Annotated in this window: 36 protein-coding genes, 1 tRNA gene and 2 riboswitches (1 of these 39 cut by a window edge); of the genes, 23 read left to right on the top strand and 14 right to left on the bottom strand. The window is 59.8% G+C overall.

From position 1 onward, the window contains the following. Window positions 1-37 precede the first annotated feature (37 nt). The 4 genes from AC1DF8_RS20285 (at window position 38) to AC1DF8_RS20270 (ending at window position 2,560) form a co-directional block, all read left to right on the top strand. Window positions 38-114: transfer RNA gene (locus tag AC1DF8_RS20285), tRNA-Met, on the top strand. A 373-nt stretch (window positions 115-487) separates the two neighbouring features. Then, the gene (locus AC1DF8_RS20280; RefSeq protein WP_478154626.1) at window positions 488-1,294 is read left to right on the top strand and encodes a cysteine rich repeat-containing protein; all 807 of its coding nucleotides are present in this window, start codon (window positions 488-490) and stop codon (window positions 1,292-1,294) included. 154 nt (window positions 1,295-1,448) lie between these two features. Continuing rightward, window positions 1,449-2,234: a DUF2092 domain-containing protein gene (locus AC1DF8_RS20275; protein WP_112968664.1), complete on the top strand. Its 786-nt coding sequence runs from the start codon at window positions 1,449-1,451 to the stop codon at window positions 2,232-2,234. Continuing rightward, complete coding sequence (locus AC1DF8_RS20270) at window positions 2,231-2,560, top strand: hypothetical protein (protein WP_112968665.1); 330 nt, start codon at window positions 2,231-2,233, stop codon at window positions 2,558-2,560. Before AC1DF8_RS20275 ends, AC1DF8_RS20270 begins: the two co-directional genes overlap by 4 nt. A 13-nt stretch (window positions 2,561-2,573) precedes the next feature. On the opposite strand, the gene AC1DF8_RS20265 is transcribed toward AC1DF8_RS20270, so the two are convergent. The 8 genes from AC1DF8_RS20265 to AC1DF8_RS20230 all read right to left on the bottom strand — a co-directional run bounded on the left by AC1DF8_RS20265 (window position 2,574) and on the right by AC1DF8_RS20230 (window position 12,715). Continuing rightward, window positions 2,574-5,741 (bottom strand): efflux RND transporter permease subunit, encoded by a 3,168-nt coding sequence (locus AC1DF8_RS20265; RefSeq protein ID WP_478154624.1) that lies wholly within the window; start codon window positions 5,739-5,741, stop codon window positions 2,574-2,576. Between the two features lie 41 nt (window positions 5,742-5,782). Then, window positions 5,783-6,982, bottom strand: coding sequence for an efflux RND transporter periplasmic adaptor subunit (locus AC1DF8_RS20260; protein WP_478154623.1), 1,200 nt, complete (start codon window positions 6,980-6,982; stop codon window positions 5,783-5,785). A gap of 202 nt (window positions 6,983-7,184) precedes the next feature. Beyond that, window positions 7,185-8,318, bottom strand: a complete 1,134-nt coding sequence (locus tag AC1DF8_RS20255) for a calcium:cation antiporter (RefSeq protein ID WP_478154621.1) — start codon at window positions 8,316-8,318, stop codon at window positions 7,185-7,187. Between the two features lie 148 nt (window positions 8,319-8,466). Further along, window positions 8,467-8,817, bottom strand: a complete 351-nt coding sequence (locus AC1DF8_RS20250; RefSeq protein ID WP_478154619.1) for a ribbon-helix-helix domain-containing protein — start codon at window positions 8,815-8,817, stop codon at window positions 8,467-8,469. A gap of 108 nt (window positions 8,818-8,925) precedes the next feature. Next, the gene (locus AC1DF8_RS20245; RefSeq protein WP_112544466.1) at window positions 8,926-9,522 is read right to left on the bottom strand and encodes a DJ-1/PfpI family protein; all 597 of its coding nucleotides are present in this window, start codon (window positions 9,520-9,522) and stop codon (window positions 8,926-8,928) included. A gap of 87 nt (window positions 9,523-9,609) precedes the next feature. After that, window positions 9,610-10,005 carry a DUF779 domain-containing protein gene (locus tag AC1DF8_RS20240; RefSeq protein ID WP_112544465.1) on the bottom strand — a complete coding sequence of 132 codons (396 nt, stop codon included), beginning with the start codon at window positions 10,003-10,005 and terminating at the stop codon, window positions 9,610-9,612. A 73-nt stretch (window positions 10,006-10,078) separates the two neighbouring features. After that, window positions 10,079-11,587, bottom strand: a complete 1,509-nt coding sequence (adh, locus tag AC1DF8_RS20235) for an aldehyde dehydrogenase (protein WP_112544464.1) — start codon at window positions 11,585-11,587, stop codon at window positions 10,079-10,081. A 168-nt stretch (window positions 11,588-11,755) separates the two neighbouring features. Continuing rightward, a complete protein-coding gene (locus AC1DF8_RS20230) occupies window positions 11,756-12,715 on the bottom strand; it encodes a helix-turn-helix domain-containing protein (protein ID WP_478154616.1) in 960 nt (319 codons plus the stop codon). 412 nt (window positions 12,716-13,127) lie between these two features. Between AC1DF8_RS20230 and msrB the strand changes: the two genes are divergently transcribed. Continuing rightward, a complete protein-coding gene (gene msrB, locus AC1DF8_RS20225) occupies window positions 13,128-13,616 on the top strand; it encodes a peptide-methionine (R)-S-oxide reductase MsrB (RefSeq protein ID WP_112544462.1) in 489 nt (162 codons plus the stop codon). Between the two features lie 16 nt (window positions 13,617-13,632). Then, on the top strand, window positions 13,633-15,501 hold the full coding sequence (locus AC1DF8_RS20220) for a cytochrome c biogenesis protein DipZ (RefSeq protein ID WP_478154614.1): 1,869 nt from the start codon (window positions 13,633-13,635) through the stop codon (window positions 15,499-15,501). Here the strand turns inward: AC1DF8_RS20220 and AC1DF8_RS20215 are convergent. Together AC1DF8_RS20215 and AC1DF8_RS20210 are read right to left on the bottom strand one after the other, a co-directional pair. Then, window positions 15,488-16,699, bottom strand: a complete 1,212-nt coding sequence (locus AC1DF8_RS20215) for a TIGR03862 family flavoprotein (RefSeq protein WP_478154612.1) — start codon at window positions 16,697-16,699, stop codon at window positions 15,488-15,490. The two genes, AC1DF8_RS20220 and AC1DF8_RS20215, sit on opposite strands and share 14 nt — an antisense overlap. 38 nt (window positions 16,700-16,737) lie before the next feature. After that, window positions 16,738-17,160 carry a MerR family transcriptional regulator gene (locus tag AC1DF8_RS20210; RefSeq protein WP_007820334.1) on the bottom strand — a complete coding sequence of 141 codons (423 nt, stop codon included), beginning with the start codon at window positions 17,158-17,160 and terminating at the stop codon, window positions 16,738-16,740. Between the two features lie 71 nt (window positions 17,161-17,231). Here AC1DF8_RS20210 and AC1DF8_RS20205 point away from each other — a divergent pair, with 71 nt between their 5' ends. From AC1DF8_RS20205 to AC1DF8_RS20175, 7 genes are all read left to right on the top strand, one after another. After that, a complete protein-coding gene (locus AC1DF8_RS20205) occupies window positions 17,232-19,535 on the top strand; it encodes a heavy metal translocating P-type ATPase (protein ID WP_478154610.1) in 2,304 nt (767 codons plus the stop codon). A gap of 40 nt (window positions 19,536-19,575) precedes the next feature. After that, window positions 19,576-19,780: riboswitch (cobalamin riboswitch) on the top strand. A 107-nt stretch (window positions 19,781-19,887) separates the two neighbouring features. Then, complete coding sequence (metE, locus tag AC1DF8_RS20200; RefSeq protein WP_478154608.1) at window positions 19,888-22,212, top strand: 5-methyltetrahydropteroyltriglutamate--homocysteine S-methyltransferase; 2,325 nt, start codon at window positions 19,888-19,890, stop codon at window positions 22,210-22,212. Window positions 22,213-22,390: 178 nt separating this feature from the next. Then, window positions 22,391-22,617, top strand: a riboswitch (cobalamin riboswitch). A 263-nt stretch (window positions 22,618-22,880) separates the two neighbouring features. Continuing rightward, a complete protein-coding gene (nrdH, locus tag AC1DF8_RS20195; protein WP_112544456.1) occupies window positions 22,881-23,102 on the top strand; it encodes a glutaredoxin-like protein NrdH in 222 nt (73 codons plus the stop codon). Between the two features lie 13 nt (window positions 23,103-23,115). Beyond that, entirely contained in the window at window positions 23,116-23,517 is a 402-nt protein-coding gene (nrdI, locus tag AC1DF8_RS20190; RefSeq protein ID WP_113117846.1) for a class Ib ribonucleoside-diphosphate reductase assembly flavoprotein NrdI, read from the top strand. After that, a complete protein-coding gene (nrdE, locus tag AC1DF8_RS20185; RefSeq protein ID WP_112968675.1) occupies window positions 23,496-25,664 on the top strand; it encodes a class 1b ribonucleoside-diphosphate reductase subunit alpha in 2,169 nt (722 codons plus the stop codon). Before nrdI ends, nrdE begins: the two co-directional genes overlap by 22 nt. A 16-nt stretch (window positions 25,665-25,680) precedes the next feature. Beyond that, complete coding sequence (nrdF, locus tag AC1DF8_RS20180) at window positions 25,681-26,655, top strand: class 1b ribonucleoside-diphosphate reductase subunit beta (protein WP_112544450.1); 975 nt, start codon at window positions 25,681-25,683, stop codon at window positions 26,653-26,655. 93 nt (window positions 26,656-26,748) lie between these two features. Continuing rightward, complete coding sequence (locus AC1DF8_RS20175) at window positions 26,749-27,996, top strand: adenylate/guanylate cyclase domain-containing protein (RefSeq protein WP_478154605.1); 1,248 nt, start codon at window positions 26,749-26,751, stop codon at window positions 27,994-27,996. Here the strand turns inward: AC1DF8_RS20175 and AC1DF8_RS20170 are convergent. Next, window positions 27,993-29,045 (bottom strand): LacI family transcriptional regulator, encoded by a 1,053-nt coding sequence (locus AC1DF8_RS20170; protein ID WP_113211853.1) that lies wholly within the window; start codon window positions 29,043-29,045, stop codon window positions 27,993-27,995. The two genes, AC1DF8_RS20175 and AC1DF8_RS20170, sit on opposite strands and share 4 nt — an antisense overlap. Window positions 29,046-29,356: 311 nt before the next feature. On the opposite strand from AC1DF8_RS20170, the gene AC1DF8_RS20165 reads away from it, so the two are divergent. From AC1DF8_RS20165 to AC1DF8_RS20150, 4 genes are all read left to right on the top strand, one after another. Further along, window positions 29,357-30,616 (top strand): ABC transporter substrate-binding protein, encoded by a 1,260-nt coding sequence (locus AC1DF8_RS20165; RefSeq protein WP_112544444.1) that lies wholly within the window; start codon window positions 29,357-29,359, stop codon window positions 30,614-30,616. A 78-nt stretch (window positions 30,617-30,694) separates the two neighbouring features. Then, entirely contained in the window at window positions 30,695-31,648 is a 954-nt protein-coding gene (locus AC1DF8_RS20160; protein ID WP_478154602.1) for a carbohydrate ABC transporter permease, read from the top strand. Next, the gene (locus tag AC1DF8_RS20155) at window positions 31,645-32,592 is read left to right on the top strand and encodes a carbohydrate ABC transporter permease (RefSeq protein WP_112544440.1); all 948 of its coding nucleotides are present in this window, start codon (window positions 31,645-31,647) and stop codon (window positions 32,590-32,592) included. The genes AC1DF8_RS20160 and AC1DF8_RS20155 overlap by 4 nt, the downstream gene beginning before the upstream one ends. Window positions 32,593-32,595: 3 nt before the next feature. Further along, window positions 32,596-33,711 carry an ABC transporter ATP-binding protein gene (locus AC1DF8_RS20150; RefSeq protein ID WP_112968678.1) on the top strand — a complete coding sequence of 372 codons (1,116 nt, stop codon included), beginning with the start codon at window positions 32,596-32,598 and terminating at the stop codon, window positions 33,709-33,711. Window positions 33,712-33,736: 25 nt separating this feature from the next. Here the strand turns inward: AC1DF8_RS20150 and AC1DF8_RS20145 are convergent, their stop codons facing one another. The 3 genes from AC1DF8_RS20145 to AC1DF8_RS20135 form a co-directional block, all read right to left on the bottom strand. Further along, the gene (locus tag AC1DF8_RS20145; protein ID WP_478154600.1) at window positions 33,737-35,980 is read right to left on the bottom strand and encodes a glycoside hydrolase family 2 protein; all 2,244 of its coding nucleotides are present in this window, start codon (window positions 35,978-35,980) and stop codon (window positions 33,737-33,739) included. Window positions 35,981-36,085: 105 nt separating this feature from the next. After that, entirely contained in the window at window positions 36,086-37,084 is a 999-nt protein-coding gene (locus AC1DF8_RS20140) for a LacI family DNA-binding transcriptional regulator (protein WP_112544434.1), read from the bottom strand. Between the two features lie 10 nt (window positions 37,085-37,094). After that, entirely contained in the window at window positions 37,095-38,099 is a 1,005-nt protein-coding gene (locus tag AC1DF8_RS20135) for a Gfo/Idh/MocA family protein (protein WP_478154598.1), read from the bottom strand. Between the two features lie 202 nt (window positions 38,100-38,301). Between AC1DF8_RS20135 and AC1DF8_RS20130 the strand changes: the two genes are divergently transcribed. The 6 genes from AC1DF8_RS20130 to AC1DF8_RS20105 form a co-directional block, all read left to right on the top strand. Next, entirely contained in the window at window positions 38,302-39,594 is a 1,293-nt protein-coding gene (locus AC1DF8_RS20130; RefSeq protein ID WP_113204610.1) for an extracellular solute-binding protein, read from the top strand. Between the two features lie 87 nt (window positions 39,595-39,681). Next, entirely contained in the window at window positions 39,682-40,569 is an 888-nt protein-coding gene (locus tag AC1DF8_RS20125; protein WP_113138800.1) for a carbohydrate ABC transporter permease, read from the top strand. 1 nt (window position 40,570) lies between these two features. Then, window positions 40,571-41,482 (top strand): carbohydrate ABC transporter permease, encoded by a 912-nt coding sequence (locus AC1DF8_RS20120; RefSeq protein ID WP_113145435.1) that lies wholly within the window; start codon window positions 40,571-40,573, stop codon window positions 41,480-41,482. A gap of 19 nt (window positions 41,483-41,501) precedes the next feature. Beyond that, on the top strand, window positions 41,502-42,584 hold the full coding sequence (locus AC1DF8_RS20115; protein ID WP_478154596.1) for an ABC transporter ATP-binding protein: 1,083 nt from the start codon (window positions 41,502-41,504) through the stop codon (window positions 42,582-42,584). 16 nt (window positions 42,585-42,600) lie between these two features. Then, window positions 42,601-43,350, top strand: a complete 750-nt coding sequence (locus tag AC1DF8_RS20110; RefSeq protein ID WP_113118099.1) for a ThuA domain-containing protein — start codon at window positions 42,601-42,603, stop codon at window positions 43,348-43,350. A gap of 71 nt (window positions 43,351-43,421) precedes the next feature. After that, on the top strand, window positions 43,422-43,597 hold the 5' portion of the coding sequence (locus AC1DF8_RS20105; protein WP_162729933.1) for a MurR/RpiR family transcriptional regulator. It continues 106 nt past the right edge of the window; only the first 176 of its 282 coding nucleotides appear in the window; it begins with the start codon at window positions 43,422-43,424; its stop codon lies beyond the right edge, outside the window.

Below are 43,597 nucleotides of genomic sequence, written 5' to 3'. Positions count from 1 at the left end.
GAAATACGATATTTTGCCTTAGGCAAAAATCGGATAACGCGGGGTGGAGCAGCCCGGTAGCTCGTCAGGCTCATAACCTGAAGGCCGCAGGTTCAAATCCTGCCCCCGCAACCAAACATATAGCCCGCATCCAAGCGGGCTTTTTTTGTTTGATAACACGGCGAGGTTCAACGCCTCGAAAGCCGCCAAAACGCCCAAAGCTCCCAAAGCCGACGCGGCGAAACCAAAATCTCCCCTCACTTCCATCTCGTCTAAATATCCCGGCGCGGATATTTCCGATGCTTCGATACATCTTAAGCACAGTCAGCTAATCGCATCCGGATATTCGGGTCTACTATCAAAATTTCGAATGTGCTAAAGTAAATCCGCGTGGCGCTTTAAATTTCTGCGCACGGATTTCAATTGGTTTTTCGAAGTCTGCTGTCTCGTTCAGCCGGAGTACTTCTTTTCATGCCGTAAATCGATGAACTTTCCAGGGAGGGGAACAATGCGGATATATGCATCTTCTCGATCGGCAATACCACGCAGGGGGCGTTGGTTTCAGTTCGGGTTATCGATATCAAGCGTCATCTGCGCGGCCTGTCTTCTGACCGGGGTTGCCGTTGCACAGGCGCCGACCGAAGAGCAGCGCAATGAGATCCGGGCAGCATGCCGTTCGGATTTCATCGCACAGTGTTCAGGGGTCCAGCCGGGCGGTATCGAGGCGCTGACCTGCCTGCAGCAACATGATTCCACGCTTTCCGCAGCCTGCCGCAAGGCAGTCTCCGCCGTCAGCGCCAAGCCGAAATCGACATCCGCGGAGCCATCTCAGACGGCGCCTGCGACTGCAGGGGCGGCCACCGCGGCACCAGCAGCCGGCACCCAAGCGGCGGCTCAGCCGACCGACGCACAGCGCAACGCCGTCAAGTCAGCTTGCCGCTCCGATTTTATGGCGCAATGCTCCGGAGTGACTCCGGGAGGTGCCGCGGCACTCTCCTGCCTGCAGCAGCATAGTGCCCGCCTGTCGGCGCCTTGCCAGCAGGCCGTTGCGGCGATGGGTGCGGCGGGCGCGCCCGCAGCCGGTGCGGGTGCAGGTGCCGCAACGGCAGCCACACCGCCGGCAACCCGGCCGGCTGCGATGCCTGTCTTCTCTCCCCGCGAGGAAGTGATGATCGTGCGCGAGACTTGCGGGCCGGACTTCCGAGCTTTCTGCCGCATGGTGCCGATCGGCGGCGGGCGGGTGATCGAGTGCCTGCGGGACAATCTGCAGCGCGTGTCGCCAGCCTGTCACAGGGTGCTGACCTCGGGCCTGTAGCGGCCTTCCAATTCCTATCCGGTTTCGCCGGGAATGCCTGAGCCGTCAGGCATTCTCCTGACGGTTCCGCTCAGCCGTTTCGAGATCGTCGCAGTACGATCCGAAATCTCCGCATCCGATGAATTCAATGACGACACAAATGAAAGGCAGTGCCATGTCATCGACTTCTCTATCGCGATTGAAACGAATACTGAGCTATTCCGCTGTTGCCGTCGGCCTTGTACTGCCGACCCATGCATGGGCGGATGATGCAAAAGATCTTCTGAAGGCCATGTCCGATTTTCTGGTGGCGCAGAAGAGCATATCCTTCAACTACCAATCATCACTCGAGGCTGTGACCCCGGACTTCGAGAAACTGCAATTCGTCAGTTCGGGTACAGCCAATATCACCCGTCCCGACAAACTGCGTGTTACGCGGACCGGAGGCTTTGCCGATATCGATGTCAGCTTCGACGGTTCGACGCTGACCGTGCATGGCAAGAACCTCGATGCCTATGCGAAGGTCGATGGCAAGGGCTCGCTTGATGATCTGATCGACAGGCTCGCCGATGCTGGCGTGGAAGCACCAGGCGCCGATCTGCTCTCGTCTCACGTCTATGACATCTTGATGTCCGACGTGACCGAGGCCAAGCACATTTCCAGCGCCTTCGTCGACGGTGTGGAATGCGAATATCTGGCTTTCCGCACACCAGAACTCGACTGGCAGATCTGGATACAGACGGGTTCGCAGCCGATACCGCGGCGCTATGTAATCACCAGCAAACACGTCGTCCAGGCGCCGCAATATACGCTCGAGATCAGCAACTTCAAAAGCGGGGCGGATGTCGCCGCCACCTCCTACAATATCGACATCCCAGCCAATGCGAAAACCGTGGATCTGAGTGAACTTCAATCGATCGATGAGCTTCCGGCGCCCGCCGTTACAGGAGATATGCAATGATCCGCAGCAAGCTCTTTTTCGCTCTGTGCCTCGCCGGCGTGATGGTCTTCACCGATTTTCGCCTGGAAGGAGAAGGCCCGCTACCGCTGTCGATCGGCTTCGCCACGCCGGCGGAGGCGGTCATCGGCCGTCCCTTGACGCCGCTCTCCTATGCCGGAGTGGCGCGTCGCACCACCCGCCGGGTAGTCCGGCGCACGGCGACGACGATCGCCGTGCTGCCTCCAGGCTGCATCTATGGCCCTTATTATGGCGGCTATTATTATCGCTGCGGCGGCCTCTACTATGCCAAGAGCGGTGGCGTCTATGTTCAGGTGATCGTGCAATAGGCTGTTTGCGAGCCTATTGTGCCGTCATTTCAGTATCGGTTACAGCAGGCGCTTTACCGCGGCGCCTTCTGAACTCTTCAAGGCTCTGCAGCACGACGTAGAAGGAAGGAACGAACAAAACGGCAAGGCAGGTCGATGCGATCATGCCGCTGAAGACCGATATGCCGATCGACTTGCGGGCAGATGCGCCAGCTCCCGTCGCGAGGACAAGCGGCAGGACGCCGAGAATGAAGGCGAAGGATGTCATGAGGATCGGTCGGAAGCGCAGGCGGGCAGCCTCAACGGCTGCTTCGAGGATTTCCATGCCTTCCTCTCGCTTTTCTCGGGCGTATTCGACGATGAGAATGGCATTCTTCGATGCCAAAGCGATCAAAAGGATCAGGCCGATCTGGGTGTAGAGGTTGTTGGCGACGCCCGCCGCCATCAACGCGCCGACGGTGCCGAGCAGGGCAAGCGGGACAGCCAGCAATACGGCGAGCGGCAGGATCCAGCTTTCATATTGACCCGCGAGCACGAAGTAGACGAGCAGCATGCCGAGCGCGAAGATATAGTAGATCTGTCCGCCGACCGCCTTTTCCTGATAGGAGAGCGCCGTCCACTCATAGCCGGTTCCCGTTGGTAAGGTCTGGTCGGCAATCTGCTCCATGACATCGAGTGCCTGGCCGGAGCTGAAGCCGGTCGCAGGCCCGCCGACGATCGTTGCTGATGGGTAGAGGTTGTAGAGGCTGATCAGGGAGGGGCCTTCCATCGGCTTGATGTCGACGACGGTTCCGAGCGGCACCATCGTGCCATCCCCGGCCTTGACCTCCAGATTGCGGATATCGTCAGGGCTGACGCGGAATTCCGGAGATGCCTGGGCGTAGACCTGGAACGTGCGGCCAAACTTGTTGAACTGTGTCACGTAGCTCGATCCGACGTAGCCCGAGAGCGCAGAGAAAACCTGTCCGACCGTGACGCCCAATGTCTCGGCCTTGATACGGTCGACCACGATCTCGAGCTGCGGCACATTCGAGCGGAACGACGTACTCAGCCTTTGCAGCGATGACTGGGCTTCGCCATTTTTCACAATCGTATCGGTAAGCGACTGCAACAGTGCATAGTCGGAAACACCATTCTTGAGTTCCACTTGCATCGTGAAGCCGCTGGCATTGCCGACGCCCTGAATCGGCGGCGGTACGATCACCAGGGTTTTCGCGACCAATACGCTTTGCAGCGCGCCATTCAGATGCTGGTAGATGGACAGAAGATCCTGCCCCTTTTCCTTGAGTCGTTCGTCCCAGTCTTTCAGCACGACATAGGCTACGCCGGCGTTTTGAAGGCTGGCATTGTTGTCGAGAACGGATATGCCGCTGATCGTCAGGACCTGATCGACGCCCGGCGTCTCCTGGGCGATCTTGCCGACCTCCGCCATGACGGCGTCGGTGCGCTCCTTGGAGGCGCCATCGGGCAGTTGCGCGCCAATCAGTACGTAGCCTTGATCCTCGATCGGCAGGAACGCGCTCGGCACGCGTGTCAGCCCCCAGACAGCTACTCCCATCAGCGCCAACGCCAGAATAGCCATGACCGCGGCGTGGCGCGTCATCGAGCTGATCAGCCGGACGTATCCGCGTTCACCCCAGTCGTAGATCCTGTTGAAACCGCGATATACGAAGTTGCGCTTCTCGGGAGGCACCGGCGTGCGCAGCCACAGGGCGCACTGCGTCGGCTTCAGCGTCACGGCGTTGATGGCGCTGATTAGCGCGGTGGCTGCGATCACGAGAGCAAATTGGCGGTAAAGCTGGCCCGTCAGCCCCGGCAAGAAAGCGGCTGGAATGAAAACCGCCATCAGCACCAGTGTGATACCGATCACGGGACCGAGCAGTTCGTCCATTGCCTTTTCAGCGGCCTTACGGCCGGTCATGCCCGCCTCGATATGTCTCGCCACACCCTCGACAATGACGATGGCGTCATCAACGACGATGCCGATGGCGAGAACGATTGCAAAGAGAGTGGAGAGGTTGACCGTGAAGCCCATGGCCGCCATCGCGGCAAAGGCGCCGATGATGGTGACAGGAACAGTGGTCGCCGGAACGAGCATGGCTCGCCAGTCCTGCAGGAACAGCAGAATGACGATGAGAACGAGAACGCCTGCCTCGATCAGCGTGACATAGACTTCGTCGATCGAGGCCTTGACGAATTTCGTGGTATCGAAGGGAAGATGATATTCGAGGCCCGGCGGGAAGGCCTTCGCCAGTTCCGCCATCTTCACATCGACTGCCTGGGCCACAGCAATGGCGTTTGCTTCCGGCAATTGGGAGATCCCGATGCCCGCAGCCGGTCGGCCATTCTGCATGAAGGTCTGGCTATAGGTCTGCGCACCCAGTTCGACCCGGCCGATATCGCGGATGCGCGTTACCCGGCCGCCGTCTGAGCCGTCGACCTTGACGATAATGTTTTCGTAGTCAGCAGCATCGTTCAGCCGGCCATTGATGTTCAGCGTGTATTGGAATGTCTGCCCCTGGGGTACCGGCGGAATACCGATCTGGCCAGCCGTGACCTCCTGGCTCTGCTGCTGCACGACATTGACGATATCCTGTGGTGTCAGCCCGCGGGCCTGTAGCAGGTTCGGATCCATCCAGATGCGCATGGCATATTGGCCGGCGCCGAAGACCGTGACATTGCCGACGCCGGGCAGGCGGGCAAGTTCGTTCTGGAGGTTGATGACCGCATAATTGGAGAGGAACAGGTTGTCATAGCGGCTGTCCGGTGAGGTCAGGGTGACAAAGCCGAGGATGGCGGTCGATTTCTTCTGGGTGCTGACGCCTTGGACCTGCACCGCCTGTGGAAGCGACGACATGGCAATCGCGACGCGGTTCTGCACGAGGACCTGTGCCTGGTCGGGATCCGTTCCAATCGCGAAGGTCACGGTGAGCGAATAGGTGCCGTCACTTGCGCTCGTGGACTGCATATAGAGCATGTCCTGCACGCCGTTGACCTGCTGCTCGATCGGCAGCGCGACCGTATCGACGAGCGTCTTGGCGCTGGCGCCCGGGAAGCGGGTCGTCACCTGCACGGTCGGTGGAACGACATTCGGATATTGCGCGACCGGCAATTGGAAGAGAGCCACCGCACCGATGAGAACAAAAACCAAGGCCAGAACATTGGCGAGCACCGGCCGTTCGATGAAGAAGCGCGAGATCATGCTGTTGCCCTTGGACGTTCGGATGAGGCGTTGCGGCGAAATTACTGCGTCGTCGTCGTAGCCTTTGCATCGGTGCCGGCCGCCGCCGATTGCGGTTTCATGTCGATTTTCTCAGGCGCAGCCTTGCTCCCGGGGATCGCCTGCTGGATGCCCTGGACGACGACCCAGTCAGCGGGTTCGAGGCCGGATTCGATGACGCGGAGACCGCCTTCGCGCTGACCCGTCTTCACCTGCTTCTGCTCGACCGTATCGTCCTTGCCGAGAACGAGCAGATAGCTGCCGAGCTGGTTGGTGGCGATCGCATCGTCGCGCACGAGCAGCGCTTTTTCGTTCCGGCCGATCGGCACGCGAACGCGCACGAAGAAGCCAGGCAACATGGCTTTGTCCTTGTTGTCGAACAGAGCCCGGACCTGAAGCGTGCCGGTCGATGCATCGAGTTGCGGCGAGACGTAGTCGAGATGTCCCTTATGTGGGTAGCCTTCTTCGGATTGCAGGCCGAGTTCGGCTGGGATGCTCGGCAGATCCGTCTGCTTGAAGGTACGTCCCTGCTTTCTCAACATATCCTTGATCAGCAGCACCTGGGTTTCACTGACGTTGAAATAGGCATAGATCGGGTCCGTCTGGACAATGCTGGCGAGCTTGGTGGGGCCTGAGACGCCGACGAGCGTGCCGATATCGACAAGGTGGTCGGTCACCGTGCCATCGAAGGGTGCAATCACTTCGGTATAGCCAAGATTGATCGTTGCGAGTTCGACATTGGCCTGGGCATTGAGGATTTGCGCATTGGCTTCGTCGAGCGTCGCCTTGGCGCTGTCGACGGCTGTCTGCGTCGTGACCTGCTGCTTCATCAGATTGACCTGACGATCGTACTCCTGCTTGGCACCAACCTGGGATGCCTGTTGCGATGCGAGGGATGCCTTGGCCTGATCAAGCTGGGCCTGATAGGTGTCGCGCTCGATTCCGAAGAGCTTGGTTCCCTTCGTTACTGTCGTGCCATCCTGATAATCGATCGACTGAAGATAACCCTGGACGCGCGCTTCGATATCGACAGAGTTCAGCGGCGCAGTATTGCCCGTGAGTTCGAAATAGAGGGTGACGGGCTCCTGGACTGGTTGTGCAACACGGACGGCCGGCGGCGGAGGCGGGACGTAGGTATTGCTGCTTCCATCGCAGGCAGCGAGCGCTGCCATGCCGATGAGTGTCACAGAAATCTGCAGGCCCCGATGCAATCCCTCACGCATTCTTGCTGCCCCGATGATCTATGTGTCCCGGTCGTCATGCGTGCCCTGGTGGCGGCCCCATCAGTCGCCAAGTGTTTCAGGCATGCGGTACTATGTCGCGGAATCGTCCGAAATTGCAATAGCTTATGGCATGCAATTTAGCTGTGTCTAAACGATTGATGACTCCGCATTCCTATCGTGGTTCAGTCTGGATATTTTCCATTCATTGCTGAGTAATGAGCAGTACGTAGGCGATGAACAGCACCAGGTGAACTGCGCCCTGCATGAGATTGGTGCGGCCGCTTGAAAAGGTAATGATGCTGACGGTAATTGTCAGAGCGAACATGACGAGATCCGGACCCTCAAGCCCTAGTGTGACGGGGTGCCCGTAGAAGTGGCTGATAGCGAGCATGGCCGGTACTGTCAGGCCGATCGTCGACAGGACTGAGCCGAGGAAGATGTTGATGGCGCGCTGCAGGTGGTTGGCGACGGAAGCGCGCACGGCGCTGATCGCCTCAGGTGTCGCGACAAGCACAGCCATGATCACGCCGCCGAATGCCGCCGGTGCATGCAGGGTTTCGATCACATAGTCGATCGGCTTGGCAAGCTGTTCAACCAGGAAGACCACCGGCCCCATGTAGGCGAGCAGCAGAACGGCATGATGCCATACCCCCCGGTGGGGCCGAATGCCGACTGCGCGCCGCTCAAGATTGTTGCCGTCTTCGGCGAAGTAGCGCTGGTGACGGCCGGACTGCAGCAGGAGAAATATGCTGTAGAGACCAATCGAGACGATACCGAGAAACATCTGCCGCGCGGCCGTGGGGTGCGGACCATCCGGGCCGGCGAGGAAAGTCGGCATGACGAGGCCAAGGGTTGCGAGCGGCACGATCACCCCAAGATAGGCATTGGCGCCATGCAGATTGTGCTGCTGATCTTCCCGCCGCCAGGCGCCAAAGAGCAGCGACAGGCCCACCATGCCGTTCAGGATGATCATGACCACCGCAAACAGCGTGTCGCGTGCGAGTGTTGGATTATTTTCCCCATGCAGCATGACAGCCGAGATCGCCATCACTTCGATCGAGGTAATCGCAAGGGTCAGGATGAGGGTCCCATAGGGCTCGCGAAGCTGCTCTGCCAGATGATCCGCATGGCGAACGACCGACAGGGCGGAGCCTAGAACGACAGCGAAAAGCCAGAAAAAAATGACGACGAACCAGAATGGCTCGGCAATCCGGGCGAAGATCGGATCGGGGAAAGCGAGGAAAATCAGGCTGGTCGCGGCGCTGACGCCAATGAACCATTCCTCGCGTGCCAGGCTCGTTATGCTTAAGGGATGCAGGGCGGGGCTGTCAGTCATCGGCACCACCGCCAGCCACGGAATGCCGTCGCTTCACAACCGCGATCACTGTCATTTTCCCCTCCGCCTCCCAACTGGCCGGCTGATTGTCTCACGCAGAGGGGCAACGCGCCTATCTAAAAATCATCGCTGCGGGCTCAGGGCGAATTTAATGATACTTCCGCTTCTCCCGCCCCAGAATTTCCGGGGCGTTGAGGCCGGCAATCGGCCTTGAGAGATCGGCGGGGATATCGCCCGCGAGCTGGAGATCCAGATAGCGGGCGCAGCAGACGCGGAGGAAGGAGGTGAAGTTGCCGAGATCATGGCCGGCGTCGATCGACTCGTGGTGCAGTCTGGTTATCAGCTGGACCACGTTCATGCCGTCGCGGGCGGCAATTTCCTCGAGTTTCGACCAGAAGAAATTCTCCAGTCGCACACTGGTCACCATGCTGTCGATACGCAGCGACCGGGTGGTGCTTTCCCAGAGCCGGGCATCCGCCTTGATAAACAGTTCACACATCACGTCCTCCCGCCGGTCCATTTAAAGCGTGCCGCGATGCCACGCTTTAAGGCTTTGATTTTGCATGTCGTTATCGCAAAACCGCTGCGCACTTTTGCGCGACATGCTTTAGGCGGCGTTGGTCTCCAGGACCGTTGCAGCATCAAGCACCGTCATGAACTGGCGCAGCCACGAGGGATGGGCCGGCCAGGCCGGTGCAGTGACGAGATTACCATCGGAAACAGCATCAGTGATGGCAATATCGGCATAGGTGCCGCCGGCAAACTCGACTTCCGGGCGGCAGGCGGGATAGGCCGAGCAGGTGCGGCCCTTGAGCACACCGGCGGCCGCCAGAAGCTGGGCGCCGTGGCAGATGGCAGCGACCGGCTTGTTGGCATCGAAGAAATGCCTGACAGCCTTGATGACTTCGGGGTTGAGGCGGAGATATTCCGGCGCGCGGCCGCCCGGGATGACGAGCGCATCGTAATCTTCGGCTCGCACGCTTTCGAAGGTGGCGTTCAGCGCAAAATTATGACCGCGCTTTTCGGAATAGGTCTGGTCGCCTTCGAAATCATGGATAGCGGTGGCGACCGTCTGGCCGGCTGTCTTGCCGGGGCAGACGGCGTGGACCGTGTAGCCGCAGGCAAGCAGTGTCTGGAACGGCACCATCGTTTCGTAATCTTCAGTGAAATCGCCTGTGATCATCAGGATTTTGGACGCTGGCATTTCTTCCTCCTCTAAAAACCAACAGATGGACTTTAACAAAGGATCGCGGGCCGCGGGTACTAAGGGAATACTACACCGGGCTCCTGCTCAGGTCGTCTCGCGGGTCATGGCAGCGGGAATGGCGCAGGCCTCGCCGCCGCCGAACATGCGCGAGCGCGTGAGGAAGCGTTTCTCGCGGCCATTATCGAGCGAAAACATGCCGCCGCGCCCGGGTACGACATCGATGATGAGTTGGGTATGCTTCCAGGCCTCGAATTGACTGGCGCTGATATAGACAGGAACGCCGCCGATTTCGCCGAGTTTCACATCCTGGTCGCCAACGATGAAATCATCCGTCGGGTAACACATGGGCGATGAGCCGTCGCAGCAGCCGCCGGACTGATGGAAGAGGACATCAGGGTAGTCCCTTTGAATTTCCTTGATGAGGTCGAGCGCCGCATCGGTTGCGAGTACACGCGGTTCGCCATTGACCATCTGTTCCATGATTGCCTCCTCCAAGACAATGCCTCCTCCCCGTCAAGGGAGGAGGCTCGATGATAGCACAATCGACTGCTTCTCAGAAGAAACCAAGTTTCTTGGGGCTGTAGCTGACCAGCATATTCTTGGTCTGCTGGTAGTGGTCGAGCATCATCTTGTGCGTTTCACGGCCGATGCCGGATTGCTTGTAGCCACCAAAGGCCGCGTGGGCTGGATAGGCGTGATAGCAATTGGTCCAGACGCGGCCGGCCTGGATTTCCCGGCCGAAGCGATAGGCTCGGTTGGCGTCGCGGGTCCAGACACCAGCGCCGAGACCGTAAAGCGTGTCATTGGCGATCTCGAGTGCTTCCTTCTCATCCTTGAAGGTGGTGACCGAGACGACCGGGCCGAAGATCTCTTCCTGGAACACACGCATCTTGTTGTGGCCCTTGAAGATGGTCGGCTTGATGTAATAGCCGTCAGACAGTTCGCCGCCGAGATCGTTGCGCGAGCCGCCGGCCAGCACCTGTGCGCCTTCCTGCTTACCGATATCGAGATAGGCGAGGATCTTTTCCATCTGCTCGGTGGAGGCCTGAGCGCCGATCATCGTTGCCGGATCGAGCGGGTTGCCCTGCTTGATTGCCTCGACGCGCTTGACGGCCCGTTCCATGAAGCGGTCATAGATCGATTCCTGGACGAGAGCGCGGCTCGGGCAGGTGCAGACTTCGCCCTGGTTCAGCGCAAACATGGCGAAACCTTCGAGCGCCTTGTCGAAGAAATCGTCGTCTTCGGCCGCCACGTCTGCAAAGAAGATATTGGGCGACTTGCCGCCGAGTTCCAGCGTGACCGGAATGAGGTTCTGGCTGGCATATTGCATGATGAGGCGGCCTGTCGTCGTCTCGCCGGTGAAGGCGATCTTGGCGATGCGTGGGCTGGAGGCGAGCGGCTTGCCGGCTTCGAGACCAAAGCCATTGACGATGTTGAGGACGCCGGGCGGCAGCAGATCGCCGACGAGTTCTGCCCAGAGAAGCAGGGAGGCGGGTGTCTGTTCGGCCGGTTTGATAACGACGCAGTTGCCGGCGGCAAGGGCCGGCGCCAGCTTCCAGGTCGCCATCAGGATCGGGAAGTTCCAGGGAATGATCTGGCCGACGACGCCGAGCGGTTCATGGAAATGATAGGCAACCGTGTCATGGTCGATTTCGCCGATCGTGCCTTCCTGGGCCCGTATGCAGGAGGCGAAATAGCGGAAATGATCGATGGCGAGCGGAATGTCGGCCGCCATGGTCTCGCGGATCGGCTTGCCGTTGTCCCAGGTTTCAGCCTGAGCCAGAAGCTCCAGCTTGTCTTCCATGCGCTGGGCGATCTTCATGAGAATGTTGGAGCGCTCGGTGGCGGAGGTGCGGCCCCATTTTTCCTTCGCGGCATGGGCGGCATCGAGTGCTGCATTGATGTCCTTTTCATCGGAGCGAGGGATTTCGCAGAGTTTGCCGCCGGTGACGGGCGTGACGTTGTCGAAATATTTGCCGCCGATCGGCTCACGCCACTCGCCGCCGATATAGTTGCCGTATTTCAGCTTGAACGGCGACTCGACGATTTTCTGATGAAGCATGTCATCCTCCCTTGATGAACAGGTTCCGGATCGAACCAGTGGGAGGAAATCTGTGTCGCTTTGGCTCGATAGAACAGGGCGGCTTGCCAATACCGCACCGCACAGTGTCGCAGAGTTGCGACAGGTTTCGGCGTCACCACGAGATTGTGACCGAACCCTTGCTCGATATTAGTGGAGGTCGAGTTTCTTCATCTTCCGGTGCAGTGTTGCACGGCTGATGCCGAGAGCCGCAGCGGCCTGGGAGACATTGCCGTGGGTGCGGGAAAGTGCCCGCAGCAGCGCCGCTTTCTCGGCCTCGGCCATTTCTTTTTCCTGCGAAACATGGCCTTCATGCAGGGCGTCGGAGGCGGGAAGGCCGGCAGCGATGCGCACGTCATCCAGCTTAAGGACGAGGCGGGCGGCGCGTGTGGCGCCGAGAACGAGATCATGCCGATCGACTGCCAGCAATGCGTTCGCGGAATTGGCGCCGGCCGGCACCATGACGAAGCGTGCACCGGCAAAGGCGGAGCGGAAGAGATTGAGCTCGATGCGCATCGCCGCATCCCGCACGGCTTGCGAGAGGATGCTCAGCGTCATTTCGTTGACGTCATCGCGGCAGGTGGAGATGTCGAGGGCAGCGGCCAGCAGGCCGCGGTGATCGCGGATCGGGGCCGTGGTGCAGCTGAGCTTGATGTTGGAGCAGTAAAAATGCTGATCGCGAAAGACAGCGACTGCACGATCATCGGCCAGCGCAGTACCGATGCCATTGGTGCCGATGCTGGCTTCCGTCCATACCGAACCGGTCCATAGACCAAGATCATGAAATTCCTTGTCATTGCCGACGGCGCCGCGGCGTTCCAGCGCAATGCCGTTGCGATCGGTCAGGAGCAGGCAGCAGCCGGCCTTGCCGACCGTTGCAAAAAGCCGGTCGAGTTCGTCGCGCGCATCGGCGATCAACTGATCCGATCGCTCCCGGGCGACGCTGAATTCCTGTTCGGTAAGACGTAGAGGCGCGCGCTTATCTTCGGGAGCAAGCTGATACATGGTCATGCAGCGGCGCCAGGAGGCGACGATTGGAGAGCTGGCCGCAGCTGAATTTTGCTGGGCGCACGTATAGACATGTTCCGCATGCGCGGATTGTTCGTGCATTGAGGCTCCTCCCACGGAACTTGCGCATACTCTGATGTAAATGCGGCGGCTTTGCAATCAGCGGGCATGACGGCAGATTGCATGGATCGAATTTGCGTTGCCGCGAGTGGCGCATTTCTGAAACAGTTGTGCCGGGCCTGGTGACCATCATGCTCGCGATAATATGACCGCTCATCCGCTTGCTCGGCCTCGCTTTACGGCATAGCGTCGTATTTATTTGGATATAACGATCCGGGATGGCGCCTTCTCACTTTTGCGTGTCCCCATGGGCGACTGCGTAACAAAACACTGCTTGGCTCCGTAGTTCTCGGCGTGGACAAAAGATCGGCATGGCGGGAATAAAACCTGCCGATCGTTGTCTACTGAATGAAAGTGCCTGTCGCAGATGCTGTAGACATAGGAGAGCGACGCGATGCTGAACAGACGATTGCTGCTGATCACTGCGGGACTTGGCGCCTTCGCCCTGCGCTTGGGTTTCGGCAGCCAAGCCATGGCGAAGGAAACCTTTGCCGTTAGCCATACAGACGAAGAGTGGAAGAAGCTGCTGACTGCGGATCAATATTCGGTACTGCGGCAGGAGGGAACGGAATATCCCTTCACTAGCCCGCTGCTGCACGAGGAGCGCAAGGGCAATTTCGCCTGTGCGGGCTGTGATCAGGAAGCCTTTTCATCGACTACGAAATTCGACAGCGGCACAGGCTGGCCGAGTTTCTGGGCGCCGCTCAATGACAAGGTCGTCGGCACGACGCGCGATACATCCTTCGGCATGGTGCGCGATGCCGTCCATTGCGGACGCTGCGGCGGGCATCTTGGCCACGTCTTTAACGACGGGCCGAAGCCGACCGGCTTGCGCTACTGCTTGAACGGCGTGGCCATGACATTCCACCCGGCTTCTGCCTGATCGACGGGACACTCGGATGCTTCTCTTCGTCCTTGCCTATCTCGGTGGGGTGCTGACGATCGTCAGCCCCTGCATCCTGCCAGTGCTGCCGTTCGTTTTCGCCCGTGCCGGCCAACCTTTCCTGCGCAGCACATTGCCGATGATGCTCGGCATGGCGGCGACATTCGCTGGAGTCGCGACCCTCGCTGCTGTCGGCGGCGGATGGGCCGTGCAAGCCAATGAATATGGCCGCTATGTCGCGATCGTGCTGCTTGCCGTTTTTGGCGTCATTCTGCTTTTCCCGGCGCTGTCGGATTACCTGACGCGACCGCTCGTTTCGCTCGGTGCGCGTCTGTCGCAGTCTGCCGATCAAAACACACGCAGTGGCGGCTCGGCCGTTGCCGCTTCGCTGTTGCTCGGCGTCGCGACCGGGCTGCTTTGGGCACCCTGCGCCGGGCCGGTTCTAGGCCTCATACTAACGGGTGCGGCGCTGCAGGGCGCGAATGTCGGAACGACGCTTTTGCTGCTTGCCTATGCGCTGGGGGCTGCGACCTCGCTTGCACTGGCACTCCTCATTGGCGGCAAGGTCTATCAGGCGATGAAGCGTTCGCTTGGCGTCGGCGAATGGCTGCGGCGTGGCGTGGGTGTTGCGGTTCTCACGGCTGTCGTGGCGATTGCACTCGGCCTTGATACCGGCTTCCTGACGCAGGCTTCGCTTGCCAGCACCAATGCCCTGGAGCAGGGTCTGGTCGACAAGTTCCATCAGCAACAGACGGCTGACAATGCCGGTGGCTCGATGAAGTCGGTGTTAATGCCGGCTGGTGGCGGGGGCTCGATGTCGATGACCGCCAACAACCAGATGATGATGACCGGCAATCCCGCCACGATGAGCGGTAACACCATGATGATGGCGATGAAGCCAAAGGGTGCTGCCGAACAGCTGCCGGTCGAAGGCCTGATGCCGCCGCTCGATGGCGCGGTGCAATGGCTGAATTCCACGCCGCTGACGGTGGAGCAGCTGAAGGGCAAGGTCGTCCTCGTCGATTTCTGGACCTATTCCTGCATCAACTGCCTGCGTGCCATCCCCTATGTCAAAGCCTGGGCGGAGAAGTACAAAGACCAGGGCCTCGTCGTCATCGGCGTGCATTCGCCGGAATTCGCCTTCGAGAAGAACGTCGACAATGTGAAGAAGGCGATCTCCGATCTCGGCATCACCTATCCTGTTGCTGTCGATAACAACTATGCGATCTGGCGGGCCTTCGACAACGAATATTGGCCGGCGCATTATTTCATCGATGCGAAAGGGCAGGTCCGCCACCATCATTTCGGCGAGGGCGATTACGATCAGTCCGAACGGATAATCCAGCAATTGCTGGCCGAAGCCGGCAAGACCGGTGTTTCCAGTGATATCGTGGATGTGAAGGCAACCGGTGCCGAAGCCGCTTCCGATGCTGCCAATGTGCAATCGCCGGAAACCTATGTCGGCTATCAGCGCTCAGAAAACTTTGTCGACGACAAGGGCACGGTCAACGATGCCGCTCATAACTATGTCGCCGCGACGCCTAAGCTCAACGAATGGGGTCTGACTGGCAACTGGACCGTCGGGTCCGAACAGGCAACGTTGAATGCTGCCGACGGTACTATCTATTACCGCTTCCATGCCCGCGATCTGCATCTGGTTCTCGGTCCAGGCGCAGATGGCAAGCCGGTGCGCTTCAAGGTGACGGTCGATGGCAAGGCGCCCGACGATGGTCACGGCGCGGACACGGATGCCGACGGCAATGGCACGGTGACGGGGCAGCGCCTCTATCAGTTGGTGCGCGAAGCCGGACCGGTCGGCGACCACACGTTCGAGATCCATTTCCTCGATCCCGGCGTGCAGGCTTTCGCCTTCACCTTCGGCTGAGCCAGGCCTCGATGCCTTTTGCTGCGGACCGGCCCGTTGCGAAACAGGCAGTCAGCAGATAGCCGCCTGTCGGTGCCTCCCAATCCAGCATCTCTCCGGCCGCGAACATGCCGGGGAGATGTTTCAGCATGTAGGTTTCGTCGACCTCGCTGAAGGCGATGCCGCCTGCAGAGGATATGGCCTCGGCGATGGGGTGTGGGCGCAGCAATGGGATAGCCAGCGACTTGATGGCGGCAGCGAGTTTGTGCGGATCGTTGCGATCGGTCTCCGGCATCAGTTCACGCAGAAGTGCCGCCTTCACACCATCGAGGCCGGCACCTTTGCGCAGGCGATTGGAAAAGCTCATCTTGGCATCCTGCCGGGTCAGATCGCGAGACAGGCGATCTGCGGTGCGGCCCGGGGCAAGGTCGATTATCAGGTTTGCCTTCCCATGTGACAGCAGGTCATCACGCAAATCGGCCGAATGCGCATAGATGAGGCTGCCTTCGATGCCGTGCTTGCTGATGACGAATTCGCCCGGAAATGTCCCGGCGCGTGATGTTGCCGTCACGGATTTCAGCGGCTCTCCGGCGAAGCGATCGCGGAAGATCTCGCTCCAGGCGACATCGAAGCCGCAATTGGCCGGTTGAAACGGTGCGATCGCCACCCCGCGCTCGGCGAGCAATGACACCCAGCCGGCATCGGAGCCGAGGCGCGGATAGCTGGCGCCGCCGAGTGCGAGCAGGGTTGCATCGCAGGATATGGTCTTGTGGCCGTCAGGCGCTTCGAAATTATGGCCGTCTTCTGCGAACCCGATCCAACGATGGCGGGTGAAGAAGCTGACGCCGCGGGCTTCCAGCCGGGCGAGCCAGGCGCGCAGCAGCGGCGAGGCCTTCATCACGTTGGGGAAGACGCGGCCGGACGAGCCTACGAAGGTCTCGGTGCCGAGGCCCGCTGCCCAGGCGCGGATATCGGCTGGGGTGAAGGCGTCGAGGGCTGCGCGCAGGCGGGGATTGGCGTTGCCGAAGCGGGTGGCGAAGCGCTCGTAGTCTTCGGAATGGGTGATGTTGAGTCCGGATTTGCCAGCGAGCAGGAACTTGCGCGCAAAAGTCGGCATCGCATCATAGACGGAAACGGCATGGCCGCTTGCCGACAGCACTTCGGCTGCCGAAAGGCCGGAGGGGCCGCCGCCGATGATCGCGATTTTCTTCTGTTTCATTGCGCCTTCTTGGCGTGGGCACTCGGCGAGCGCAAGTCTCAGTGATGTGGATGCACGCACTTGCCGTGATCGGCCAGCACCTCGATGACCCGGCATTGATCGACGCGGCCATGGCCACAGCCTTCGACCATCTGCTCCAGCTCGGCCTTCAGGGCATTGAGGCTGCGGATGCGCTGTTCAACCTCTATGAGACGAGCTTTTGCGATGGCATCGGCCGAAGCGCAGGACTGGTGGGGATCATCCTGAAGCTGCAGCAGGGTGCGGATTGCCTCGATCTCGAAGCCAAGTTCGCGGGCGTGGCGGATGAAGGCAAGACGGTTGAGGTCGGAAGGTTCGTAGGAACGTTGGTTGCCTTCGCTACGACTTGGCGCAGATAGCAGACCGATACCCTCATAATAGCGGATCGTCGGCACTTTGACGCCGCTTTGGCGGGCGGCTTCACCGATGGTGATCTTTTTCATGATTTTCCTCTTGCACCTCTAGTCGCTAGAGGATGTAGGAACGATACTGCCTACAAGCAAGGATCGAAATCATGAGCGAAGCAGCACAGGCACGGTACCGGGTTGGCGGCATGGATTGCGCCGCCTGCGCAACAAAGATCGATACGGCCGTCAGGCGTGTGCCCGGCGTCGAAGACGTCTCCGTATCGGTGACGGCGGGCACGATGACAGTGCGCCACGATGGCAGCAGCGATCTCAAAGCGATCGAAAAAAAGGTTACCGGCCTCGGCTATTCGGTTGCTCCGCTCACGGGCAAGGCTCCTGTCCGGGAAAGCAAGACCGATCATGATCATGCGGATCACGACCACGATCATGACCACGGGTATGATCATGATCACCATGGTCATGAGCATGATGATCACGACCACGAAGGTCACGACCACGATCATGCTGGTCATGATCACGCCGATCACGGGCATTCGCATGGCGCCGAGGAAGTCGAGGGGTTGCACGGCCATGATCATGGGCCGATGACCGGTCCCTGGTGGCAGAGCAAGAAGGGCCGATTGACGATCCTTTCGGGACTTGCACTCGTCGTTGCCTATGTCGTGGGCCATCTGGTGCCTTCGGTTGCTCCGTATGCTTTCATCATCGCCATGCTGGTGGGGCTGATGCCGATCGCGCGTCGCGCGGTCATGGCCGCACTTTCCGGCACGCCCTTTTCCATCGAAATGCTGATGACGATTGCCGCTGTTGGCGCGGTCATCATCAATGCCGGTGAAGAGGCAGCGACGGTCGTGTTCCTGTTCCTCGTCGGCGAATTGCTGGAAGGGGTTGCCGCCGGCAAGGCGCGCGCCAGCATCCAGTCGCTGACGACGCTGGTGCCGAAGAACGCACTGCTCGAGGCGGCTGGCGAAGTGAAGGAAGTGCCGGCCGAGACGCTTGCGGTCGGTTCCATCATTCTCGTGCGGCCGGGAGACCGGATTTCCGCCGACGGCACCATTCTTTCCGGTGAAAGCGCGATCGACGAGGCGCCGGTGACGGGCGAAAGCACGCCGGTGCGCAAGGGCGCAGGCGAAACGGTGTTTGCCGGCACGGTGAATGGCGACGCTGCATTGCGCGTCCGTGTCACGGCCGCTGCCGAGGACAATACGATTGCCCGCGTCGTCAAGCTTGTAGAGGAGGCCCAGGAATCGAAGGCACCGACGGAACGCTTCATCGATCGTTTCTCCCGCTACTATACGCCTGGTGTGGTCGTCGTGGCGGCCCTGGTCGCCGTTCTGCCGCCGCTGCTGATGGGCGGAGCATGGGGCGAATGGATCTACAAGGGACTCGCGATCCTTTTGATCGGCTGCCCCTGCGCGCTGGTCATTTCCACGCCGGCAGCGATTGCCGCCTCGCTTTCGGCGGGTGCGCGCCGCGGTCTGCTGATGAAGGGCGGAGCGGTTCTGGAATCGCTCGGCAAGGTGACGGCTGTTGCCTTCGATAAAACCGGTACGCTGACCGAAGGCAAGCCGCAGGTCACGGATATCATCGCCTATGGGCGCTCGGAGGCTGAGGTGCTTTCCCGTGCTGCCGTCCTCGAGCAGGGCTCCAGCCATCCGCTGGCGCTGGCGATCCTCAACCGTGCCAAGGCCGATGCCGTGCCCGTGCCGCCGGCCTTCGAAGTGGAAGCGCTGCCCGGCAAGGGCATGACCGGCAAGGTTGGGGGCGAGACGCTCGATCTTCTGTCGCCGCCGGCCACGCGCGAGCGCGGGGCGCTGAATGCCGAACAGGATGAGCGGGTCGCGGCACTGAATGGTGCGGGCAAGAGCGTCTCGGTACTGCTCATCAATGGTGTCGCCGCCGGTCTCATCGCCATGCGCGACGAACCACGCGACGACGCCAAGAGCGGGCTTGCGACGCTGAAGGCAGCAGGCGTGCGCGCCATCATGTTGACCGGCGACAACAAGCGCACGGCAGCAGCCGTTGCCGGTGACCTCGGCATCGACTGGCGCGGCGAGCTGCTGCCGCAGGACAAGCAGCGCATTGTTGGCGAATTGAAGAAGGAAGGATTGTTCGTTGCCAAGGTCGGTGACGGCATCAATGATGCGCCTGCACTTGCCGCAGCCGATGTCGGCATCGCCATGGGCGGCGGCACCGACGTCGCGCTGGAAACGGCGGATGCGGCGGTACTGCATGGGCGTGTCGGCGACGTTGCCCGCATGATCGACCTTTCGAAGCGGACGATGCGGAATATCTTCCAGAACATCACCATCGCGCTCGGGCTGAAGGCCGTGTTCCTGGTCACCACCATCGTCGGTATTACCGGCCTGTGGCCAGCGATCCTCGCGGATACAGGCGCGACCGTGCTGGTGACGATGAATGCACTTCGCCTTCTTCGCATAAAGATATAAAGATTTCTTTATGTCATCTTGACGATCGGATGCGACAGGTGCATGCTTGTCGCATCGTGGTTCTCTGGATTTGACGATCCTGAGCTAAGAGGGAATTCGGTGAGGCTAACGCCAAGACCGAAGCTGCCCCCGCAACTGTAAGCGGATAGACACCGTCCTTCGACGTCACTGGGAAGACGCCTGGGAAGACTGGACGGTGTTGAGGACCCGCAAGCCAGGAGACCTGCCGCGATAGATAACGTCCACGGGCGGGGTGTCCCGGTGTGCCGCTTTGCGCGAGACGGCACGTCTGTAGCCACACCTCGTCGATGCGTTGCGCCTGAGCCTTGCCCATAACCTTCGGGGTAAGGAAATGACCATCAAGACTGCAAATCTCGGCTTTCCCAGGATCGGAAAGCATCGCGAACTCAAATTCGCACTTGAAAGCTATTGGGCCGACAAGTCCGATGCCGGCGTGCTTCTCGATGTCGGCAAGCGGCTGCGGGCGCAAAACTGGACCCTGCAGAAAGAGAAGGGGATCGATATCATCCCCTCCAACGATTTCTCGTTCTATGACCATGTGCTCGACACGACTGTCATGGTCGGCGCCATACCTTCGGCCTATGGCTGGAAGGGCGGGCCTGTTGCGCTCGATACCTATTTCGCCATGGCACGCGGCTCGACCGGCGAAGAGGCGCATGCCGATTGCGGCCATCAGCATCACCACGGTCATGGCGTGCCAGCGCTGGAAATGACCAAGTGGTTCGACACAAACTACCACTACATGGTGCCGGAACTCGGTCCCGATCAATCCTTCGCGCTGACCGTAAACAGGCCGCTCGATGCCTTCATCGAGGCGAAGACGCTTGGAATCCACACACGGCCAGTCATCCTCGGCCCTGTCACCTTCCTGAAACTCGCCAAGGGAACCGAGGAAGGTTTTGCACCGATCAGCCTGCTTGAACGCCTGTTGCCTGTTTATGCGAGGGTGCTTGCGGAACTGAGCGCTGCCGGTGCCGACTGGGTGCAGATCGACGAACCGTGCCTGGTGCTGGATCTCTCAGGAGAAGAGCAGGCAGCATTGAAGCATGCCTATCGTGCGCTGCACGAGCTGGTACCGAACCTGAAGATCATGCTCGCCACCTATTTCGGCAATATAGGCGATAACCTGCCGACGGCGCTCGCATTGCCGGTTTCCGGCCTGCATGTCGATCTCGTTCGTGCTCCGCAGCAGATCGATGCCCTTCTCAAGGCGTCCCCCGATTTGACGCTGTCGCTCGGCATCATCGACGGACGCAATATCTGGAGGGCGGACCTTGCCGCGATCCTGAAAAAGATCGAGCCACTGGTTCAGCGCTTCGGTGCGGATGGACTGCAGATCGCGCCGTCCTGCTCGCTGCTGCATGTGCCGATCGACCTGGATCTGGAAACCGGACTGGATGAGGAACTGACGTCGTGGCTCGCTTTCGCCACCCAGAAACTCGATGAACTCTCTGCCCTCGGCAGCTCCGGCGGGGCTTATCAAGGAATTGCTGCAGCCTCTCAGGCCGTTGCCTCTCGAGCGGCTTCTCCACGTGTGCATGATCTCAAAGTCAGGCAGCGGGTCGCGGCAATCGATGAGACGATGATGACGCGGAGCAGCGGTTTTGCCGAGCGGACCAGCTTGCAGGCGCGCAAGCTTCGCCTGCCGCTCTTCCCGACAACGACGATCGGCTCCTTCCCGCAGACATCCAATGTGCGCAAGTCCCGCTCGGCCTTCGCAAAGGGTACGATCAGCGAGGCGGACTACGATGCGTTCCTGAAAAAGGAGACCGAAGCGGCGATCCGCTGGCAGGAGGAAATCGGCCTCGACGTGCTCGTCCACGGGGAATTCGAGCGTAACGACATGGTGCAGTATTTCGGTGAGCAGCTTTCCGGTTTCGCCTTTACGCAGCATGCCTGGGTGCAGAGCTACGGTTCGCGCTATGTCCGCCCGCCTATCATCTTCGGCGACGTCTCTCGGCCAAAGCCGATGACAGTCGAGTGGTGGCGCTACGCGCAGTCGCTGACGGACAAGCCGGTCAAGGGAATGCTGACCGGTCCGGTGACGATCCTCAACTGGTCCTTCGTGCGTGATGATCTTTCTCGCGCCGATGTCAGCCGGCAGATCGCTCTGGCGATCCGCGACGAAGTGCTCGATCTCGAAAAGGCGGGTGCTGCGATGATCCAGATCGACGAGGCCGCTCTCCGTGAGGGTCTGCCATTGCGCAAGGCCGACTGGAAGACCTATCTCGACTGGGCGGTCGAGAGTTTTCGCCTCTGCGCATCCGGTGTTTCCGACGAGACGCAGATCCATACGCATATGTGCTATTCGGAGTTCAACCAGATCATCGATGCCATCGCCGCGATGGATGCCGATGTGATCTCCATCGAAACCTCGCGGTCGAAGATGGAACTTCTGGAAGCCTTCCGCAGCTACAAATACCCGAACGAGATCGGCCCCGGCGTCTACGACATCCATTCGCCCCGCGTTCCGGATGTTGCTGAGATGACCGAGCTCCTCACGCTGGCGCGGAAACGTCTGACGGACGGGCAGCTCTGGATCAATCCGGATTGCGGATTGAAGACACGCAAGTGGGAAGAGGTTCGTCCGGCGCTGGTCAACATGGTTGCCGCCGCTCGGCAGTTGCGTATTGCCGCAGCGCCGACACGCGCCTGAGCGCCTAATCGATTCCTGGAGAGCCGGCTATAGAGGCCGGCTCTTCCCAATGCTGCCTTCTCCACAGCCTGCTTTCGTTAACCATTCATTAACCACGTTTTTCACAGGAATGCAGTGATTTCAAACATGCCGTAACGCGATGCACAAACCATCCGTTGACGCAAACTGGGATTCGAGTACTATATCTAGTGTTCAAGGTTCCTTCGATTCGTGAGGGTCGGGGGCTAAGATGGGAATACGGTGCGTTTCGCCATGATGGCGCGACAAAGCCGGAGCTGCCCCCGCAACTGTAAGCGGCGAGCAACTGTCCGATTTCAGGTCACTGAGGCATGAAGCTTTGGGAAGGCTGGGGGCAGGGTGCTTCGACCCGCGAGCCAGGAGACCTGCCTTGAACGAGGTATCCACGGGCGGGGTGTCCGGAAGGTCGCGTATACGCAGGCGGGTCAAATCCGCGCCTGTTGCGCTGCCCCCGAATGTCCGCTGAACACTTCGGGGTTGAAGTCATGTTGAAAGCATTAAAACCGCCGCCCGCGCAGATCGTGCGGGGGAGAGTGTTCGGCGTGTAAAGCGCCAACTTTGTCAGATCAATACCAAGCATTGCCTCGGACGCCGCAAGGCGCCCGATCCTAGTTCTGCGTCTGGAATTCATTGACATCACGAGGAACATGATGAGCGTTACCGTTTACAGCAAGCCTGCCTGCGTACAGTGCACCGCTACCTACCGCGCCCTCGACCGTCTGGGCGTCGACTACCAGATCATCGATATCTCCGAGGACGCCGAGGCGCTCGATCGCGTGCGCGGCATGGGCTACATGCAGGTTCCGGTCGTCGTTGCCGGCGAGAACCATTGGGCGGGCTTCCGTCCCGACATGATCAGCGCGCTCTCCTGACCGGAGAAAAGCGGTGGGCCTGATCGTCTATTATTCCAGCCGGTCCGAGAATACCCATCGTTTCGTCGAGAGGCTGGGACTGCGCGCGGCGCGCATTCCCGTCGGAGCTGAAGACATCCACATTCGCGAACCCTATGTGCTGATCTCGCCCACCTATTGTGGCGATGGCGGAAAAGGGGCCGTGCCCAAGCAGGTGATCCGTTTCCTCAACGATGCGGAAAACCGCTCCAACATCCGCGGCGTCATTGCTGCGGGCAACAGCAATTTCGGCGAGACCTACGGGCTTGCCGGCGACGTGATCTCGCAAAAATGCCAGGTGCCTTACCTCTACCGGTTCGAGCTCCTGGGGACTGCCGAGGATGTCGCCAATGTCAAAGATGGGATGGGACGATTTTGGACACGGGGACAAATCTGACGCGGGATGCGGGCGTCAAGCCGCTCAAGGCCGTGGAAGCGCTGGATTATCACGCGCTGAATGCGATGCTGAACCTCTATGACGATGAGGGCAAGATCCAGCTCGACAAGGACCGCATGGCGGCCAAGCAATATTTCCTGCAGCATGTGAACCAGAACACGGTGTTCTTCCATAATCTCAGGGAGAAGCTCGATTATCTGGTAACTGAAGGCTATTACGAGCAGGAAGTGCTCGACCAGTATTCCTTCAACTTCGTCCGCGACCTGTTCGACGAAGCCTATGCCAAGAAGTTCCGGTTCCCAACCTTCCTCGGCGCCTTCAAATATTACACCAGCTACACGCTGAAGACCTTCGACGGAAAGCGCTACCTGGAGCGCTATGAAGACCGTATCTGCATGGTGGCGCTAGCGCTTGCCAGAGGCAATGAACAGCTTGCCCGCGATCTGATGGAAGAGATCATCTCCGGCCGGTTCCAGCCGGCAACGCCAACCTTCCTCAATGCCGGCAAGAAGCAGCGCGGCGAACTCGTCTCCTGCTTCCTGCTGCGTGTCGAAGACAATATGGAATCGATCGGCCGCTCCATCAATTCGGCGCTGCAGCTGTCCAAGCGCGGCGGTGGTGTTGCGCTGTCCTTGACGAACATCCGCGAGGCCGGTGCGCCGATCAAGCAGATCGAAAACCAGTCTTCCGGCATCATTCCCGTCATGAAGCTGCTGGAAGACTCGTTCTCCTACGCCAACCAGCTTGGTGCACGGCAGGGGGCAGGTGCCGTCTATCTCAACGCGCACCACCCCGATATCATGCGCTTCCTCGATACAAAGCGCGAAAATGCCGATGAGAAGATCCGCATCAAGACGCTATCGCTCGGCGTCGTCGTGCCTGACATCACCTTCGAGCTCGCCAAGAACAATGAGGATATGTACCTCTTCTCGCCCTATGACGTGGAGCGGGTCTATGGCGTCCCGTTCACCGAGATATCGGTGACGGAAAAGTATCGCGAGATGGTGGCGGATGCCCGTATCACCAAGAAGAAGATCAAGGCCCGCGAATTCTTCCAGGTGATCGCCGAAATACAGTTCGAGAGCGGCTATCCCTACATCATGTTCGAAGACACGGTGAACCGCGCGAACCCGATCGCCGGCCGCATCAGCATGAGCAACCTCTGCTCGGAAATCCTACAGGTGAGCGAGGCCAGCGAATTCAACGACGACCTTTCCTACAAGACGATGGGCAAGGATATTTCCTGCAATCTCGGCTCGCTGAATATCGCCATGGCGATGGATTCATCCGATTTCGGCAAGACGATCGAAACCTCGATCCGCGCGCTGACGGCCGTTTCCGACATGAGCCATATCTCTTCGGTGCCTTCGATCGAGAAGGGCAATGACGATAGCCATGCGATCGGCTTGGGACAGATGAACCTGCATGGCTATCTTGCCCGCGAGCGCATCCATTACGGTTCGGAAGAAGGCGTCGATTTCACCAATATGTATTTCTACACGGTGACCTATCACGCTCTGCGTGCTTCCAACCGCCTGGCGGTCGAGCATGGCGCAAGTTTCAAGGGCTTCGAGAATTCGAAATATGCCTCAGGTGACTATTTCGACAAATATACCGGGCAGGAGTGGAAGCCGGCAACCGAGAAGGTGCAGGCGCTGTTCGATGACGCCGGCATTCATATCCCGACGCAGGAAGACTGGCTGGAATTGAAGAAGGTCGTCATGGCCTCCGGGCTCTATAACCAGAACCTGCAGGCGGTGCCGCCGACGGGCTCGATCTCCTACATCAATCACTCCACCTCCTCGATCCACCCGATCGTCTCGAAGATCGAGATCCGCAAGGAAGGCAAGATCGGCCGCGTCTATTATCCGGCGCCGTTCATGACCAACGACAATCTCGACTATTACGAAGATGCGTACGAGATCGGCGCGGAAAAGATCATTGATACCTATGCGGCTGCCACCCAGCATGTCGACCAGGGCCTGTCGCTGACGCTGTTCTTCCGCGACACGGCAACGACGCGCGACATCAACCGCGCCCAGATCCATGCCTGGAAGAAGGGCATCAAGACGATCTATTACATCCGTCTTCGCCAGATGGCGCTATCCGGCACCGAGGTGCAGGGCTGCGTCTCCTGTACGCTATAACCGACCGGAGAAAACCATGAACATGCAAGTCAAGCCGGTCAGCCGCGTGCGCGCCATCAACTGGAACCGTATCGAAGACGACAAGGATCTCGAAGTCTGGAACCGTCTGACCGGCAATTTCTGGCTGCCGGAAAAGGTGCCGCTGTCGAACGACATTCCGTCGTGGGGAACGCTGACGCCGGTCGAGCAGCAGCTGACGATCCGCGTCTTCACCGGGCTGACGTTGCTCGACACGATCCAGAATGGTGTCGGCTCCGTGAAGCTGATGGCGGATGCGGTCACCCCGCATGAGGAAGCAGTGCTTTCCAACATCTCCTTCATGGAAGCGGTGCATGCGCGCTCCTATTCCTCGATCTTCTCCACGCTCTGCCTCACGCCCGACGTCGACGATGCCTATCGGTGGTCGGAAGAGAATGAGTTCCTGCAGAAGAAGTCGGCGCTGATCATGGAGCACTATGCGTCCGGCGATCCCTTGAAGAAGAAGGTCGCAAGTGTCTTCCTCGAGAGCTTCCTCTTCTATTCCGGTTTCTATCTGCCGATGTACTGGTCAAGCCGCGCCAAGCTCACCAACACCGCCGACATGATCCGCCTCATTATCAGAGACGAGGCCGTGCATGGCTATTATATCGGCTACAAGTTTCAGCGCGGACTGGAAAAACTCTCAGAAGAGCGCCGGCAGGAGATCAAGGACTTCGCCTTCGATCTGCTCCTCGAACTCTACGACAACGAGGCTAGATATACGGAAGCGCTCTATGATGGCGTTGGGCTGACGGAGGACGTCAAGAAGTTCCTGCATTACAACGCCAACAAGGCGTTAATGAACCTCGGGTACGAGGCGCTGTTTCCGGCCGAAGCCTGCAAGGTCAATCCGGCAATCTTGTCTGCGCTTTCGCCGAATGCCGATGAAAACCACGACTTCTTCTCGGGTTCCGGCTCCTCCTATGTCATCGGCAAGGCGGTGGCGACCGAGGACGAAGACTGGGATTTCTGAGGTTTATCTTTACGAAGCCTCTTATCATTCGGCCCGCTATCGCCCACATTCAGCCCGATGTGTTCGTTGAATGTGGCGTAGCGGGAGTTTTTCATGAGGCCCTCTTTCGAAGCGACTGATCCGGCAAGCGAAGCTGCCGAAGGTGTCTGGCCAATCCGCAGGCGTCGAATTCTCGATTGGCTGATCAATGAGACTCGCGGCGAGCGTTTCATCGACAATATCCTAGTAGAGATGTGCAAGCGGCTGTTGGCGGCTGGCGTACCGGTGAACCGCTCCAGCCTGCATTTCCGCACCAACCATCCGCAATGGATCGGCGCCCGCATCTTGTGGGTGGAGGGCATGGAAGAGGCAAAGATCAACACCTTTGCCTACGGGGTGGAAACCACGCCGCAATTCCTCAACAGCCCGGTCAACGAGATTCATAACGGCGCCAACGAGGTGCGGAAGAACCTGGAGGATTTGTGGGAGGGCGACGATTATCCCTTCTACCAGGAACTGCGCGACGACGGCTATTCCGAATATATCGCCTGGCCGATCGATCATACGTTCGACAAGCGTCACGTCGTAACGTTCTCCACCAATAGGCCGGGCGGTTTTACCGGCGAACACGTGGATTTCCTGCGCGATCTGCTGCCGGCTCTCACTCTCGTCAGCGAGATCAGGCTCAAGAACATCATGGCGCGCACGCTGCTGCAGACCTATGTCGGTCCGCATGCGAGCGAACAGATTCTCTCCGGCGTCATCACCCGCGGCAGCGGCACGACCGTCGGTGCGGCGATCATGATCTGCGACCTGCGCGATTTCACTGCGATCTCCGATCTCTGGCCGCGCGACGACGTCATCCAGCTGCTCAATGACTATTTCGATGCCATGTCCGATCCGATCGAACGGCACGGCGGCGAAATCCTGAAGTTCATGGGCGATGGATTGCTCGCCATCTTCCCGCTGTCGAAGCCTTCTGCCTGCGAAGACCTGCTGACGGCGATCCGTGAAGGGCAGGCGGCGATGGCGAAAGTGAATGAGCAACATCAGCGCCTGGGACGTGATCCACTGCGCTATGGTGTCGGCGTCCACGTCGGCGACGTTATGTATGGTAATATCGGTTCGCGCCGGCGGCTGGATTTCACGGTCATCGGCCCGGCAGTCAACGTCGCTTCGCGGCTTGAAACCCTGACCAAGGAAGTCAGGCGGCCAGTACTGTTGTCTCGCGCTTTCGTTGAGATGGCGACCTGCACGGAAGAGATGGACAATCTCGGCACTTTTCCTCTGCGCGGGCTTGGGGAGCCGGTCGAAGTCTTCGCTTTCCGCGAAAAGCCGACAGCCGGACGTGACGCAGCTTAGGCTACCGGAAAATTGATCTGCGGCGGCAGGAGCAGGCTCTGGCTCTCTGCTGCCGGATTGCCGATGCGCTGAAGAAGCATCTGGCCGAGATGTTCGCCCGCCTCGACCAGATCCTCGTATATGGTCTCGATCTTCGGCTGCAGATGCGTGAGGAGATGCGACGTCTCCTTGGCGACGATGTCATAGTCCTCGGCCAGAATACTGCCCGCGTCACCCATGGCGCTGACGAGCGCGAGCGCAGAAACTTCACCCGGACAGACAAAACCATCGGGAACATCGGGTGCGGTGGCGCGCGCGCGGAAGAAATCTCTAATTTCATTGGCCGGCGAATCGAGCGTAACGGCTTCCGGTATCTCGTAGGCCACGCCAGCCTCGCGCACAGCGGTCATGAAGCCATGAAGGATATGCTGGCTGAAAGTGAGCCGCTTCGGCGGCATGACGACTGTAACCTTCTTCCTGCCCTTGGCGATCAGGCGCCGGGTGGCTTCGTAGGCGAAAGCATAATTGTCGTAATCGACATAGGCATGCGGTGTCGAAAACTCCGTGCGCCCGTGAGACACGAATGGGAAGCCGACCTCCTGCAGCATGCGCACCCTCGCATCGAAGGGTTCCGTCCGTGTGAAGATCAGGCCATCGGCGAAATTGTTGCGGACGATATATTCCGCCGCTTCGAGATCCGTCGTCGACAGGAAGTTCGGGGCGACGACGAGGTGATAGGATGTCTCTTTCAACACCTTGGCGATGCCGTACATGATGGCGGTGCCGAAGCCGACGACCTCCTGATGCGGATCGAGAAGGATGCTGATGACGTTTGTGCGGCCCGTCTTGAGGCGCTGGGCAGCCCGGTCCGGCAGGTAACCGATCTCGCGGGCAATGCGATGAACGCGTTCGCGGGTCTCGACCGATATTTGCGGCGCGTCGCTTAGTGCGCGCGAAACTGTCGTCACCGCGAGACCGGTCAATGTTGCGATGGTACGCAAGGTCGGCTTGCCGCGCTTTTGCGCGCCATCCGGATTTTCACCGCGTTGCAGTTGGGACGATTCGGTCACTGAGGACATTCCGTGCTGGATCGCGGCTACCATAACACGATGAAACCGGCATGCAATCGATCAATGCAAACGATTTAAATTTTTACAATTTGTTAGGCGTTTGGAAAAAACATAATAAAAACAACGATTGTGTGAGTTAATCATATTTTTCTCGGGAGTCGAGGAAGGGCTTGACGTCGCTGCGTTTATAACGTTTTAAATTGTCAATCGCGCTGGGAGGCGCGGTGCGGTGTTTGATCGTCATTACGGGCGGAAGACATCGGGGTGGCTGAGGAGGGTCTCGCCGCCCACTTACGAACGGGAGGATATTCATGCGCAAGTTTTTGAGCTCGGCAGCTCTTGCTGTCGTGATGATGGCTGGTTTCGGCAGCGCCCATGCGGCCGATGTCAAGGAAGTTCAGATGTTGCACTGGTGGACGTCCGGCGGTGAAGCCGCGGCGCTCAACGTGCTGAAGGGCGACCTTTCCAAGGAAGGTTACGCCTGGAAGGACGTCCCGGTTGCCGGCGGTGGCGGTGACGCAGCCATGACCGCGCTGAAGGCGATGGTCGCGGCCGGCACCTATCCGACGGCCTCGCAGATGCTCGGCTATACGGTGCTTGACTACGCCCAGGCTGGCGTCATGGGCGACCTGACCGAGACGGCGAAGAAGGAAGGCTGGGACAAGTCTGTGCCGGCGGCACTGCAGAAGTTCTCTGTCTATGACGGCAAGTGGGTCGCAGCACCTGTCAACGTTCACTCCGTCAACTGGCTGTGGATCAACAAGTCCGTCATGGACAAGATCGGCGGCACGCAGCCGAAGACCTTCGACGACCTGATCGCCCTGCTCGACAAGGCGAAGGCAGCCGGTGTCATTCCGCTCGCACTCGGCGGTCAGAACTGGCAGGAAGCCACGATGTTCGACTCCATCGTGCTCTCGACCGGCGGTCCGGAATTCTACAAGAAGGCTTTCAACGACCTCGACGAGGCTTCGCTGAAGTCCGACACGATGAAGAAGTCGTTCGATAACCTTGCCAAGATCATCCAGTATGTCGACCCGAACTTCTCGGGCCGCGACTGGAACCTGGCAACCGCGATGGTCATCAAGGGCGACGCTTTGGTGCAGGTCATGGGTGACTGGGCGAAGGGCGAATTCGTTGCCGCCAAGAAGACCCCTGATACCGATTTCCTGTGCTACCGCTTCCCGGGCACTGACGGCAGCGTGATCTACAACTCCGACATGTTCGGCATGTTCAACGTTCCTGACGACCGCAAGGCCGCTCAGGTAGCGCTCGCCACGGCGACGCTGTCGAAGAGCTTCCAGTCCGCTTTCAACGTCGTCAAGGGTTCGGTTCCGGCCCGTACCGACGTTCCGGATACGGATTTCGACGCTTGCGGCAAGAAGGGTATTGCCGACCTGAAAGCTGCCAATGAGGGCGGCACGCTGTTCGGCTCGCTGGCACAGGGTTATGGCGCGCCTCCGGCTATCGCCAACGCCTACAAGGACGTTGTCTCGAAGTTCGTCCATGGTCAGATCAAGACCTCCGACGACGCTGTTACCCAGCTCGTCCAGGCCATCGACGACGCCCGCTAATATTCCCATCGACAACGGCTTTCCCGCGCGATGCGCGGGAAAGCCTCAGCCCCTGCGGGTGCTGGAGGAGATGATTTCATGAGCACAGTTGCGACCACAGACCCGATACTGACGTCGAAGTCCTCAAGCCGGACGTCCATTCGTGGCCGGCTGCAAGATGCGCTGCCGAAGATCGTGCTGGCGCCGAGTTTTCTCATCACGGTGATTTTCGTCTACGGCTTCATCGTCTGGACAGCCTATCTCTCCTTCACCAATTCCAAGACCTTTCCGTCCTATGCGCTAACGGGCACGCGTGCCTACGAGCGGCTCTGGCGCTGGACTTTCGAGAGCGACCCGCCGTCCTCGTGGTACACGTCGATTACCAATATGGGGATCTTCGGCTTCCTCTATATTTTCATCTGCCTTGGGCTCGGGCTGATGCTGGCGATTCTTCTCGATCAGAAGATCCGCGGTGAAGGCATCTTGCGGCCGATCTTCCTCTATCCGATGGCGCTGTCCTTCATCGTGACAGGCGTTGCCTGGAAATGGTTCCTCGATCCGGGCCTCGGGCTCGAGCAGACGCTGCACCATTTCGGCTGGACGAGCTTCCATTTCGACTGGATCAAGAACAAGGACTTCGTCATCTACACCGTCGTCATCGCCGGTGTCTGGCAAGCCTCCGGCTTCGTCATGGCGATGTTTCTTGCCGGCTTGCGCGGTATCGACGGCGAGATCATGAAGGCTGCCCAGATCGATGGCGCCTCGCCTTTCCAGATGTACCGCCGGATCATCATTCCGCTGCTGCGACCGATCTTCCTGTCGGCCTTCATCGTGCTCGCCCATATGGCGATCAAGTCCTACGACCTTGTGGTGGCGCTGACCTCCGGCGGCCCCGGTGGCTCGGCATGGCTGCCGTCCAATTTCATGTACGAATACACGTTCAAGCGGAATGAAATGGCTGTCGGTTCTGCAAGCGCCATCATCATGCTGATGACCATCTCGGCCATCATCGTTCCCTATCTCTATTCCGAATTGAGGGAGAAGGCACGATGAGCAGCATTGCCTCTTCCGAGATCGCAACTTCGCATGGCGGTACTAGCGGTCGCTGGATCGGCCGTGTCGTCATCTACGGCTTGCTGTTGATCTTTGCCGTTCTCTATCTGATGCCGCTCTTCGTCATGCTGACGACTTCGTTCAAGACCATGGACGAAATCCAGAACGGCAATATGCTGGCGCTGCCGCAGTCGCCGACACTCGATCCGTGGTTCAAGGCCTGGGGCGAGACCTGTGTCGGCCTCACCTGCGCCGGCATCAAGGGCTACTTCTGGAACTCGATCAAGATGGTCGTGCCGGCAGTCGCGATCTCCACCATTCTCGGCGCGCTCAACGGCTACGTACTGACCAAGTGGCGGTTTCCTGGCGATACGCTGGTTTTCGGCCTGATGCTGTTTGCCTGCTTCATACCGTTCCAGTCCGTGCTGCTGCCGATGGCCACCATTCTCGGTTTTCTCGGCCGTTTTGGCACGACCCTTCAGAACGCGACCGGATTCAGCTTCGGCTTCGGCAATCCGACGGTGAACCTGGTTTTCGTGCATGTCGTCTACGGTCTCGGCTTCACGACGCTGTTCTTCCGCAATTTCTACGAGGCTTTCCCGACGGAGCTGGTGAAGGCGGCGCAGGTGGATGGCGCGAGCTTCTTCCAGATCTTCCGTCGCATCATGCTGCCGAACTCGCTGCCGATCATCGTGGTCACGGTCATCTACCAGTTCACCAATATCTGGAACGACTTCCTGTTTGCCTCGGCCTATGCCGGTACGGGCGAATCCATGCCAATGACGGTGGCGCTGAACAACGTCGTCAATACCTCGACCGGCGTCGTCGAATACAATGTCAACATGGCTGCGGCGATGATCGCGGCCGTTCCTACGCTCATCGTCTATATCCTCGCCGGCCGCTATTTCGTGCGCGGTCTGATGGCGGGCGCCGTCAAAGGGTGATCCATGGCTTTCCTTGAAATTTCCGGTCTCAAGAAGCGTTTCGGCGCCGTCGATATTCTCAAGGGGATCGATCTGGAGCTTGAAAAGGGCGGCTTTCTGGTGCTGGTCGGTCCGTCCGGTTGCGGTAAGTCGACACTGCTCAACACGATTGCCGGGCTCGAGGCGATCACCTCTGGCGAAATCCGTATCGATGGCCGTGCGATCAATGATCTGCATCCGTCCAAGCGTGATATCGCCATGGTCTTCCAGAGCTACGCGCTCTATCCGAACATGACCGTTGCCGGCAACATCGCCTTCGGCATGGAAATCCGCGGCGTGCCGAAGGAAGAGCGCGAAAAGGCGATCAAGCAGGTCTCCGACATGCTGCAGATCGGCCATCTGCTCGACCGCAAGCCGTCGCAGCTTTCGGGCGGACAGCGTCAGCGCGTCGCCATGGGCCGCGCGCTGGTGCGCAATCCGCAGGTCTTCCTCTTCGACGAACCGCTCTCCAACCTCGATGCGAAACTGCGCGTCGACATGCGTACGGAAATCAAACGCCTGCACCAGCGCATGGGAACGACGATTGTCTACGTCACCCACGACCAGATCGAGGCCATGACGCTCGCGACGAAAATCGCGGTGCTGAAGGATGGCGTGCTGCAGCAGTTCGGCACGCCGGCCGAGATTTACAACAGCCCAGCCAATGTGTTCGTGGCGGATTTCATGGGATCGCCGGCGATGAACCTGGTGAACGCCACCGTCGAGAATGGCGCCGGCGGGCTGCAGGTGTCGCTGGAGCGGCCGAATGGCGAGCCGCTGAAGCTGCCCGTCAATGCCGGCAACAACAGCCTGACAGGTTATACCGGCAAGCAGGTCATCTTCGGGATCCGTCCGGAAGCACTGACGGATATTGACGGAGCTGACCGCAAGGCAAAGTCGGTCGTCCATGGCGATTGCGCCATCGAGGTCGTGGAGCCGGCCGGTTCAGATACATTTGCCGTCACCAAGCTCGGCGGCAAGTCGGTAGTGGCGCGCCTTGGAGCGGATACCGGCATCCTGCCGGGCCAGAATACCCGCCTTGCCTTCAATCTCGACAAGGCGGTCTTCTTCGATCCCGCCAGCCAGTTGCGGATCGCTTAGCCAGCAAATTATTCTCTGGCGGCCGTCAGACGGCCGCCACGGAAATCGTGACTGGTGCGAAGTGGCTTGAGGTCGCTTCGACCGTGATTTCGCCCGTCAGGCCTGTTGCCTCCAGCCAGAAGCCCGTCGTTCCGCCCTGGAGCGGTACGGCCGTTGGCCCGACGATCTTGCCGGGCCCCTTCACGGTCAAGGTTGCAACATCGTTGAGGAACGGCAGCCGCTGGCCGCGCTGGTCGAGCGCGCGGATGATGACGCGGGTCGTGTCGCGTTCGCGCGCCTTCAGCGTGGTGCTGTCGGGCACGACTTCCAGTGCGGTCGGCAGGGGATCGGCCGCGAGCGTCAGGCTGGCTACAGGCTCGCCGTTGACGAAGCCGGTGAATTCGCCGTCGATCCATTCCAGGCCCCAGCGGCCGAGTTCGTCCTGGGTGAAATGGCGGTGGTCGAGCACCACGGGCGGATGCGGCAGGTGCGGGTAGTTTTCGTGGTCCGGACCGGTGCGCTTCGTCAGCGAACCGTATTTGAGCTCTACCTCATCGCAATTGGTCAGGATGATCAGTGGCAGCACGCCGCCGATGCTGCGCTCGCCGCGCGCCCAGAAAGTGACCGGCTTCATGATGACGTCTTCCGAAGGGTCGCACTGGCTGGCATAGACGTAGGCCGCGAATTTCGGTTCGCGGAACATATCCATGACGCCGTGATAGCAGATGCGGTCGCCGGAGCCGAAATCCTTGTGCGTGTTATAGTCGAACATGCACCAGCCGATCGCGCCAGAAATATCCGGATCGCCATAGGCCGCGTTCAGCACTTCCAGATGGCGGCGCACATGCTCTGCCTGGCGCTGCTCTGCATCATACATCTTGGTCGGATGCATGTGGCCGTTGAATTCGGTGATGATGTACGGGACCTTGTAGGAGAGGCCGGTATTTTCCTGCTGGCTGCGAAGGGCCGTGCGCGGGCGGTTTGCACCCGGCAGTTCCTCATTGCCGAGGATGAAGTCGTTCATCGTGTAGACGTCTTCGAGCAGCTCGCTTTCCGTCAGGTAACGAACGCCGCCGGTCTGGCGGGTGGAATCGAGTTCGTGGGCCAGGCGGTTGGTGGCGGTATAGAAGTCGTGGCTATCGAGCGATTCATTGATACGCACGCCCCAGATGATGATCGAGGGGTGGTTCCAGTCGCGCTCGATCATGCGGCGCACGTTCTCGATGGACTCGTTCTGCCAGTCGAGATCGCCGATATGCTGCCAACCGGGGATTTCCTCGAAGACGAGCAGGCCGATGCGGTCGCACTGGTCGAGGAACCATTTCGACTGCGGATAGTGCGAGGTGCGCACGATATTGCACTTCAGCACCGTCTTCATGATATCGGCGTCGCGCTCCTGCGCGGAGCGGCCGGCGGCGTAGCCCACATAGGGATAGGCCTGATGGCGGTTGAGGCCCTGGAGCTTTACGGGGCGACCGTTCAGCAGGAAGCCTTCCGGGGTGAATTTGGCGGTGCGGAAACCGAAATGGCCGGTGGTCCGGTCGGCGCCATGTTCCGTCTTCAGTTCGACGGAAACTTCATAGAGCGCCGGGTTCGACAGATCCCAGAGTTCGATGTCGGTCAGGCCGCCGAAGGAAAGAGTGGTGCTGGTCCCGATCGTCTCGCCGGCAGCACTCGCCAGAATGTTGCCATGCGCGTCCCGCAGCGATCCGGTGACGGTCGCCGCATAGGCGAGGCCCTGCGGGTTGGCGATATCGACACGTACTGTCGCCGATTTCCTGTCCGAGAGGACATCGTGCGTCTCGATCTTGATATTGCGGATCGAAATCTTGTCGGTGACCTTCAGCCAGACGTCGCGATAGATGCCGGCATAGGTCAGATAGTCAATACGGCCGCCGAAGGGTGGGATCGCCGGGTTCTCGCTGCCGTCGATCTTAACGGTGATCAGGTTGTCGCCCTTGATCAATTTGCCGGTAAGACGAGCTTCAAAGGGCGTGTAGCCATCCTTGTGGGCGATGATCTCTTCGCCATTCAGATAGACGACGCTGTCAGCCATGGCGCCGTCGAAGAGGATGGAAACTTCGCGGCCTTCGAATTCCGGCAGCCACCGCAGCACCTTCTGATAGGTGAAGGCCCGCTGATAACGCTTCTCGTCGAAATAGTTRAAAGGTAGCTCGACGGCGGTGTGCGGCAGATGGACCATCGCGGCGCCATCGAAGGCTTCCGTCAGGTTCTGGCCGAAGCCCTCGTGGAAGCTCCAGGATTCATTCAAGGAAACGACTGAGCGCATCTCATTCTCCCCGGCAGGCGGCAGCGGAGAGGTGGCGTCTGGCAGCGGCGCGGGGAAGGGTGATCATCGGTAGTCCTCCTCGAAGCGAATGAATGAACCGCCCCCTCAGGCGGTCGAGCCCCAGCGGGGCGTGCAGGCAAGCGTGATGCTGTGCGGGCCTTCGTCGCCGGCCTCGTGGCGTTCGATCACTTCGACGACAGCATCCATGAAGGCTGCGTGGTCGAGGCTCAGCGTCGTCAGGTCGTTGCAATCCCAGGCGGCCATGGCGATACCGTCCTGACCGACAATGGCGATATCCTCGGGCGTATTCTTGCCAAGGACGCGGCGGGCGGCATCGCGCGCGCCGATCGCCATGACGTCATTGCCGCAGATGATGGCATCGACTTTCGAGCGGTGCAGCAGCAGGACGGCTTCCTTGAAGCCGGAATCATAGGAATAGTCGCCGAAGGCTTCCGCTTCGAAGGCAAGGCCATGACGCGCCAGAGCGTCGGCAAACCACCTGCGGCGCAGCTTGTCAATCCAGCTCGACTTGGTGCCGGAGAGATAGGCGAAGCGCTTCTTTCCGTCGCCGACAATCTTGTCGATGATCTCGCCGGCGCCGACCGCGCCGTCGATGCGGATGTTGGAAACATCCTCGTTTTCCAGCGGCTCGAAGGAAACGATGATCGGCTTGGTCGTGTGGAAAATATCGACCGCATCCTGCATCGAGACCATGTCGGAGAAGATGACGACATGATCGACCTGATAGGTGGAGGCGAGCCGCATCAGCTGCAGGCGATCGGAGTGATCGGCGCAACAGAGCAGGATCGGCAGGAGCTGGCGGGCCTGCAGGCGATGGACGAGGAGTTGCTGCTCCTCGGCCTCGCAGGGGTTGCCGATGGCGTTGACCACGAGTGCGACCAAGCGCGAGCGCTGGTTGTTCAGCGAGCGGGCAATCGCATTCGGCTGGTAGCCATATTCGCGAGCAACGGCGAGGATGCGGTCGCGCGTGGCGCTTCCGATCCGCGAATCCGGCGAGAAAGCCCTCGAAATCGTCGCGGAGGACACACCGGCGAGTTTCGCCAGTTCCTTCGAGGTGATCCGCCGTCTGTTCGTTCCGCTCATTATTTTGCGCCTATCCGGCAATCCTGACGGGGGTGCCGTCGGCTGCTGCCGATTCCTTGATTGCATCCCAGAGCCTAGCGAATCTGAGACCCATTTCAACGGAGCCGGAGTTTTCCATCGTTCCGGCGCGGATGGCGAGGAAATTCTTCATGGGATTGCCGAGAATCTCGGCCTCTTCGCGTGGCTCGCTCGTGCGCCCGACGCTGATCTCGCGCCAGCCGCCCCAGGCATCGATGCGCACGATCGCCTTCGAATAGAAGAAGGTGATGTAGGAGGCGCAGCCGGGAGGGCCTTCGCCGGCGGCGGTCAGCGTCGCGAGCGCGCCATTCTTCAGGCGGGCGGAGACGGCCGTGGCGATATCCACATTCTTTCCGTGGTTGTTCATATAGGCGGAAACGCTGTCGAAATCGGAATTGGCAAGCAGGCAGACGGTGTTCATCATGTGTGCGCCGGTATCGAACATGAAGCCGCCGCCGGAGATTTCCGGCTGCTGCTTCCAGTGGCCGTCATAGTTGGAAGACCAACTTTCCCAGATCATGCCGGAAATGGCGATGAGATCGCCAAATTCACCGGAGAGAGCCCGTTTGCGGGTATCGAGCACAAGCGGCGAAAGGCCGCCCTGGAAAGCGGTGACGATAGTGACGCCGCTTTTCTTCTGCGCCGCGATCAGCGTTTCGGCCTCTGCTACGGTCGTGACCATCGGCTTTTCGAGGAAAAGATCGAGGCCGGCTTCGGCAACGGCAGTCGCCTGCTCGGCATGGAAAGCGTGCGGGGTGGAGACGTAGATGATGTCGAGTTCATCGCGGCATTTTGCGAGCATGTCGCGGTAGTCCTCGAAGCTTTTTGGCTCCGGTGCTCCGGCTGCGGTGCAGACGTCGATGAGGCGCTTTCTGGAGGTTTCCGTCGTGTCGGCGAGCGCCACGAATTCGATTTCCGGCATCTTCGCCCAGCTCTGAGCATATTCAGCCGCCTTCAAGCCCGCGCCGATGACGCCGAGGCGCAATTTCTGAGACATCGAAATCCTCCCTGATATCGTTGTGCAAACGATTACACAAACGTCACGATTGGCGCAAGTTATAAATAACTTAATAAAATCAATATTATATATTTGAGAAGGGTGCTGCTTTAAAAATCATCTTGTCAGCATTCAGAATGCGTGTACATTTTCGTCACCGGTGCTGGAGGGCGCCGTGGCTCTAAAAAAGGGAGGACTTCCGTTGAAGAAGACGGTTATCGGTGGCCTGTGCGCCATCCTGCTCAGCGCGGTTTCGACGCTGGCCCATGCTGAAACAATTCGTATCGCCAATCACGGCCAGGCCGGCATCGACGCGATGAAGTCGACCGTCGAGCGGATCGAGAAAAAATATGGCGTAACGGTTGAGGTCGTCGAATATCCGGCGCCCGACAAGGATTATCTCACCAAGCTCCTGACTGAGCTTGGCGCAGGCAACGCACCCGACCTCTTCTCCATCCCGACGACGGCTGCTGTTGCCGACATGGTCGAAGCCGGCTACCTCGCGCCTGTTTCCACCGAGTTCAAGGCCTGGGACGGTTACGCCAACCTCTATGACGTCGCCAAGCAGCTTGCTGTCAGCCCTGACGGCGAAACCTATGTGATGCCGTTCATGCTCGGCATCCAGGAAATCTATTACCGCAAGGATGTTCTCGAAAAGGCAGGCATCTCCACCGAGCAGCCGAAGACCTGGCAGGAGCTTCTCGACCGCGCGGCCGAAGTGAAGCAGAAGACCGGCTCCTACGGCCTGCTCTTCCCGGCCGGCGTTTCCTGGGGTAGCGGCGCCTTCGACGAAGGCTTCCAGCACCTGCTCGTCGGCTCCAAGACGCCGCAGCTCGTCGGTGCCGATGGCAAGCTCGACCTGAACGGCGAGGGCGTCAAGGATGTCTTCAACGTCTACAAAACGTTGATCGACAAGGACCTGATGCCGGTGCAGCCGCTGCTCGGACCGGAGCCCTGGGTCGTGCCGAAGTATGAAATGTTCCCGGCCGGCAAGCTTGCCGCCACCACCTGCGGTTCCTGGTGCTACATTTTCGACTGGGGTCGCGAGAGCAAGAACCCGATCCCTGACGTGACCAAGATCGTCGGCACCTGGACCGTTCCGGGTCAGAGCGGCGGCCAGTACGTGCTTGCCAACCTCGCTGCTCCGTGGGCCGTCAACTCCAAGTCCGCCAATGTGGAGCTGGCCAAGAAGGCGCTGATGGAAATCGGCTCGGTCGAAACACAGGTTTCCTATGCTGCCCGCATCGGCAACATTCCGGCCAGCAAGGATGCCGCCAAGGATCCGGAATTCCAGAAGCTGACGGAACTCGTTCCGATCCATGCTGCTGCCGGAAACGGCGTCTTCCTGAAGCAGGCTTCCGGCTTCGGCACGGTTGCCGAAGGTGTGGCACGCGCCACCGAAGCCCTGCTGCGCAAGGAAACCGATGCGGCCGGCGCCCAGAAGATCCTTGTCGACTACGTCAAGGAAACGCTCGGCGACGACATGGTCAAGTAAGCCACTGATATCTTCCTCCCGCCAAGACGGGGACGCGGCATTCTCGCCGCGTCTTCCCGATTTCATTCGATAAGGTTGTGAGCTTCAATGGCCCGAAACTCTCATGAAAAGCGAACCGAGCGCCAACTCCTGCTGGTTCTGCTGCCGTCGCTGGTCCTGCTTCTGGCCTTTGTGATCTATCCCGCCCTCTATTCCGTCTATCTGAGCTTCACCAATGAGGCGCTGACGGGAGCTGCGGCCCTGCGGCCGCGCTTCGTCGGTATCCGCAACTATGTGCGCCTCTTCAACGATGCAAAGTTCTGGAATTCGCTGTTCGTCACCTTCGTCTTCGTCATGGGTTCTGCCGTCATCGGGCAGTTCGTGCTCGGGCTGATTTCGGCAATGGCGCTGCGCCGCCCGATCCGTTTCCGCCAGTTCTTCTCTTCGATTATTCTTCTGCCGAATGCCGCCCCGGAAGTCGTTGCCGGCTTCATGTGGATCTCGATGCTGGCCGGCGGCGAACATGCGACGCTCTCGCGCATCGTTGCCTTCTTCGGCATCAATCCGGCCGACTGGCTGAACGCCTTCCCACTGTCGATGATCATCATCGTCAACACCTGGCGCGGTATCGCGACCGCGATGATCCTGCTGACGGCGGGCCTCAGCACCATCCCCGCCGAGATCTACGAGGCGGCGCGCATGGATGGCGCGACACCGTCGCAGATGTTCCGCCGCATCACCCTGCCGCTGATGATGCCGACAATCCTGCTCTACATGCTGATTTCGGCCGTCTCCACCATTGCCGTCTTCGGTCTCGTCTACGCGCTGACGCGCGGCGGCCCGGGCGGGGCGACGGAGGTCGTCAGCATCTACATCTACAACCAGTCCTTCACGGCCTTCCAGCTCGGTTACGGTGCTGCGGTCGCGGTCGTCGCGCTCATCATCTCGCTGATCCTCGGTATCGGCTATGTCCGAGCCATGAAAGTGGAGGTCTGACATGACCGCTATTTCCCCAAGCGAAGGGGCCAACAAGACCCGCTCCGACCTGCTTGCCTACGCAACACTGACGATCATCTCGATCTTCTGCGCTGTGCCTTTCTTCTGGGTGCTGCTTGCCTCCTTCGACGGCAATGCGCAGCTCTTCCTGCGCTGGCCGGAGCAGTGGACGTTCGCAAACTATGTGCGCGTCTTCACCAAGGAGGATGGGGCGAAGTGGCTGTTCAACTCGCTTTTCGTGGTCGGCGGAGCGACGCTTATCGTCATGGTTCTGGCGGGGCTCGGCGGCTATGCGCTGTCGCGCACGCGGGCCTGGTGGAAGCTGCCCTTCCTCTACGCGATCCTGCTGATCCGCGTGTTGCCGCCGACGGCACTCGTCGTGCCGCTCTACAAGTTCTTGCTGACGCTCAACAATGCGGAAGGCGCGCTCCTGCGCCCGATCTTCGGAAGCTATGCCCGCGATATCATGCGCTGGACCGGGTTCATCGACGGTTATCTCGGTATCATGCTGGTGCTCGCCACCATGCAGTTGCCGCTGGCGCTCTGGATCATGAAGACCTTCTTCGACGGCCTGCCGCGTGACTATGAGGAAGCGGCCGTCATGGACGGGGCGACGATGATGCAGCGCATCCGCCGGGTGCTGATCCCGCTTGCCATGCCTGGGCTCGCGGCCGCCGGTCTCTTCGCCTTCATGTCGGCCTGGGGCGATTTCCTGCTGCCGCTGATCTTCCTGTCGTCGCCAGAGCTGCAGACGCTGCCRCTCGGCCTCTTCCGCGCCTTCCTGCGCATCAACGAGATCGATTACGGCCTGCTGACGGCGCTCGCCTTCATTTACCTGCTGCCTGCCGTCGTCGCCTTCGGCTTTGCGCGGCGCTTCCTCGTCCAGACCTTCTCGGGCGGTGTGAAGGGCTGAGATCAAGAAAGAGAAACGAATGATCAATCTCAGAAACGTTCGCAAATTCTACGGCGCGCTCGAAGTCATCAAGGGCGTCGATATCACGGTGGAGGATGGCGAATTCGCCGTGTTCGTCGGCCCGTCGGGCTGCGGTAAGTCCACGCTGTTGCGTATGATCGCCGGCCTCGAAGGCATCGATGAGGGCGATCTGATGCTGAATGGCCAGCGCATCAACGACGTGCCGCCGGACAAGCGCGGCATCGCCATGGTTTTCCAGTCCTATGCGCTCTATCCGCATATGACGGTCGCTGAAAATATCGGCTTTTCGCTGAGCCTCAAGAAGGTGCCGGAAACCGAAATCAAGAAGCAGGTGGAAGGCGTCGCGGAGATCCTGCAGCTGACTGACTATCTCAGCCGCAAGCCGGGTGCGCTATCCGGCGGCCAACGGCAGCGTGTGGCGATCGGCCGTGCGATCATCAAGAAGCCGTCGCTGATCCTGTTTGACGAGCCGCTGTCGAACCTCGATTCTGCGCTGCGCGTGCAGATGCGCGCTGAGTTGCAGCGCCTGCATCGCGAGCTGAAGGCAACCGTCGTCTATGTCACGCACGACCAGGTCGAGGCGATGACGATGGCCGACCGCATCGTCGTTCTGAACAAGGGTGTCGTCGCCCAGCAGGGCGCGCCGATGGAGCTCTACCATCAGCCCGAAAACGAATTCGTCGCGACTTTCATCGGCTCGCCGAAAATGAACGTGCTGCCGATGACGGCAACACGCCGGGATGCCGGCAAGGTGCATCTGGAAAGCCCGCTCGGCCTTGCGATCGATCTCTCGGATGCCAATGGCTCCGTGCCGCAGGGTGAGGCGAAACTCGGCATCCGGCCTGAGCATCTGAAGCTTGCGCCGCAGGGGCAGGGCGATTTTTCGGCCGAGGTCGTCATCGTCGAGCGGCTTGGTGTCGAGACCTATCTGACGGTCGGGTCGCAGCAGCAGCCGATCGTCGTGCGCACAGAAGGCGACATGACCATTCGTCCCGGCGATCGCGTTTCGCTCACAGCCGAGCGCGCCGCCTGCCATCTGTTCGATTCCGCCGGCCGGGTTCTCCGTTCGGCTCAAATTTGAAACATCGAGGAATAGCATGACAATCAAGGTCACGATCTGGAACGAAGGACGCCACGAGCAGGTCCACAAGGAGGTCCAGGATATTTATCCCGATCGTATCGACGGCGCGATCGCTGCCGGTATCGCCCATCCCGATTTCGAGATCCGTCGCGGCACGCTCGACGATCCGGATGAAGGCCTGCCGGATTCCGTGCTCAACGATACCGACGTGCTGCTCTGGTGGGGGCATATGGCGCATGAGGAAGTCAGCGACGGGCTGATCGACCGTGTGCAGCAGCGGGTTCTGAAGGGCATGGGCCTTCTGGTCCTGCATTCCGGCCATCACTCCAAGCTCTTCCGCCGGCTGATGGGCACCAATGCCAATCTCTCCTGGCGCGAGACGCCGGAGGGTGACCTGGAGCGCGTCTGGGTGGTCAATCCCTCGCATCCGATCGCCGAGGGCTTGCCGCCCTATTTCGAGGTCAATGCCTCGGAAATGTATGGCGAGCCCTTCGACATTCCGCAGCCGGACGAACTGGTCTTCATCTCCTGGTATTCCGGTGGCGAAGTGTTCCGCAGCGGCTGCACCTTCCAGCGCGGTCGCGGTCGCATCTTCTTCTTCAGCCCCGGCCACGAGACCTATCCGATCTATCACGACAAGACGGTGCACAAGGTCATCTCAAACGGCATCCGCTGGGCGCAGCAGAAGCACACCGACGGCCGCATCCTCGAAAACTGGCACCGCAAGGAGCCACTGCACGGCCGGCCGGACAAGGTGAAGGCTTAAACAGTTCCTCCCGTGGGGGCTGGGGCCATGATGATCCTGGCCTCCACGGGCGGTAAACGATGGAGGCTGGAATGCAGACTGTTTCGATGAAGGCCGACGGAGATGCCTTTCTCAGCAAGGCATTCTGGGTTTCCATCCACCGCGATCTGCCGCAGCGGCTGGATGCGCTGGCGCGGCTCGCCGCCGAGCGGCCCGATGTGTTCGCTTTCGAAAGCAGCCAGAAGATCGCCGAGCGCTGCAATGTTTC

It is taken from the genome of Rhizobium sp. 05N49 (genome assembly GCF_056396805.1).
This window is presented reverse-complemented; position numbering and strand designations above follow the sequence as displayed.

What these genes read in the sequence shown, in the direction of transcription:
- AC1DF8_RS20265 (WP_478154624.1), bottom strand. Translation starts at nt 5,741, where the DNA reads ATGATCTCGCGCTTCTTCATCGAACGGCCGGTGCTCGCCAATGTTCTG.
- AC1DF8_RS20250 (WP_478154619.1), bottom strand. Translation starts at nt 8,817, where the DNA reads ATGTGTGAACTGTTTATCAAGGCGGATGCCCGGCTCTGGGAAAGCACC.
- AC1DF8_RS20155 (WP_112544440.1), top strand. Translation starts at nt 31,645, where the DNA reads ATGAGCAGCATTGCCTCTTCCGAGATCGCAACTTCGCATGGCGGTACT.
- AC1DF8_RS20175 (WP_478154605.1), top strand. Translation starts at nt 26,749, where the DNA reads ATGAGGCCCTCTTTCGAAGCGACTGATCCGGCAAGCGAAGCTGCCGAA.
- metE (WP_478154608.1), top strand. Translation starts at nt 19,888, where the DNA reads ATGACCATCAAGACTGCAAATCTCGGCTTTCCCAGGATCGGAAAGCAT.
- AC1DF8_RS20215 (WP_478154612.1), bottom strand. Translation starts at nt 16,699, where the DNA reads ATGAAACAGAAGAAAATCGCGATCATCGGCGGCGGCCCCTCCGGCCTT.
- AC1DF8_RS20165 (WP_112544444.1), top strand. Translation starts at nt 29,357, where the DNA reads ATGCGCAAGTTTTTGAGCTCGGCAGCTCTTGCTGTCGTGATGATGGCT.
- AC1DF8_RS20135 (WP_478154598.1), bottom strand. Translation starts at nt 38,099, where the DNA reads ATGTCTCAGAAATTGCGCCTCGGCGTCATCGGCGCGGGCTTGAAGGCG.
- AC1DF8_RS20275 (WP_112968664.1), top strand. Translation starts at nt 1,449, where the DNA reads ATGTCATCGACTTCTCTATCGCGATTGAAACGAATACTGAGCTATTCC.
- AC1DF8_RS20220 (WP_478154614.1), top strand. Translation starts at nt 13,633, where the DNA reads ATGCTTCTCTTCGTCCTTGCCTATCTCGGTGGGGTGCTGACGATCGTC.
- AC1DF8_RS20255 (WP_478154621.1), bottom strand. Translation starts at nt 8,318, where the DNA reads ATGACTGACAGCCCCGCCCTGCATCCCTTAAGCATAACGAGCCTGGCA.
- nrdH (WP_112544456.1), top strand. Translation starts at nt 22,881, where the DNA reads ATGAGCGTTACCGTTTACAGCAAGCCTGCCTGCGTACAGTGCACCGCT.
- AC1DF8_RS20160 (WP_478154602.1), top strand. Translation starts at nt 30,695, where the DNA reads ATGAGCACAGTTGCGACCACAGACCCGATACTGACGTCGAAGTCCTCA.
- AC1DF8_RS20110 (WP_113118099.1), top strand. Translation starts at nt 42,601, where the DNA reads ATGACAATCAAGGTCACGATCTGGAACGAAGGACGCCACGAGCAGGTC.
- AC1DF8_RS20150 (WP_112968678.1), top strand. Translation starts at nt 32,596, where the DNA reads ATGGCTTTCCTTGAAATTTCCGGTCTCAAGAAGCGTTTCGGCGCCGTC.
- AC1DF8_RS20205 (WP_478154610.1), top strand. Translation starts at nt 17,232, where the DNA reads ATGAGCGAAGCAGCACAGGCACGGTACCGGGTTGGCGGCATGGATTGC.
- nrdF (WP_112544450.1), top strand. Translation starts at nt 25,681, where the DNA reads ATGAACATGCAAGTCAAGCCGGTCAGCCGCGTGCGCGCCATCAACTGG.
- msrB (WP_112544462.1), top strand. Translation starts at nt 13,128, where the DNA reads ATGCTGAACAGACGATTGCTGCTGATCACTGCGGGACTTGGCGCCTTC.
- AC1DF8_RS20245 (WP_112544466.1), bottom strand. Translation starts at nt 9,522, where the DNA reads ATGCCAGCGTCCAAAATCCTGATGATCACAGGCGATTTCACTGAAGAT.
- adh (WP_112544464.1), bottom strand. Translation starts at nt 11,587, where the DNA reads ATGCTTCATCAGAAAATCGTCGAGTCGCCGTTCAAGCTGAAATACGGC.
- AC1DF8_RS20210 (WP_007820334.1), bottom strand. Translation starts at nt 17,160, where the DNA reads ATGAAAAAGATCACCATCGGTGAAGCCGCCCGCCAAAGCGGCGTCAAA.
- AC1DF8_RS20115 (WP_478154596.1), top strand. Translation starts at nt 41,502, where the DNA reads ATGATCAATCTCAGAAACGTTCGCAAATTCTACGGCGCGCTCGAAGTC.
- AC1DF8_RS20140 (WP_112544434.1), bottom strand. Translation starts at nt 37,084, where the DNA reads ATGAGCGGAACGAACAGACGGCGGATCACCTCGAAGGAACTGGCGAAA.
- AC1DF8_RS20230 (WP_478154616.1), bottom strand. Translation starts at nt 12,715, where the DNA reads ATGCACGAACAATCCGCGCATGCGGAACATGTCTATACGTGCGCCCAG.
- AC1DF8_RS20280 (WP_478154626.1), top strand. Translation starts at nt 488, where the DNA reads ATGCGGATATATGCATCTTCTCGATCGGCAATACCACGCAGGGGGCGT.
- AC1DF8_RS20240 (WP_112544465.1), bottom strand. Translation starts at nt 10,005, where the DNA reads ATGGAACAGATGGTCAATGGCGAACCGCGTGTACTCGCAACCGATGCG.
- AC1DF8_RS20260 (WP_478154623.1), bottom strand. Translation starts at nt 6,982, where the DNA reads ATGCGTGAGGGATTGCATCGGGGCCTGCAGATTTCTGTGACACTCATC.
- AC1DF8_RS20125 (WP_113138800.1), top strand. Translation starts at nt 39,682, where the DNA reads ATGGCCCGAAACTCTCATGAAAAGCGAACCGAGCGCCAACTCCTGCTG.
- AC1DF8_RS20270 (WP_112968665.1), top strand. Translation starts at nt 2,231, where the DNA reads ATGATCCGCAGCAAGCTCTTTTTCGCTCTGTGCCTCGCCGGCGTGATG.